Below are 57,671 nucleotides of genomic sequence, written 5' to 3' on the forward strand. Positions count from 1 at the left end.
GAATCCGGCCGCGAAGAACGACCCGGCGTCGCCGATCGCGGGGATGCCGATCATCGAGGCGTACAAGGCGCGCACGGTGATCGTGAACAAGCGCTCGATGGCGGCCGGCTACGCGGGGCTCGACAACGATCTCTTCTACATGGACAAGACGATGATGGTGTTCGGCGATGCGAAGAAGGTCATCGAGGACATGGTGAAATCGGTCGAGTGACGCACGCGCCGGCCATGCGGCTGCCTGCTTCGATTCATGGCCGGCGTGACCGGGTTTTTTTCATGGCGCGACGAGATGTGCGACGCACGCGGCAATCGTGTCGCGTACGCGCACGATCGCCGGATCGCGCTGCGTGCTCGTGCGCCAGCCGATTTCGACCGGGTAGCGCGGCAAGTCGAGCGGGCATGCGAGCGCGCGCAGCGGCGTGGATTGCGCGATCACGCGCGCCGCGTGCGCGGGAATCGTCGCCACGGCATCGGAGCCGGCGAGCAGGTACGGCAGCGCGGCGAAATGCGTGGTCGATGCCGCGACGCGCCGTTTGTGGCCGAGCGTGGCCAGCGCCTCGTCGACGATCCCGATCACGCCACCCGACGATACGAGCAGGTGGTCGCGCCGCAGGAAATCGGCGAGCGTCAGCGCGCGCGGCGCCCGCTCGCGGGCGGCCGGATCGATCAGGCACGCGTAGCCGCCCGTCGCGACCGCGCGCCGGCTGAGCCCGTTCGCCGAGAAGCCGCCCGACGCGATCGCGAGGTCCACACCGTGACGCAGCAGCGCGTCGCCGGCGATGCCGCTGTGCGTCTGCCGGAAGATCAGCCGGATGCCGGCGGCTTCCCGCGCGACGGCGTCGATCAGCGCGCGGCCGAGCGCGATCTCGAAGTCGTCCGACAGCCCGATCGAGATCGTGCGGCCGATACGGTCGCCGCCGTCGGCCGCGATCGCGAGACTTTCGCGGCAACGGTCGAGGGCGTCGGACAGGATCGGCTTCAGTTCGTCCGCGCGTGGCGTCGGCGCGAGCCCGCGGCCGGTGCGCACGAACAGCGGATCGGCATAGATCACGCGCAGCCGCGCCAGCGCCGCGCTCACCGCCGACTGCGTGAGGCCGAGCCGCAGCGCCGCGCGGCTCGCGCCGCCTTCCTCGTACAGCGCCTCGAACACTTTCAGCAGGTTCAGGTCGAGGCTGGCGATATCATCCGTATTCATGACACTTGTCGTTCTATCGATTTGATCGATGACATCATATCGATAAAGATGGCGTTACCCCATTCACCGGAGACGCCTCCATGTCCACCTCAGTCATCGCCGCGCTGCAGATCGGCGCATCGCCCGCCGGCACGCGCGCCACGCTCGACACGATCCTCGACTACGAAACCGCGATCCGCGACAGCGGCGCGTCGCTCGTCGTGCTGCCCGAGGCCGTGCTCGGCGGCTATCCGAAAGGCGAGATCTTCGGCACGCGGCTCGGCTACCGGCTGCCCGAAGGCCGCGACGCGTATGCGCGCTACGTCGCGCAGGCGATCGACGTGCCGGGGCCGGAAACCGACGAACTGGCCGCGCTGTCGCAGCGCACGGGGGCGAGCCTCGTGGTCGGCGTGATCGAGCGCGGCGGCAGCACGCTGTACTGCACGGCGCTGTTCTTCGATCCGCGCGACGGGCTCGTCGCGAAGCACCGCAAGCTGATGCCGACCGGCACCGAGCGCTTGATCTGGGGGCAGGGCGACGGCTCGACGCTGCCCGTCGTCGACACGGCTGCGGGCCGTGCAGGCGCCGCGATCTGCTGGGAGAACCACATGCCGTTGCTGCGCTGCGCGATGTACGCGAAGGGCGTGCAGATCTGGTGCGCGCCGACCGTCGACGAGCGCGACGTCTGGCAGAGCTCGATGCGGCATATCGCGCACGAAGGGCGCTGCTTCGTCGTCAGCGCGTGCCAGGTGCAGCCGTCGCCGCGCGCGCTCGGCATCGACGTGCCGGGCTGGGATCCGGAGCGGCCGCTGATCCGCGGCGGCAGCGTGATCGTCGGGCCGCTCGGCGACCTGCTGACGCAGCCGCTGATCGGCGAAGCCGGGCTCGTGGCCGCGCGCATCGATACCGATGAACTCGTGCGGGCGCGCTACGACTTCGACGTGGTCGGGCATTACGCGCGCCCCGATGTGTTCTCGCTGCACGTCGACGAGCGGACGAAGCGGACCGTGGTGTTCGGCGGGTAGGGAGGGGTGGGCCGGGCGCCGCACGGCGGCCCGGAACATGAACGGCGGCGGTGCGCGGCGCGCACGCCGTCGTACCGCGTCAGCGCATCGGCGCTTCGGCGATCCGCAGGTAGTCGGCGATCCGCCGCCCTTCCATGTCCGGAAACTGCTCGTGCACGATGACGTCGCCCATCCGCGCGATGTCGAAGGTACGGAAATCGCCGCGCAGCTCGCACCACGCGCCGATCGTCCAGCGCCCGCCCCAGTAGACGAGCCCGAGCGGCCACACGCGACGTTGCGAATGCGCGCCGAGCCGGTCGCGGTAGTCGAAGCTGACGACGTGGCGCGTGTCGATGGCCTGGTGGATTGCGTCGACCTTCGCGCAAAACGTCTCGTCGACGTGGAACGACGGCGCGAACACCGGCAGGCGGTCGAGCGCCGTGCGCTTGTCGGCCGGCATCGCCGACGCGATCTTCGCGAGCGCCGAACGCGCGCCGCTCGCGAAGCGCGCACCGCCCCAGGTTTCGAGCATGCGTGCGCCGGTGGCGAGCGCGGCGAGTTCCTCGGCCGTGAACGTGAGCGGCGGCAGGCTCGCGTTGCGGTTCAGCCGGTAGCCGATGCCGGCTTCGCCTTCGATCGGGACCCCTGACAGCTGCAGGTCGCGCACGTCGCGATAGACCGTGCGCGGCGACACCGACAACCAGTCGGCCAGCTGCTGCGCGGTCGTGAGACGACGCCCGCGCAAGAGCTCGGCGATCTGGAACAGGCGGTCGGCACGGCGCGTCATGACGGCACCTCGATTCCAACGGCGGTGGGGACTTCGCGATGATAGCGCCGCGCGGGCGCGACGGCCGCCGTGCTCAGTGGCATTTCGGCGCGTGCAGGCCGACGCGGTTGCCTTCGGTGTCGATCAGGTAGCCGACGTAGCCGTAGTTGTTCGGCAGCTCGACGACCGAGCCCTGCACGACGCCGCCCGCGCGCTTCGCGCGTTCGAGCGCCGCGACGACCGATTCGCCGGCGTTCAGGTAGACGAGCACGCCGTTCGCGCTCGGCTTGAGCTGCTGCGGATCGAACACGATGCTGCCGCCCGTGCTCGATGCGTCGCGGTCGAACGTGGCCATCGGCACGCCGCCGATGACTTCTCGCTGGAGCGTCGTCTGCAGCACGGTTTCGTAAAAGCGGATCGCCCGGTCGAAATCGAGGGACGGAATGTCGAACCACGCGATCGCGCGCTCCAGGGTGGGGGTGGCAGTGGCCGTTGCGGATGTCATGACGCGCTCCTAGTTGCGTTGTTATTCGGGTTCCGTGCGGAAACCAGCGTTGCATTGCGCCGGGATTGCAGTGTGATCGCGGGCTGCTGACACCGTATTGTCAGTAGAGTTGTCACCCTTGACATGCAACCATTTGGTTGCATAATAAGCTCATTGACCCGGGAGCGGCATGGATCTCGTTTTCAGGGCGCTGGCCGATGCCACGCGCCGCCAGTTGCTTGATTTGCTGTACGCGAAGAGCGGACAGACCCTGTCCGAGTTGTGCGACGGGCTCGCGATGAGCCGGCAGGCCGTGAGCAAGCATCTCGCGCTGCTCGAGGCCGCGAATCTCGTCGCGACGACGTGGCGCGGCAGGGAGAAGCTGCATTACCTGAATCCGGTGCCGATCCACGACATCGCGGAACGCTGGATCGGCAAGTTCGAGCGTCAGCGCCTTCAGGCGCTGGCGGACCTCAAGCGCGGGCTCGAAGCGGCCGGCGATTCTGGAGACAACGATGAGTAATCCCGCCTTTGTGTACGTGACGTTCATTGCATCGACGCCCGAGCGTGTGTTCGATGCGCTCACCAACGCCGAGCTGACGAAGGACTACTGGGTGCGGCACCGCAACGCGTCGCCAGACTGGCGGCCGGGCTCGCGTTGGGAACATCAGGACTACGACGATCCGGCGCGGGTCGACATCGTCGGCGAAGTGGTCGAGAACGATCCGCCGCACCGGCTGGTCGTCACGTGGCGCACGCCGTCGGGGGAGAGCGGGGAATCGCGCGTGAGCTACGTCGTCGAGCCGCACGAGGGTGTCGTGAAGCTGACCGTCACGCACGACGGGCTGGTGCCGGGCTCGGAGATGGATCGCGGGATTCGCGGCGGGTGGCCGGTCGTGTTGTCGAGTCTCAAGACGCTGCTCGAGACGGGGCAGGCGCTGCCGTTCACGATGGGGCGCTGGGAGTGTTCGAAGCACTGAAACGAAACGCCGCCGTTGCCGCGGGTGCGGTAACGGCGGCGCTCCGGTTGCCGCAGAGGGGCCGCGCAAGCGGCCCCATCGCGATCATGAGGCGGACTACGCGTCGCCTTCCGGCGCGGCCGGGCGCGCCTTCACGCTGCCGGCGATCAGGTCGAAGCGGAACAGCCGGCATTCGAGCGCGCCGTTGAACAGCGGCGTCTTCGCCGATTCGCGCAACCGCAACTGGCCCGGCAGCGAACGGTCGGACGTCAGCAGGAATGCCTGCCAGCCCGTGAAGCGCTGCTTCAGCGCGTCGCCGAGCGCGTTGAAGAACTCGCTGTCCGGTGCGTCGGTGTGGGTGCGGCGGAATGCGTCGTCGTTGCCGCGGTTGCGGCCCGTCTCGCGCACCTCGCCGCGCGCGCTGCGGCCGCGCACTTCGATCCGCTCGCCGTACGGCGGGTTCGCGAGGAGGATGCCCGGGCCGTCGCACGGCGGCGTCATCCCGCGCGCGTCGACCTGCTTGAGCCATACCGACGGCACGCCTGCACGCTCGAGGTTCGCGCGCGCCTTCTCGAGCATGTCGCCCGAAATGTCGCTGCCGTATACGCCGAGCGCTTCGCCGCGCTTGCCGCGCGCCGCGCGCTTCGCGTCCAGCGCCGGGACCTTCAGCCCCTGCCACGCGGTGATGTCGTATTGCTTGAGTTTCTCGAAGCCGAACCGGCGCTCGACGCCCGGCGCCACGCCGAGCGCGATCTGCGCGGCTTCCGCGAGGAACGTGCCGCTGCCGCACATCGGGTCGTACAGCGCCGTGCCGGGCGTCCAGCCCGTCAGGCGCAGGATGCCGGCCGCGAGGTTTTCGCGCAGCGGCGCCGCGCCCTTGTCGAGACGCCAGCCGCGCTTGAACAGCGGCTCGCCCGACGTGTCGAGGTACAGCGTGCATTCGCCCGCCGTCAGGAACGCGAACACGCGCACGTCCGGCGCACCGGTGTCGATGCTCGGGCGCGCGCCGGTCTTGTCGCGCATCCGGTCGCAGATTGCGTCCTTCACGCGCAACGTCGCGAATTCGAGGCTCTTCAGCGGCGACTTGATCGCGGTGATGTCGACGCGCAGCGTCTGCGTCGCCGCGAACCAGCGCTCCCACGGCTGCTCGAGCGCGAGCGCGTAGACGTCCTGCTCGTTGCGGTACGCGCGGTGGGCGATCTTCAGCAGGACCCGGCTCGCGATCCGCGAATGGAGGTTCGCGGCCATGCCGGCGGCCCAGCCGCCGCTGAAGTGGACGCCGCCCGGCACCTGCGCGCCCGCGGTGAACGGCGCGCCGTTCAGGTGGCGGCCGGCGATTTCGGCCAGCTCGGCGGCAAGCGCCGCTTCGAGGCCGCGCGGGCAGGGGGCGAAGAATTCGTACAGGGTGGGCGAGGACATAAGGCGGGTGGGGACGTGCAAAAGTCCACTATTGTACGCGGCGCGGGCGGCCGGGGCCGGCGTTGCGTCGCGTTTCGATGCCGCGGCGCGGGCCCGGGTGCCGCGCAGGCGTGTCGGAAGGCCGCGCGGCGGTGCCCGGGCGGGCGCCGCCATGCCGCCGCAAGGTCAGTGCGAGCCCGGCTGGCCGGCGCGCGCGGCCTGGCCGCTGCCCGGCCAGAACAGCGCGAGCGGATTCGACAGCACCGTGCGGACGATCGCGGCGACGAGCGCGCGCACCTTGGTCGGGCGCAGGCTGCGCGAGCGCACGGCCATCGTGAACGCGAGCGCGAAGCTCACGAGCACGTTGAGAATCGCCATGCTGAGCACGCCGGCGCCGGCCCACCACAGCTCGGGCGTGCCGAGCGCATCCTTGCCGAGCACGCCGAGCGCGACGCCGATCGAACCGGCCGACAGCGTCACGTGCCGCACCTCGAACGGGAACATGAACACGGTGACGATCGCCGGAACGAGGCCGAGCATCAGGCCGAGGCCGACGTTCGCGACCACGCCGGCCACGTTCGACCGGCAGAAGTGCGCGAGCTTCGCCGCGCCGGCCGCGCCGAGCGTCAGGCGCAGCCGGCGGTTGTACGTGAGCGCGTCGCCGACCCGGTGCAGCACGAACCAGTTGTCGGCCCAGCCCGCGAGCAGGCTCGACGCCCACAGCAGCACGCCCGTCAGCGCCGCGTAGAGCGGCGTCGGGCCGAGCAGCGAGAACGAGTGCAGCGTCGCGTGCGCCTTCTCCGGCGAGATCAGGTTCGCGTGCAGCACGTTGCCCGCGAACAGTTGCACGAGCAGGCACACGGGCAGCACGACGAGCACGTTGCCGGAAATCGCGGCCGCCTGCGTGCGGATCAGCGCGATCACCGACGACACGAACGCCTTCACGCCTTCGTCGTGGCCGGTGTCGTCGAGCTCGCGCGCGAGCGTCGGCGCGGTCATCGCGGGCTGCTTGGTGGCGAGCGTGAAGTGCAGGAAGTGCATCAGCATGAAGCTGGCCGCGTAGTTGACGCCCGCGAGCAGCCCTTCGAGCATCGACTGCAGGTGCGCGCCCGTGATCGCGAACTTCACGCATACGGTCACGACCGTGACGAGGCCGCCGCCGGCGGCCATCCGCAGCATCTTCAGGTACTCGGCGCGGCCGCGCGAGATGTAGTGCTCGCCGGTGTCCGCGTTGGTTTCGACGAGCTTGCGCGCGAACAGCGAGAAGTTGCTGCGCACGAGGTGCGACACGCTTTGGCTGTTGTGGTTCGCGTCGATGAGCTCGGCCGTCAGGTGCGCCATTCCGTGCAGGTCGTCGCGCGCCATCCACGCGTTCAGCAGCATCTCGGCGCGCAGGATGCGCATGCGCATCCGCTCGACCTGGAACACGATGTCGACCGATACGCCGTTGCGGTACAGGTGCGAGAACACGTCGTCGACGGCGATCCGGCATTCGTCGAGCAGCACGCGCAGGTAGTTCACCTCGTGCAGCAGCTTGCTCGGGTCGCCGCCGTCCTCGACGGCCGCGTGCGCGGTTTCGACCGCGAGCATCGCGCGCGTGAGGCGGTAGAACGGCTGCGTTTCGAGCGGCTTGCGTGCATCGTCGTCGGAGAGCCGGCTGCGCACCGTCTGCGACAGGCCGGTCGAGCTGATCTGGCAGGTCAGGTTGTGCAGCGCGGCCAGCAGGTCGCGCGAGAACGAGCCCGGCTTGTGGCGCTCCTCATCGGTGACGTCGAACGAAAGCAGCTCGGCGAGGCGCGTGAGGAGATCGTCGGGCAACGCGTCGATCCATTGCGCGTCGTCCGGCGTCGGGAACATCAGCGTGAACAGCGCCGAGAGCTCGCGGCGGTTCGGCGCGGGCGGGATCAGCGACGAGTCGATCCGCTCGAACAGCGCGCCGAAGAAGCCCGAGTGCACGGGCATGCCGGCGTCGCACAGGAGCGAGATGCCGTCGCACTCGCGCAGGATGCCGCGCAGGATGCGCGCGGCGTGGGTTTTCCACGCGGGATTGCGATCGAGCACGTGGAACAGGTAGCGCAACCGCGCATGGGCCGGATACGCGCGCGCATCGTCGTCGCGATCGGCGGGCGCGTCTTGCGCGGCCTGCATCGTGCCGGTGCGGCGCAGCCAGTGCGCGAGCTCGATCAGCCATTCGCTGCGCTCGGCGTACGACGCATCGGCATCGGCGTGCGCGAGCAGCGCATCGAGCTGGTGACCGGCATTGCGCGACGCGCGCCACTTCTTGATCAGGGTCGTCAGGGAACGAAACATAAACGGAATAGCGAAAGCCCTCGGCGGGCGGGTTCGGGATGCCGGCCGGGGAAACGGCGCGGCGCCGGGGAGAACGGGTGAGACGGGGCCGCTTGCCGGACGATGCGCGGCGACCCGCGATGCGGCTGCCCCGCTGCGGTGCACGCCGATTGCGTGCGGGCGCCGGGAGGCACGGCGGTCGGGCCGAACCCGGCCCGGCGCCGCTGGCTGGCGCGCACGACGAGCGGCGCGGGCCTGAAAGTGCGTAGGATCGTCAATCGGGCCCGAAAATGCAAGCCGACCGCGTTGCATGGCGCCGGTTCCGGCCGACTTTGACAAACAATGTGAATGGCCGTCCGGCCGATGCATTTCGATGCGTGTCCGGTTGCGGCAGGGTGACGCCGACGGCAGTCGGCGATCGCTCGCGGACGCGCCGGGCCGGACGAAGCCGCGCAGGCGAGCATGCCGTCGAGCGCTCGCCCGCCCGCCGCACGTTCATGCGCCGGACTTGCCCGTCGCGCCGGCGTCGCCGCCCGGCATCGCGTTGGCCGGGCACGGCACGAACGGCGCGAACGGCGCGGCGGCCGTCTTGCTGCCGGCGGCGGGCGCCTTGGCGGCCGGTGTGCCGCGGTGCGCGGCCATCGCACGCACGCCGGCCGCGGCTTGCGCGGCAATCACGTCGAGCGCGCGCCGGTGGCCGGCGACGAGCGCGTCGTAGCCATCGGCGACCGGTTCCGCGACGCTCGTGCGGCACGTCATGACGGCCTGCGTGGCGAGCGAGCGCACGCTCCACACGGCGTCGACCGCCGCGCGCTTGCCGGGCCACGACTCGAAGCGCTGCACGTTCACGCTGATGCGATACACGGGCACGCCGGGCGGGTACGCGGAATTCGCGACGTCGATCGTGCCGAGCTGCGTGGCGAGATCGTCCGACAGCGCGCGGCGGATCTCGTCGGCGGGCGGCGACGCCCAGCGTTCCTGCTCGAGCACGTCGACCTGCGCGGCGTTCTTCTGCACGACCAGTTGGTTCTTCGCGACCTGCTCGGGCACGCCGACGGACGGCACCTCGATCAGGAACGCCGGGTTGGCCGGCGCGGTGCGCAGCGGCGCTGCGGCATCGGCCGGGCTGAGCGTGTAGAACCGCGCGGGCGGCGAGCTGCACGCGGCGAGCGCGAGGGCGGCGACAGCCGCCGCCGCGCCGCTCGCGAAACCGTTCACGCGTGTGGTCATGGTTGATCTCCTGGCTTGCCCTTGAGCAGCGATTCGGGGTGACGCTCGAGGTAGTCGGCGAGCGCGTTCAGAGACTGCAGCGTGCGCGTGAGCTCCTTCAGCGCGCCGCGCACGTCGGACTGCAGCGGCGAATCCTGCTGCAGCGTCGCTTCGGCGGTCGAGAAGGTCTGCTTCGCGGCCGACAGCGTGTCGCGCGCTTCCGGCGCGACCTGCGTGTCGAGCTGCTTGAACAGCTTGTCGGCGTTCGAGAGCGCGCTGTTCAGGTTTGCGCCGATCTGGTCGAACGGCACCTTGTCGAGCTTCTTCGCGATGTCGGCGACCTGCAGTTGCAACTCGTCGAGCGTGTTCGGCACGGTCGGCAGCTCGAGCGGCTGGCGGGCGGTGTCGATCTTCACGGCCGGCGCCTTCGGGAAGAAGTCGAGCGCGACGTACAGCTGGCTCGTCAGCAGGTTGCCGGTGCGCAGCTGGCCGCGCAGCCCGTGCTGGACGAGCCGCTCGATGATCTCGCGGCGGGCCGGTTCGCCCTTGCTCTCGATCGTTTCGCGGAAGCGGCGCCCGAGGCGTTCCGGATACACGTTCATCGTCACCGGCATCAGGAAGTTCTTCGTCTTCGGATCGAAGTCGATGCCGATGTTCGTCACTTCGCCGAGCACGATGCCGCGGAAGTCGACCGTCGCGCCGACGGCGAGCCCGCGCAGCGACTGGTTGAAGTTCATCACGACCTGCAGCGGCTGGCCGTCCGGGTCGCGCATCGCGTCGCCCTCGTCGGACGCGAGGCGGAACGTCGTGTTGTTCGGCGCCGTCGCGCCGGAGCCCTGGTTCGGCGGCGTCTGGAACGCAATGCCGCCGAGGATCACCGTGGCGAGCGACTGCGTGTTCAGCTTCAGGCCGCTCGAGTCGAGCCGCAGGTCGACGCCGCTTGCCTGCCACCAGCGCGAGTTCACGCCGACATACTGGTCGTACGGCGCATTGACGAACACGTTGAACGTGACGCCGGTGCCGTCCTTGTCGAGCGAGAAGCCGACCACCTGGCCGACCTGCACGCGGCGGTAGTAGACGGGCGAGCCGATGTCGACCGAGCCGAGCGAATCGCCGCGCAGCACGTATTGGGTGCCTTTCTGGTCGCCCGTGACGGCGGGCGGCGTCTCGAGGCCGGTGAAGTCGGTCAGCGTATCGTCCGAGCGCCCGGCGTCGACGCCGATATACGCACCGGACAGCAGCGTGCCGAGCCCCGACACGCCGGTCGCGCCGACGCGCGGCCGCACGATCCAGAAGCGCGAGCCCTTCACCGCGAAGTCCTCGGCTTCCTTCTTGAGCTGCACCTGGACGAGCACGCGCGACAGGTCCTTCGACAGCTTGATCGTCTTGACCATGCCGATCTCGACGTCCTTGTACTTGACCTGGGTCTTGCCGGGCTCGAGCCCTTCGGCGCTGTGGAAGCTGATCGTGATTTCCGGGCCGCGTTCGCGCACGGACTTGATCACGAGGCCGATGCCGATCAGCGCGGCGATCAACGGCACGAGCCAGACGAGCGACGGCAGCCAGCCGGATTTCGTCGAGATCGTCGGATCGGGCGGCCGGGGCGCGTCGTGCTGCGGGCCTTGTGGACTATTCATGGTGATTCCCTGAGGTTTCGACTGGATCCCAGATCAGGCGGGGATCGAACTGCATCGACGCGAGCATCGTCAGGATCACGACCGAGCCGAACGCGAGCGCGCCGGGGCCGGCCGTGATGACGGCGAGCGAACGGAAATGGACGAGCGCGACGGTCAGCGTCACGACGAAGATGTCGAGCATCGACCAGCGGCCGATGCGCTCGACGATCCGGAACAGGCGCGTGCGCTGCAGCGGCCGCCAGGCGGTGCGGCGCTGCGCGCTGATCACGAGGATCAGCAGCACGCCGAGCTTGAGCATCGGCACGAGGATGCTCGCGACGAACACGACGACGGCGAGCGGCCAGTCGCCCGATACCCAGAAATAGATGACGCCGCTCATGATCGTGTCTTCCTGCGAGCCGACGATCGACGCGGTGCGCATGATCGGCAGCAGGTTCGCGGGAATGTAGAGGATCGCGGCCGCGAGCAGCAGCGCCCACGTGCGCATCAGGCTGTTCGGCGTGCGGAAATGGAGGGCGCTGCCGCAGCGCGCGCAATGTGCGTGCGGATGGTCGAGCGTCTGCACGAGGCCGCACGTGTGGCAGCTGACATAGCCTTCGCGGGCGGCGGTCGGGATCGTCATCGGCGGGCGGCTTCCGGCAGCGGGGCGGCATCGTCGGGCTGCCCGGGAGCGCGCCCGGCGCGCAGGTCGTCGGCGATGTCCCACAGCGTGCGCGGATCGAACATCAGCACGACCGCGATCATCAGCGTGAGCGCGGCGAACGCGAACAGCGCGGCATCGGGTACGACGCGCGCGAGGCTGACCATCTTCACGATGGTCACGAGGATGCCGAGCATGAACACCTCGATCATCCCCCAGGGCCGCACGAGTTCGATCGCACGCAGCACCAGGTTGAAACCGGGCGGCACGACACCGCGCCGGATCGGCAGCAGCAGGTACAGCAGCGCGGCCATCTCGACGAGCGGGAACAGGACGGTCGAGCAGAACACCATCACGCCGACGATCGCCATGTCCTGGTGCCACAATGAGTCGATCGCACCGATCAGCGTGGTCTGCACGCGGTTGCCGTTCACGTCCATTTCGAGGATCGGGAACGCCTGCGCGATCGTGAACGTGATCAGCGCCGCGAGCGCGAGCGCGCAGATCCGCTCGATCTGCGCGGCGCTGTTGCGATAGAGCAGCGCGTCGCAGCGCGGGCAGCGCGCGGATTCACGTCCGCTCAGGCGCGGTTTGTGCAACAGTGCGTCGCATTCGTGACAGGCAATCAGGTCGTTTCGTTGCATGGAAAAGGCAGTTGTGCGACGGCTGGGGAGACGCGTCGACGGGGCCGGAACCCGCGCCAATCTTACCAAAAGGCCTTTTTCGGCGTGTCAACGATCGCGGGTTTGGTGACCGAGCGGTAACATGACAGGAAACCGTCAGCCGGCTGGCGTGCCTGTCTTCAGAGTCCGCGCGTGTCAAAAGGTTGCGGTAGCATGGCGCCCTTGACAAGCGTCGGACCAATTGCCGGCGCGGCCGTTCGCTGAACTGAGGAATCCAAGATGGCATCGAAATCGCTGCCGGCCAGGCCGGTACGCTACACGCAGACGGCGATCGCGCTGCACTGGCTGATCGCGCTGCTGATCGTCTGCGCGTTCGCGCTGGGCTGGGTGATGACCGACATCCCGGGCTTCACGCCGACCAAGCTGAAGTACTTTTCGTGGCACAAGTGGATGGGCGTGACCGTATTCGCGCTGGCCGTCATCCGCGTGCTGTGGCGTGCGACCCACGTGCCGCCAGCGCTGCCGGGCGGTACGCCGGCGTGGCAGCGTGCGGCGTCGCATGGCGTGCACATCCTGCTCTACGTGCTGATGATCGTGATTCCGGTGACGGGCTACCTGTACAGCTCGGCGTCGAACATCCCGGTCGTCTATCTCGGCATCGTGCCGCTGCCGCGGCTGATCGACCCCGATCCGGTGCTGAAGGAAACCTTCAAGACGCTTCACGTGTCATTGAATTACATTCTGCTTGCGCTCGTCTCGGTGCACGTGCTCGCGGCGCTCAAGCACCAGCTGTTGGACCGCGACGGCCTGCTGTCGCGGATGCTCCCCTTTGCCAAATGAAGGATCCCATGAAGATGTCTTTCTCCCGCCCCATGCTGGCCGCGCTCGCCGCGGTGTCGTTTGTCGCGTCGGGCACGGCGCACGCCGATGTCGATCTCGCGAAGAGCAAGGTGTCCGCCGTGTCGAAGCAGATGAACGTGCCGACCGAAGGCGCGTTCAAGAAGTTTTCCGCGCAGGTGAAGTTCGACCCTGCCAAAGCCACGCAGGGCAGCGCCCAGATGACGATCGACGTCGCGAGCTATGACCTCGGCGACAAGATGTACAACGACCAGGTCGCCGGCAAGGACTGGTTCGACGCGAAGACGTATCCGCAGGCCACCTTCGTGTCGTCGGCGATCGCGCCGGCGGGCGGCAACAAGTACAACGTGACCGGCAAGCTGACGATCAAGGGCAAGTCCGAGAACGTCACGGTGCCCGTTACGGTCACGCAGAGCGGCGCGACGCAGACCTTCGACGGCGTGCTGCCGATCAAGCGCTCGACGTTCAACGTCGGCACCGGCGAGTGGAAGGACACGTCGGTCGTCGCGGACGAAGTGCAGATCAAGTTCCATCTCGTCGCCACCAAGTAAGCGGCGGGCTGTCGTCTCACCTGAATGCCGCGCGAGGGCGCGGCGCCGTTCCAAGGAGAAAGAGTTTGAAAAAGCAACTGATCATCGCCGCAGGCGCGCTGGCAGCGTCGCTGTCGTTCTCGGCCTTCGCCGAAAGCGTGACGTACCAGTTCGACCCGAGCCACACGTACCCGAGTTTCGAGGCTGACCACATGGGTGGCCTGTCGGTCTGGCGCGGCAAGTTCGACAAGTCGAGCGGCACCGTGACGCTCGATCGCGCGGCGAAGACGGGCACGGTCGACGTGACGACCGACATCGCATCGATCCACACCGGCAGCGCGAAGCTCGACGAGCATCTGCAGACGGCCGATTTCTTCGACGCAGCCAAGTTCCCGCAGGCGAACTACAAGGGCGCGATCAAGTTCGACGGCGACAAGCCGGTGTCGGTGGTCGGCAACCTGACGCTGCATGGCGTCACGAAGCCGGTGACGCTGAAGATCGATTCGTTCAAGTGCATGCCGCACCCGATGCTCAAGCGTGAAGTGTGCGGTGTCGACGCCGTCGGCGAATTCGACCGCAGCGATTTCGGCCTCGACTACGGCAAGCAGTACGGCTTCAAGATGAAGACGAAGCTGCTGATCACGGCCGAAGCGCTCAAGCAGCAGTAAGCCCGCCGGCCGGGCCGGCCTTCGCGCCGGCCCGTCGCGAGCCCGCCGCCGCGTTCCCGTCAGGGGCGCGGCGGTTTTTTTTGCGCGCCTATAATCGCCCGAGCGTCGTGCGCGGCGCCGGGCAGGCCGACGCCGCGCGCGGCCGCCTCGAACAGAACGTACAACGACAAGGAGATCGCCGATGCATGCCGTCACGCAGTCCCGTTCCATTGCCTCGTCGCCGCGGGTGTGGCGCGCGGTGGTCGCCGCGTCGATCGGCAATGCGCTCGAATGGTTCGATCTCGTCGTCTACGGCTTCTTCGCGGTGACGATTTCCAAGCTTTTCTTTCCGGCGGGCAACGATACCGTGTCGCTGCTGCTCACGCTCGGCACGTTCGGCGTGTCGTTCTTCATGCGCCCGCTCGGCGCGATCGTGCTCGGTGCGTATGCCGACCGCGCGGGCCGCAAGGCCGCGCTCACGCTGTCGATCCTGCTGATGATGGCCGGCACGCTGATCATCGCGGTGCTGCCGACCTACGAGACGATCGGCGTCGCCGCGCCGGTGATCCTCGTCGCCGCGCGGCTGATGCAGGGCTTCTCGGCCGGCGGCGAGTTCGGCAGCGCGACCGCGTTCCTCGCCGAGCACGTGCCGGGCCGGCGCGGCTTCTTCGCGAGCTGGCAGGTCGCGAGCCAGGGGCTCACGACGCTGCTTGCGGCTGGCTTCGGCACCGTGCTGAACGCGCAGCTCACGGCCGCGCAGATGGCTGCCTGGGGCTGGCGCGTGCCGTTCTTCTTCGGCCTGCTGCTCGGGCCGGTCGCGTACTACATCCGCACGAAGGTCGACGAGACCCCCGAATTCCTTGCGGCGGAAGGCACCGCGAACCCGCTGCGCGATACGTTCGCGACGCACAAGGCGCGTCTCGTCGCCGCGATGGGTGTGGTTGTGCTCGGCACCGTCGCGACCTATCTCGTGCTGTTCATGCCGACCTACGGTGTGAAGCAGCTCGGCCTCGCGCCGTCGGCCGCGTTCGCGGCGATCCTCGTCGTCGGCGTGATCCAGATGGCGTTCGCGCCGCTCGTCGGCCACTGGTCGGACACCTACGGCCGCGTGCGCGTGATGATCGCGCCGGCCGTCGGCATTCTCGTGCTGATCTACCCGGCATTCGCGTACCTGGTCGCCCATCCGGGCTTCGGCACGCTGATCGCGCTGCAGGTGCTGCTCGCGTTCCTGATGACCGGCTACTTCGCGGCGCTGCCGGGTTTGTTGTCCGAAGTGTTTCCGGTGCAGACGCGCACGACCGGGATGTCGCTCGCGTATAACGTCGCGGTGACGATCTTCGGCGGCTTCGGGCCGTTCATCATCGCGTGGCTGATCAAGGCGACCGGCTTGAAGACCGCGCCGAGCTTCTACCTGATGTTCGCGGCCGTGCTGAGCCTCGCGGCGCTGGTCGTGCTGCGCAAGCGGTTCGGCTTCCGGTAACAGGGCGGGCGCCGCGCGTCAGTTGCCGGCGCGCTCGCATACGGGCTGCGCGGGCATCAGTTGCGGTCTGGCTTCGACCGTCTGCACGGGGCGCCCGGCGAGCGCGGCGAGCGCCTGCCTGAGCTGCCAGTCGGTCGCCGTGCCAAACACGCGCTGCGGCAGCGCCGCGCTCTTTGCCGTATCGATCTTCGCGAGCGCACGCTGCTCGCGCAGTTTCTGCCGTTCCTTGCGCACCTTCGCGAACGGATCGGGCGCCAGCCGGTCCGCATACGGCGCGCGGGCGAGATCGGCTTCCCGGTACCACAGCAGTACGCCGTCGACGTCCGAGTCGCGGCGCGGCGGCACGAGCCAGTCCGGCACGACGCCGTAGCCGTCCATCGGGCAGCCGTTCGGCCGCAGGTTGCGCGCGAACGTGAAATTCAGGCGCGTGCCGTCGATCAGGTCGACACCCGTCTGCGCGAGCCCCTTCCCGTAGGTCGGCATGCCGAGCAGTTTCGCGCGGCCGAGATCCTTCAGTGCCGCCGCGGTCGCTTCGGCGGCCGACGCGCTCTGTCCGTCGACGAGCACGACGAGCGGCACGGTGCGCCACCAGTCGTCGGCCTGCAGTGGCGCGAGCGGATCCTGTCCATGCATGACCGGCAATTCGTAATCGGGCCAGTTGGTCGTGTAGCGGCGGCGGTTGGCGTCGCCGCGCTCGACCGTCACCATCGCGGTGCGGTCGCGGCCGGCGAACAGCGCGGTGATGCCGATCGCCGCATTGAGCGCGCCGCCGCCGTTGATGCGCAGGTCGAGAATCACGCCTTTCACCGGCGGCCCCGCGCGGCGCGCGGCCTGCACCGCGTCGATGTAGTCGCCGACCGCGGGTTCGGGAAAGCTCGACAGCCGCGTGTACAGGATGTCGCCGTCGAGCCGTTTCGCGGTCGCGGGATGCGGTTTGAGGATCGCCCTCACGGGCGCGAAATTCAGCACCGCGTGCGACGGGCCGCGCTGGACCGTGAGCTTCAGCGGCACGCCCGCGTCGCCCTTGGCGAGTCTGGTCAGGTCGGCGGCGTCGATGCCGATGACGCTCGTATCGTTCATCGCGACGACGAGATCGTCGGGGCGCACGCCGGCCTTTTCCGCGGGCGCGTCGGGAATCACGTCGACGATGTGCAGCCCGTCGGGTCGCGTCTCGAACACGATGCCGATGCCGGGCGTGCCGTCGCGCACGCGCCGTTCGTCTTCGCGCCGCTCCTGCTCCTCCTTCGCGTCGAAGAAGCGCGCGTACGGTAGCGTCTTGATGCCCGCGTGGGTCGTTGCGTCGAGCAGCGCGCCGATGTCGACGTCGGTCAGGTGCTGCCGCTTCAGGACTTCAACCGCGGCCTTGAGCTCGCAGATCTGCGGCTCCCAGTCGGGCGGGCAGGGCGACGGCGGCCGGGCGGTGGCGGGTGAGGAAGCGGGCGCAGAAGCGGCCGGGGCGGACGCCGGCTGTTGGGCACCGGCGGACGACGCACACGGCAGGAGCGCGGCCGTGACGGTTGCGCAAACGGCAAGGCGAAGAACGACACGCATGGGAGGCATCATCGGGACCGCACGTTTGAACGGAGGGCGAAGGTGCTTGAGCCGGCAGGCGGCGCGGCGGGACGATCACGATTGTAGCCGACGCGCGTGACGGGGCAGGGCGAGCGGGTTGCGCGATGTCGGTCGAGTGGCGCAGGCATGAAAAAGCCGGCCCAACCGGGCCGGCTTTTCGTCTGTGCCGAAGCAGCGTGGCGCTTAAACCTGCGCGCCCGCGTTCGGATCGTCCGGATCGTGCGCGGTCTTCTTTTCCTTGATCAGGTCTTCGCGCTTGATGCCGAGCCACATCGCGAGCGAGCCCGCGACGAACACCGACGAGTAGATGCCGAACATGATGCCGACCGTCAGCGCGAGTGCGAAGTAGTGCAGCGTCGGGCCGCCGAAGAAGAACATCGACAGCACCATCATTTCGGTCGACGTGTGCGTGATGATCGTACGCGACATCGTGGTCGTGATCGCGTGGTTGATCACTTCCTGCACGCTCATCTTGCGTTCGCGGCGGAACGTTTCGCGGATCCGGTCGAAGATGACGACCGACTCGTTGACCGAGTAGCCGAGCACCGCGAGGATCGCCGCGAGCACCGCCAGCGAGAACTCCCACTGGAAGAACGCGAAGAAGCCGAGAATGATCACGACGTCGTGCAGGTTGGCGATGATGCCGGCCACTGCGTACTTCCACTCGAAGCGGAACGACAGGTAGATCACGATGCCGATCACGACGCACGCGAGCGCGAGCAGGCCGTCGGTCGCGAGCTCCCGGCCGACCTGCGGGCCGACGAACTCGACGCGCTGCAGCGTGACGTCCGGGTTCTGCGCCTTCAGCGCGCTCATCACCTGGTCGCTCTGCTGCGCGGACGTGAGGCCTTCCTTCAGCTGCAGGCGGATCAGCACGTTGCGCGACGTGCCGAAGTTCTGCACCTGCGCGTCGGCGTAGCCGAGCTTGCCGAGCGTCGCGCGCACAGGTTCGAGTTCAGCGGCCTGCTGGTACTGCACCTCGATCACCGTCCCGCCGGTGAATTCGACGGACAGGTGTAGCCCGCGGTGGAACAGGAAGAACACGGCGGCGAGGAACGTGACCAGCGAGATCACGTTGAACACCAGCGCGTGCCGCATGAACGGAATGTCTTTACGGATGCGGAAAAATTCCATGGTTTCGTCTCCGGGGCCTTATTGGGTCGAGCCCGGTTTCTTCGGCGACACGCCTTGCTGCGCGCGGTTGCGCAGCTGCGGCTTGCCGGTGCGCGGCGCGTTGCCCTTCGCGGGGGCGGCGAGCTTCGCGGCACGCGCGGTGTCGGTCGATTCGTCGGCGTCGGAGAACGATGCGCCGGCAGCGGCGCCTTCCGGCTTCCACACCTGGCCGATCGCGAGCGACTTCAGCTTCTTGCGGCCGCCGTACCAGAGGTTGACGATCCCGCGCGAGAAGAACACCGCGGAGAACATCGACGTCAGGATACCGAGGCAGTGCACGATCGCGAACGCGCGAACCGGGCCCGAACCGAACGCGAGCAGCGCGAGGCCGGCGATCAGCGTCGTGACGTTCGAGTCGAGAATCGTCGCCCATGCGTGCGCGTAGCCGGACTGGATCGCGAGCTGCGGCGGCTGGCCGGCGCGCAGTTCTTCACGCACGCGCTCGTTGATCAGCACGTTCGAGTCGATCGCCATACCGAGCGCGAGCGCGATTGCGGCGATACCGGGCAGCGTCAGCGTCGCCTGCATCAGCGACAGCACGGCGACGAGCAGCAGCAGGTTGACCGACAGGCCGATCACCGAGACCACGCCGAACAGCATGTAGTACGCGATCATGAACACGGCGATCGCGCAGAAGCCCCAGATCACCGAGTGGACGCCCATCTTGATGTTGTCGGCGCCGAGGCTCGGGCCGATCGTGCGTTCCTCGATGATGTCCATCGGCGCGGCGAGCGAACCGGCGCGCAGCAGCAGCGCGAGGTCGGCCGCGGCTTGCGGCGTCGGCTGGCCCGTGATCTGGAAGCGGTCGCCGAGTTCCGACTGGATCGTCGCGACCGTCAGCACCTCGCCCTTGCCCTTCTCGAACAGCACCATCGCCATCGGCTTGCCGATGTTCTCGCGCGACACCGCGCGCACCGAGCGGCCACCGGCCGAATCGAGGCGGATGTTGACCGACGGACGCTGGTGTTCGTCGAAGCCGGCCGACGCATCGATGATGCGGTCGCCGGTGAAGATCACGTCCTTCTTCAGCAGCACCGGCGCCTGGTTGCCCTGCGTGAACAGCTCCTCGCCCGGCGGCACCGGGTCGTTCGGGTTCGGGTGCGTGTTGATCGGGTCGGCGAGGCGCGCCTCGAGCGTCGCGGTGCGGCCGATGATGTCCTTCGCCTTCGCGGTGTCCTGCACGCCCGGCAGCTCGACGACGATGCGGTCGCTGCCCTGCTGCTGCAGGATCGGCTCCGACACGCCGAGTTCGTTCACGCGGTTGTGGAGCGTCGTCAGGTTCTGCTTGAGCGCGGCGTCCTCGACGGACTTCTGCACGGCCGGCGTGAACGTGCCGACGACCTGCGTGCCGCCGCCGCCGGGCTGGGTCGCCCATTGCAGTTCGGTGATCGACAGCGCGAGCACCTTGCGGGCGTCTTCGGCCGTCTGCGCATCGCTGAAGTTGACGACCACGGACTGGTCGACGCGGCTCACGCCGCCGTCGCGGATGTTCTTGTCGCGCAGCAGCGTGCGCGCGTCGGACGCGTCGGAATCGAGCTTCTTCGTCAGCGCGCCCGTCATGTCGACCTGGAGCAGGAAGTGGACGCCGCCGCGCAGGTCGAGGCCGAGATACATCGGCAGCGCGTGCAGGGCGGTGAGCCAGCGCGGCGACGCGCTCTGCAGGTTCAGGGCGACGACGTACTGCGGATCGTTCGGGTCGGCGTTCAGCGACTTCTGCAGCAGGTCCTTGACGCGCAGCTGCGTATCGGTGTCCTTCAGGCGCACGCGGATGTTCGCGTTGGTCGCCGTGTTCTCGAAGGTGACGTCGTCCGGCGTGATCTGCGCGGAGGCGAGCGCCGATTCGACCTGGGTCAGCGTGGTCGAGTCGAGCTTGACCGTGGCCTTGCCGCTCGACACCTGCACCGCCGGCGCTTCGCCGAAGAAGTTGGGCAATGTGTACAGAAGGCCGATGGCGAGCGCCACGACCATCACGACATATTTCCAGAGTGGATAACGATTCATGAGGGAGCCGAACGGGTGGTTGGCGTGAAAGCGTCGCGTCCGGCGCCGCGGCGGCCCGCTCTCTCAGGCGGGCACGGCGCGGGGAGCCGGACGCTCGGTGAAGGGCTTACAGCGACTTGATCGTGCCCTTCGGCAGAATGGTCGTGACCGCAGCCTTCTGCACGGTGATTTCGGTGCCTTCGGCGATCTCGACGCCGATGTAGCCTTCGGTGACCTTCGTCACCTTGCCCACGAGGCCGCCGCTCGTGACGACTTCGTCGCCCTTGGCCATGGCCGCGAGCATGTTGCGGTGCTCCTTCTGACGCTTCATCTGCGGGCGGATCATGATGAAGTAGAGCACGGCAAACATCAGGATGAGCGGCAGGAAGCTCATCAGGCTCGATTCGGCGCCACCGGCACCTTGGGCGAACGCGTTGGAAATGAACGGCACGTTGGTCTCTCCGTAGAGGAAGATCGAAAAATAAGCCGGTTATTCTACCACCGGCCCCATGCGCTAACGGCGCTGCAAATGCGCTTTCGGATCAAGCCGTTAAAGCGCGAACCGGCACCGTTGCGACTTGTTTGGAAAGGCAATTGTAATGTTTGGCGGTCGAGTTCGGCAGTTGGCGCGCGTTATTTAGTACATGTCCTATGTGACGAACCGCCGCGCGGCCTGCCGGCCGTCAGTCGACGCCTCTTGCACGATCCTCCGCGAAGCGCTGGCGGAACGCGTCGAACGTGTGGGTCTCGATCGCTTCGCGGATCTCGCTCATCAGCTGCAGGTAGTAGTGCAGGTTGTGGATCGTGTTGAGCTGCGCGCCGAGGATCTCGCCGACGCGGTGCAGGTGATGCAGGTAGCCGCGCGAGAAGTTCTGGCACGTGTAGCACGAGCAGCTCGCGTCGAGCGGCTTCAGCGAGTTCTTGTGCGTCGCGTTGCGGATCTTCACGTCGCCGAAGCGCGTGAACAGCCAGCCGTTGCGCGCGTTGCGGGTCGGCATCACGCAGTCGAACATGTCGACGCCGTTCGCGACGCCTTCGACCAGGTCCTCCGGCGTGCCGACGCCCATCAGGTAGTGCGGCTTGTTGGCCGGCAGCTTCGGGCCCACGTGGCGCAGCACGCGCATCATGTCTTCCTTCGGCTCGCCGACCGACAGCCCGCCGATCGCAAGGCCGTGGAAGCCGAGTTCCGCGAGGCCCGCGAGCGATTCGTCGCGCAGGTCCTCGAACATCCCGCCCTGGACGATCCCGAACAGCGCGTTCGGGTTGCCGAGCCGGTTGAACTCGTCGAGCGAGCGCTTCGCCCAGCGCAGCGACATGCGCATCGAGTCGGCCGCTTCCTTGTGCGTGGTCGGCACGCCGTTGGTCGCATACGGCGTGCACTCGTCGAACTGCATGACGACGTCGGAGTTCAGCACCTTCTGGATCTGCATCGACACTTCCGGTGACAGGAACAGCTTGTCGCCGTTGATCGGCGACGCGAACGTGACGCCGTCCTCGGTGATCTTGCGCAGGTCGCCGAGCGAGAACACCTGGAAGCCGCCCGAGTCGGTCAGGATCGGCTTGTTCCAGCCCATGAAGCCGTGCAGGCCGCCGTGCGCGTCGATCGTGTCGAGGCCCGGGCGCAGCCACAGGTGGAACGTGTTGCCGAGGATGATCTGGGCCTTGATCTCGTGCAGCTCGCGCGGCTGGATCGCCTTCACGGTGCCGTACGTGCCGACCGGCATGAAGATCGGCGTCTCGACCACGCCGTGGTTGAGCTTCACGCGGCCGCGGCGCGCATGGCCGTCGGTCGTCAGCAGTTCGAATTCGAGCCCGTTCGCCGGGCGCTCCTGCACGGGGGCGTGCGTATCTTGGGATGAACCTTCGGTCATCGCGTCATTCTCCTTGCCACCGGAGAACAGTCCGGCGCGTGTTGGAAACGCCGCCGGCAAGCCGGCAGCGGGGAAAAACGGGGTGTGCGCCATCGTAGCGCGCGGCGGGCGAACGGCGGCTGAGCGGCGTGCGGGCCGTCGCGCCTGCTTCGCTCAAACGCGCGGCGCCTCCGGCGTGTCGCGCCGCGTGAGCAGCATCGCATCGCCGTAGCTGAAGAAGCGGTAGCGTTGCTCGATCGCATGCCGGTACGCGGCGCGGATCGTCTCGACGCCCGCGAACGCGGACACGAGCATCAGCAGCGTCGACTTCGGCAGGTGGAAGTTCGTGACGAGCCGGTCGACCACGCGAAAACGATAGCCGGGCGTGATGAAGATGTCGGTCTCGGCCTGCGTGGCCGCAAGCGGGCGGCCTGCTTCGTCGGCAGCGCGCGCGGCGGCTTCGAGCGCGCGCATCGACGTCGTGCCGACCGCGATCACGTTGCCGCCGCGCGCGCGGGTCGCGGCGATCTTGTCGACGAGCGACTGCGGCAGGTCGTACCACTCGCTGTGCATCTTGTGCTCGGCGATGTTGTCGACGCGCACCGGCTGGAACGTGCCGGCGCCGACGTGCAGCGTCAGCGTCGCGCGCTCGACACCCATCGCGTCGAGCCGGTCGAGCATCGGCTGGTCGAAGTGCAGCCCGGCCGTCGGTGCGGCGACCGCCCCCGGATTGCTTGCGTAGACGGTCTGGTAGCGCGTCTCGTCGGTCGCGTCCGGATCGTGCTCGATATACGGCGGCAGCGGCAGGCGGCCGTACTGTTCGATCAGGTCGAGGCACGGCTCGGGGAAGTTCAGCGTGAAGAACGGCTCGACGCGCTCGCCGACCGTCACGTCGAACGCATCGGCGAGGCGCAGCGTCGTGCCGGCGCCCGGCGACTTGCTCGCGCGGATCTGCGCGAGCGCCGTGTGCGTACCGGTCACGCGCTCGATCAGCACCTCGATCTTGCCGCCACTGGCCTTCTGGCCGAAGAAGCGCGCCTTCAGCACCTTGGTATCGTTGAAGACGAGCAGGTCGCCGGCCGAGATGCACGACGGCAGCCCGGTGAAATGGCGGTCGACCAGGCGCGCGGGCGCGACGGTGCCGTCGACCTCGAGCAGGCGGCTCGCGGTGCGATCGGGCAGCGCGGTTTGTGCAATCAGCTCGGGCGGCAGATTGAAATCGAAATCGGAAAGCGTGAACATGCGGGCTGGTTCGAAGCGGCCGGCGGGCGTCGCCGGCAGGGCGGAAACGCGTAAATGGGGCGCGCGAGCCGCTATGATGGCGGGATGCGCGGCCTGGCCGGCGTCGTTCGTTCGGACGACGTGAAAGCCGCTATTGTACTTGCCTTGCGAAGCACCCAGACGATCCGATGCCAGTGTCACCACGCCGTTCCCCCGCTGCCGTTGCCGATTCCGCCGATCCGTTCGACGCGGAGGATGTCGCGCCGCCCGCGCCAGACGCGGCGGAGCGCTCTGCGCCGCGCCGTGCCGGCCCGAAGCGCGGCGCCGACGGCAGGCTCGCGCAGCCGGCCGCCGCCGCGCCCGATGCCGATAGCGCTGCTGCAAGCGACGCAGCGGGCGCGAAGCGCAAGAAGAAGCCGGCCGCCGACAAACCCGTGAAGACGGTCGACAAGCTCGCGAAGCTCGGCCTCACGCGCTCGATCGATCTGGTGCTGCATCTGCCGATGCGCTATGAGGACGAAACCACGCTCACGCCGATCGGCGAGCTGCTGCCGGGCGGGATCGCGCAAACGGAGGGCGTCGTGTTCGACAACGAGGTCGCATACCGGCCGCGCCGCCAGCTGGTCGTGAAGATCCAGGACGACGACGGCGAGCACCTCGTGCTGCGCTTCCTGAATTTCTACGGCTCGCAGGTCAAGCAGATGGCTGTCGGCCAGCGCCTGCGCGTGCGCGGCGACGTGCGCGGCGGTTTCTTCGGGATGGAGATGGTGCATCCGGCGGTGCGCGTCGTCGAAGCGGATGCGCCGCTGCCGCAGGTGCTCACGCCCGTCTATCCGAGCACGGCCGGCGTGTCGCAGGCCTATCTGCGCAAGGCGATCGAGAACGCGGTCGAGCGTACGCCGCTGCCCGAGCTGCTGCCGCCCGAGATCCAGCGCGACTACCTGAAGCCGCTCGACGTGCCGACGCTCGAGCAGGCGGTGCGGATCCTGCACCACCCGCGTGTCGATTCCGACGAAGCCGCGCTGATGGATGGCTCGCATCCGGCGTGGACGCGCATCAAGTTCGAGGAACTGCTCGCGCAGCAGCTGTCGCTCAAGCGCGCTCACGAGGAGCGCCGCACGCGCGCGGCGCCCGCGATGCCGCGCCGCGCCGCGAGCGATGCCGATGCGCTCACCACCCGGCTCTACGCGGCGCTGCCGTTCACGCTGACGGGCGCGCAGGCGCGCGTCGTCGACGAGATCGCGCACGATCTCACGCTTGCGCACCCGATGCAGCGCCTGCTGCAGGGCGACGTCGGCAGCGGCAAGACCGTCGTCGCGGCACTGGCCGCCACGCAGGCGATCGACGCCGGCTACCAGGCCGCGCTGATGGCGCCCACCGAAATCCTCGCGGAACAGCACGCGCGCAAGCTGCGTGCGTGGCTCGAGCCGCTCGGCGTCACGGTGGCGTGGCTCGCGGGCAGCCTGAAGGCGAAGGAAAAGCGCGCGGCGATCGAGGCGGCCGCGCTCGGCACCGCGCAGCTCGTGATCGGCACGCACGCGATCATCCAGGACACGGTCGAATTCGCCCGGCTCGGCCTCGTGATCGTCGACGAACAGCACCGTTTCGGCGTCGAGCAGCGGCTCGCGCTGCGTGCCAAGGCCGCGAACGCGGCCAACGGCGCGCGCGACTTCCAGCCGCACCAGCTGATGATGTCGGCCACGCCGATTCCGCGCACGCTCGCGATGACGTACTACGCGGATCTCGAGGTCTCGACGATCGACGAGCTGCCGCCGGGCCGCACGCCCGTGCTGACGCGCCTCGTCGGCGATGCACGGCGCGAGGAAGTGATTGCCCGCGTGCGCGAGGCCGCGCTGACGGGGCGCCAGGTGTACTGGGTGTGCCCGTTGATCGAGGAGAGCGAGACGCTGCAGCTGCAGACGGCCGTCGAGACCTACGAGACGCTGGCCGCCGCGCTCCCGGAGCTGAAGGTCGGGCTCGTGCACGGCCGGCTGTCGCCGGCCGACAAGGCGGCCGTGATGGAAGCGTTCACGCGCAACGACGTGCAGCTGCTGGTCGCGACGACCGTGATCGAGGTCGGCGTCGACGTGCCGAACGCGTCGCTGATGGTGATCGAGCACGCGGAGCGCTTCGGCCTCGCGCAGCTGCACCAGTTGCGCGGCCGGGTGGGGCGCGGCACCGCGGCGTCGGTGTGCGTGCTGCTATACACGGGGCCGCTGTCGCCGACCGGCCGCGAGCGGCTGAAGACGATGCGCGAGACGACCGACGGCTTCGAGATCGCCCGGCGCGACCTCGAGATCCGCGGCCCCGGCGAATTCCTCGGCGCACGCCAGTCGGGCGCGGCGATGCTGCGCTTTGCGAACCTCGAGACCGACGGCTGGCTGATCGAACCGGCCCGCGAAGCCGCGACGCGGCTGATTGCCGCGTATCCCGAGATCGTCACGCAGCATCTCGCGCGCTGGCTCGGCGCACGGGAGCAGTATCTGAAGGCCTGATCCCCGGGGCGAGGTCGGATTTAAAACCGCCGTTTGAAGCATTTCGATGCCGAGAAACTTGGCGAACCGGCGTCACAGGGTGTATAAATTAAACCTATCGCCTGTATATCCCTGATTGACCCACAATGACGCTGACTGAATTGAAATACATCGTCGCGGTCGCGCGCGAACGGCATTTCGGCCGTGCGGCCGAAGCATGCTTCGTGAGCCAGCCGACGCTATCGGTGGCGATCAAGAAGCTCGAAGACGAGCTCAACGTGCAGATTTTCGAACGCGGCGCGAGCGAAGTGAGCGTGACGCCGATCGGTGACCAGATCGTCACGCAGGCGCAGCGGGTGCTCGAGCAGACCTTCGCGATCAAGGAGATTGCGAAGCAGGGCAAGGATCCGCTGGTCGGCCCGTTCCGCCTTGGCGTGATCTACACGATCGGGCCCTACCTGCTGCCGACGCTCGTCAAGCAGATGATCCAGCGTGTCCCGCAGATGCCGCTGATGCTGCAGGAAAACTACACGCTCAAGCTGCTCGAACTGCTGAAGCAGGGCGAGATCGACGCCGCGATCATGGCGCTGCCGTTTCCGGAAACCGGTCTGATGGTGCGTCCGCTGTACGACGAGCCGTTCGTCGTCGCGCTGCCCGCCGGCCATCCATGGGAAAAGCGCGAGGAAATCGACGCCGAGGACTTGAAGCAGGAAACCATGCTGCTGCTCGGCAACGGCCACTGCTTCCGCGATCACGTGCTCGGCGTGTGCCCGGAGCTGATGCGCTTCTCGCAAACGGCCGACGGCATCCAGAAAACCTTCGAGGGCTCGTCGCTCGAGACGATCCGCCACATGGTCGCAAGCGGCGTCGGCATCACCGTGCTGCCGCGCATGTCGGTCGCCGAGGTCGGCCCGCGCGCGAACGGCCCCGACGCCGAACTGCTGTCGTATGTGCCGTTCAACGAGCCGGTGCCCGACCGCCGCGTGGTGCTCGTGTGGCGCAAGAGCTTCACGCGGATGCCCGCGATCGACGCGATCAGCGACGCGATTTCCGCGTGCGAGCTGCCGGGCGTCGCGAAGCTCGACATGCCGGCGACGATGAACTGAGCACGCTGCGCATGCGCATGCGGCAGCACGATGAACGAGGTCTAGCGGCCTCGTTTATTTTTCCCTATCGCATAGATAAAATTTATTAAATTCACTTAATTGATAGGTATTAATAGAATGATTTACATGGATCGGCGTGATGTCGACGACTGATCCGCACGGTGAATGCAAGCGTCAAAGGAGGATGTCATGATGCGGTCGGTATTGCAGCACGCGCAGCGGAACATCCCGTCGCGCGACGCGGTCGTACATCGCGCCAGGGCGGCGGTTCGCAGCCTGCGTCCGATTGCGTTCGCGTACCTGGCGGACCGTGTGTATGGTGGCTGACCGCCGCCACGCGCCGGTTCAGTGTTCCCCCGATTCACCGCCGTCAAGCCATGAGGGAGCATCGCATGTCCGAAAGATGGAATACCGCCCGCAGCGCCGGCACGACGCCTGCCGGCAGCCGGTTCCCCGAGCGTCCCGCCTGCGACCCATCGCGGCAGGAGCGCGCGCCACGGGCCGCGCACGACATCCCGTAGTACGACAGGAGGACCAACCTGTTCCGTTTCCCATCCCCGCAATGACACTTCATCAACCGCGTCCGGCATGCCGCCGGAGCAAACCGGTGGAGTCATACGAGCAAGCCAAGGAGAAATCGCATGTCGAACGAAACGAAGTGCCCGTTCAACCACACCGCTGGTGGCGGCACGACGAACAAGGACTGGTGGCCGAATCAGCTGAACCTGAACATCCTGCATCGGCACTCCGCGCTGTCCGATCCGATGGACAAGGATTTCGACTACGCCGAGGCGTTCAAGCAGCTGGACCTTGCGGCGGTGAAGCAGGACCTGCACGCGCTGATGACGACGTCGCAGGACTGGTGGCCGGCCGACTTCGGCCACTACGGCGGCCTGTTCATCCGCATGGCCTGGCATAGCGCCGGCACGTATCGCACGGCCGACGGCCGCGGCGGCGCGGGCGGCGGGCAGCAGCGCTTCGCGCCGCTCAACAGCTGGCCGGACAACGTGAGCCTCGACAAGGCGCGCCGGCTGCTGTGGCCGATCAAGCAGAAGTACGGCCGCAACATCTCGTGGGCCGACCTGCTGATCCTGACCGGCAACGTCGCACTCGAATCGATGGGCTTCAAGACCTTCGGCTTCGCCGGCGGCCGCGTCGACACGTGGGAGCCGGACGACGTGTACTGGGGCTCGGAAAAGATCTGGCTGGAACTGAGCGGCGGCCCGAACAGCCGCTACTCGGGCAAGCGCGAGCTCGAAAGCCCGCTTGCGGCCGTGCAGATGGGCCTCATCTACGTGAACCCGGAAGGCCCGGACGGCAACCCCGACCCGGTCGCCGCCGCGCACGACATCCGCGAGACGTTCGCGCGGATGGCGATGAATGACGAAGAGACGGTCGCGCTGATCGCGGGCGGCCACACGTTCGGCAAGACGCACGGCGCGGGCCCCGCCTCGCACGTCGGCGCCGAGCCGGAAGCCGCGGGCCTCGAGCAGCAGGGTCTCGGCTGGAAGAGCACGTTCGGCACGGGCAAGGGCAAGGACGCGATCACCAGCGGCCTCGAAGTCACGTGGACGACGACGCCGACGCAGTGGAACCACGACTTCTTCAAGCACCTGTTCGACTACGAGTGGGAGCTCACGAAGAGCCCGGCCGGCGCGCACCAGTGGGTCGCGAAGAATGCCGGCGAAGTGATTCCGGACGCGTTCGACCCATCGAAGAAGCACCGTCCGACGATGCTGACGACCGACCTGTCGCTGCGTTTCGACCCGGCCTACGAAAAGATCTCGCGCCGCTTCTACGAGAACCCGGACCAGCTCGCCGACGCGTTCGCACGCGCCTGGTTCAAGCTCACGCACCGCGACATGGGCCCGCGCGCCCGCTATCTCGGCCCGGAAGTGCCGGCCGAGGAACTGCTGTGGCAGGACCCGATCCCGGCCGTCGACCACAAGCTGATCGACGACGCGGATGTCGCCGCGCTGAAGGCGAAGGTGATCGCGTCGGGCCTCACGGTGTCGCAACTGGTGTCGACCGCATGGGCGTCGGCGGCGACGTTCCGCGGCTCGGACAAGCGCGGCGGCGCGAACGGTGCGCGCATCCGCCTCGCGCCGCAGAAGGACTGGGAAGTGAACCAGCCCGCGCAGCTTGCGAAGGTGCTCGACACGCTCGAAGGCATCCGCAAGGCGTTCAACGACGCGCAGACGGGCGGCAAGCAGGTGTCGCTGGCTGATCTGATCGTGCTGGCCGGTGCGGCCGGCGTCGAGCAGGCCGCGAAGCAGGCGGGCGTGGCGGTGACGGTGCCGTTTGCACCGGGCCGGATGGATGCATCGCAGGAGCAGACCGACGTCGACGCGATGGCCGTGCTCGAACCGGTGGCGGACGGTTTCCGCAACTACCTGAAGAGCGCGTACAAGACGCCGGCCGAAGCGCTGCTGGTCGACAAGGCCCAACTGCTGACGCTGAGCGCGCCGGAGATGACGGTGCTCGTGGGCGGCCTGCGGGTGCTCGGCGCGAACGTCGGCGGTGCGAAGCACGGCGTGTTCACCGACCGTCCGGAAACGCTGACGAACGACTTCTTCGTGAACCTGCTCGACATGGGCACCGAGTGGAAGCCGGTGTCCGACGCGAACGACGTGTTCGAAGGGCGCGATCGTGCGACGGGCCAGGTCAAGTGGACGGGCACGCGCGTCGACCTGATCTTCGGCTCGCACGCGCAACTGCGCGCGCTGGCCGAGGTGTACGGCAGCGCGGATGCGAAGGAGAAGTTCGCGCGCGATTTCGTCGCGGCCTGGAACAAGGTGATGAACCTCGATCGCTTCGATCTCGCGTAAGCGTCGCCGCGCAGTCGTGCGGTGATGCAGTAACGGGAAACGGCCGGTCGCTTGACCGGCCGTTTCTTCCAGACCCTGGGTTTCGTTGAAGGAGTGACGATCATGTCGCAAATGAAGCTGAACATGCGCGCCGTACTGGCGTCGCCGGCCGAGATCGCGCGGTACGTAGTCGGATCCGCGATCGTCATCGGCGGTGCGGCCGAACTGGTGTCGCAGGCGCTGCACGCGATCGCGGCCGCCTGAGCGCGGCGTTTCACGCGCCACGCGCAGCGGTGAGCCGTGCGCGCGGGTGGTGCGGTGTCGACAGGCAGGTAGCCCGATTCGCTTTCATTGCTCTGGTTCATTGAATAAGGAGTCCGGAGCATGGTCAGGAAGACTCACGCTGTCCGGATCAACATCGGCATCAGCGACAAGGACCGCAAGAAGATCGCGGAAGGGCTGTCGCGCCTGCTCGCCGATACGTTCGCGCTGTACCTGAAGACCCGCAACTTCCACTGGAACGTCACGGGTCCGATGTTCAACACGCTGCACCTGATGTTCGAGGCGCGGTACAACGCGCCGTGGCTCGCGGTCGATTCGGTCGCCGAACGCATTCGTACGCTCGGCGTCGCCGCGCCAGGCACCTTCGGCGACTTCGCGAAACTGTCGTCGGTGCCGGAAGCGAACGGTGTGCCGGCCGAAGAGATGATCCGCCAGCTCGTCGAAGGGCACGAGGCCGTCGTGCGCACCGCGCGCGCGATCTTCCCGCTTGCCGATGCGGCCAGCGACGAGCCGACCGCCGACCTGCTGACGCAGCGCCTGCAAGTTCATGAGAAAACCGCGTGGATGCTGCGGTCGCTGCTCGCATAGGCGTACGACGCGCGGCGGGCCGGCTGAAGCCCGCGCATACCGGCTCCGGCCCTGATTGATCCATCCGCATCGGGCCGAGCCCGGGCCCGTGCTACGAACGGATCCGCGCGTGCGCTGGCTCTGTCCCTTGATTGATGCACGGTGTAGCTCGGCCAGGTGCGGCGGGCGCCGGCAGAGCGCTGACGTCCGGCCGCTTCCGCCCGCGGGCCGCGCCGACATGACGCGAAGCACCGCTCGGCTCTAAAATGCCGGGGTTATCTTCCCGGTGCTTCGCCATGCTTGCCCGCTTTCCCCTGTATCTGCGGCTCGTCCGGATGGACAAGCCGATCGGCAGCCTGCTGCTGCTGTGGCCGACGCTCAACGCACTGTGGATCGCGTCCGACGGCCATCCGCGCTGGCCGCTGCTCGTGATCTTCTCGCTCGGCACGCTGCTGATGCGCTCGGCCGGCTGCGCGATGAACGACTATGCCGACCGCGATTTCGACCGTCATGTGAAGCGCACGGCCGACCGGCCGCTGACTTCCGGCAAGATCCGCGCGTGGGAAGCGATTGCGATCGCCGTCGGGCTGGCTTTCGTCTCGTTCCTGCTGATCCTGCCGCTCAACACGCTGACGAAGCAGCTGTCCGTCGTCGCGCTGTTCGTTGCGGGCTCGTATCCGTTCATGAAGCGCTTCTTCGCGATTCCGCAGGCGTATCTCGGCATCGCGTTCGGCTTCGGCATCCCGATGGCGTTCGCGGCCGTGCAGGACACGGTGCCGGCGATCGCGTGGGTGATGCTGGTCGCGAACATATTCTGGTCGGTCGCGTACGACACCGAATATGCGATGGTCGATCGCGACGACGACATCAAGATCGGGATCCGCACGTCCGCGCTGACGTTCGGCCGCTTCGACGTCGCGGCCGTCATGCTGTGCTACGCGGTGACGCTCGGCATCTACGTGTGGATCGGCGTGACGCTCGGCTTCGGCCTCGCGTACTGGGCCGGCTGGGCGGCGGCGGTCGGCTGCGCGCTGTATCACTACACGCTGATCAAGGGCCGCGAGCGGATGCCGTGCTTCGCGGCGTTCCGCCACAACAACTGGCTCGGCGGCGTGCTGTTCGCCGGGATCGCCGTGCATTACCTGCTGGCGGGCAACTGAACGAAGGCGTGTGTCGGCGTGCCTAGCCAACAAAAAAGCGGCCAGTTGGCCGCTTTTTTTCGTCCGGTACCCGAGCAGCAGGCACCGCCGGCGCGCTTACGCGCGACCGAGCTCGTCGCCCATTTCCTTCGCACGCGCTTCGGCTGCAAGCGCGCCGCGCACGATCGCATCCTTCACGCCTTGCGCGTCGAACGACGCGAGCGCGGCGGCCGTCGTGCCGCCCTTCGACGTCACGCGCTCGCGCAGGACGCTTGCCGGCTCGCCCGATTGCGCGGCGAGTTGCGCGGCGCCCGTGAACGTCGCGACCGCGAGTGCGCGGCCCTGTTCGTCGTTCATGCCGAGTTGACGCGCGGCTTCCTGCAGCGCTTCGATGAAATAGAACACGTACGCGGGACCGCTGCCCGAAATGGCCGTGACGGCGTCGAGCTTCGACTCGTCGTCGAACCACACGATCTCGCCGACCGCGCCGAGCACGTTCGATGCGAGTTCGCGGCCTGCCGCGTCGACGCCCGGCAGCGCGGCGAGGCCCGTCACGCCCATGCCGACGAGCGCGGGCGTGTTCGGCATCGTGCGCACCACGCGTGCGTAGTCGCCGAGCCAGCGTGCGAGATCGCTGCCGCGGATGCCGGCCGCGATACTGATCACGAGCTGCGACGTCAGATGCGGCGCGAGCGCCTGCGCGACTTCCTTCAGCACCTGCGGCTTCACCGCGAGCACGACCGCGTCGTAGTCGGCGAGCGTCGCGTCGACGGCCGCGCCGGTGCGCACGCCGAACTGCCGGGCGGCGCGCGCGCGCACCTCTTCGTTGACGTCGATGGCATACAGGCCGTCAGCGGCAACGCCGCGCTTGATCAGGCCGCCGATCAGGGCCGCGGCCATGTTGCCGCCGCCGATGAATGCGATTTTCATGATGTCCGATTGAACGAGTGAGTGAACGGTAGGGCGGAAAGGGCGCGGCATTCAGTGCGCGTAATCGCGCGCGCCGAAGATCGCGGTACCGACGCGCACGATCGTCGCGCCTTCGAGCACGGCCGCGTCGAGATCGGCGGACATGCCCATCGACAGCGTGTCGAGCGGCAAGCCGTCGGCACGCAACATGTCGAACAGCGCACGCAGCGCACGATGCGGCACGCGTTGCGCGTCAATATCGCCGGCCGGCTCGGGAATCGCCATCAGGCCGCGCAGCCGCAGCGACGGCAGTGCGGCGACCGCGCGCGCGACTTCGGCCACGTCGGCCGGCGCGACGCCGCTCTTCGACGCCTCGCCGCTGATGTTCACCTGCACGCACACGTTGAGCGGCGGCAGGTGCGCGGGGCGCTGTTCCGACAGGCGCTGCGCGATCTTCAGCCGGTCGACCGAATGGACCCAGTCGAAGCGCTCGGCAACCGGGCGCGTCTTGTTCGATTGCAGCGGCCCGATGAAATGCCATTCGAGGTTCGCGCGTAGATCGGCGAGCGCGTCGATCTTGTCGATCGATTCCTGCACGTAGTTCTCGCCGAATGCGCGCTGTCCGGCCGCGTACGCGGCGCGCACGTCATCGGCGGGAAACGTCTTGGACACGGCGAGCAGCGACACGGTGGCGGGATCGCGGCCGGCCGCGCGGGCGGCGTCGGCGATGCGGCGATGGACGGATTCGAGACGGGCGGCGAGATCGGACATGACGGGCACGGAAGCAGGCACGGAAGCTGGCATGTAGCGGATGCGCCGCGGCACGCGACGCATCGATCCGCCCATTATACGGACGCCGCGCGCGAGGCCCAGCGTCCTCCCGCCATTCGCACGAGCAGTCCCTATCCGTACAGCAGATGCTCGACGAGCTGGATCCAGTGGGCGACCGGAATCTGCGTGCCGCTCTGCAGGTGCGCGATGCAGCCGATGTTGCCGGAGACGATCATCTGCGGTTCGAGCGCCTGCAGCTTCAGCAGCTTCTGCTTGCGCAACCGGTACGACAGCGACGGCTGCGTCAGCGAATAGGTGCCGGCCGACCCGCAGCACAGATGGCTGTCGGCCGGCAGCCGCACGTCGATGCCGAGCGTCTCGAGCAGGCGTTCGACCTTGCCGCGCGACTGCTGGCCGTGCTGCAGCGTGCACGGTGGGTGATACGCGACCGTATGGATCGCGCGGCGCCGCGCGAGCGTCGCGAGCTCGGCCTCGAACGCGAGCAGCACGTCGGAGATGTCGCGCGTGAGCGACACGATGCGCTGCGCCTTCTCCGCGTAGGCCGGGTCGTCGCGCAGCAGGTGCGCATATTCGAGCACCGTCGCGCCGCAGCCCGACGCGTTCATCACGATGGCCTCGACGCCCTGTTCGACATGGGGCCACCACGCGTCGATGTTGCGGCGCGCGTCGTCGAGCGCTTCGTCGTGATAGTTCAGGTGCAGGCGGATCGCGCCGCAGCAGCCGGCATCGGGAGCGACGACCGTCTCGATGCCGAGCGCGTCGAGCACGCGTGCGGTCGCGATGTTGATGTTCGGCAGCATCGACGGCTGCACGCAGCCGCCGAGCATCAGCATCTTGCGCGGATGCGTGCGGTGCGGCCATTCGAGCAGCCGCGTGCGCGGCGGCACCTTGTCGCGCAGCCGCTTCGGCAGCAGCGGACGCACGTGCTGGCCGAGCCGCATCACCGGCGAGAACAGCGCGGCGTTCGGGACGACGCTCGCGAGCATGCGACGCACGAGACGCTGCTGCACCGGGCGTTTCACCTGCGCCTCGACGTGCTTGCGGCCGATCTCGACGAGCCGGCCGTACTGGACGCCTGACGGGCAGGTCGTCTCGCAGCTGCGGCACGTGAGGCAGCGGTCGAGGTGCTGCTGCGTGCTGCGCGTGACGGGCGCGCCTTCGACCATCTGCTTGATCAGGTAGATACGGCCGCGCGGGCCGTCGAGTTCGTCGCCGAGCAACTGGTAGGTCGGGCAGGTCGCGGTACAGAACCCGCAATGCACGCACTTGCGCAGGATCGCGTCGGCCTCGTCGCCGTCGGGCGTGTTGCGGATGAAATCGGCGAGGTTCGTTTGCATCGTCAGAGGTCGGGGTAGAGCCGGCCGCGGTTGAAGATGCGCGCGGGATCGAACGCGGCCTTCAGCCCGCGGTGGATTTTCATCATCGGGGCGGGGAGCGGCGTGAACACGCCCGCGCTGCGATCGTACGCGTCGCCCGCGCGGAACAGCGTCGCGTGGCCGCCGGCCTGCTTCGCGCTCATCCGTACGGTCTGTGCGTCGGCGTCGGTGATCCACCAGCGCTGCGCGCCGCCCCATTCCATCAGCTGGGTGCCGGGCAGGTGCATCGGTTCGGTGATCGACGGCAGCGCGAGGCGCCACAGCGCATAGCCGGGCGGGATGCCGTTGAAGAACGGGTCGGTATGCTCGCGCAGGCCGGCCCAGAAGCGCTCGGCCTCCACCGCGTCGACGACTTCGCCGCCGAGCAGCGTCTTCGCGGATTTCACGGCTGCTTCGGCGCCCGACAGGCGCAGCACGAGCGTGCCGTTGCGCCACCCGCTCGCGCTGACGGGCAGCGGATGGCCGCCCCATTCGTTGAGCTTGCGCACCGCGTCGGTCGCGGTCATCTCGAACTTCAGCGTGACTTCGGCGACGGGCATCGGCAGCACCTTGATCGACAGGTCGAGCATCAGCCCGAGCGTGCCGAGCGCGCCGGCCATCAGCCGCGACACGTCGTATCCCGCGACGTTCTTCACGACCTGCCCGCCGAAACGCAGCATTTCGCCGCGGCCGTTCATCAGCGTGACGCCGAGCACGAAATCGCGCGGCGCGCCGCAGGTGGCGCGGCGCGGGCCGGCCAGGCCCGCCGCGATGCAGCCGCCGATGGTGGCCGCACGGCCGAAGTGCGGCGGCTCGAACGGCAGCATCTGGCCGCACTCGGCGAGGACGGTTTCAAGCTGCGCGAGCGGCGTGCCCGCGCGGACCGTGACGACGAGTTCGGCCGGGTCGTACGACACGACGCCCTGAAACGCGCGCGTGTCGAGTATTTCGCCCTCGAGCGCCTGGCCGTACCAGTCCTTGGTGCCGCCGCCGCGAATCCGCAGCGGCCGGCCGTCGGCACTGGCGGCGCGGATGCGCTCGGCCCATCCGGCGACGATGTCGTCCTCTTCCATGTTCTGTCGCTGCCTCGACTTGTTGTTCGGTCGATTGTACCGGGGTGGCGCGATTCCACATCGCGACTATCCCTAAGCCCCGTATTGCCGGCCGCATGCTTGCGCGGTCGCGCGAACGACCGACGCGGGCGTCGCCGTCCGCCGGCACGGGCCGCGTAGCGCGCGCGATGCTCAGAAGCGCGGCAGGTCCGGGTGCGGCAGCAGGCCGCCGCGCACGTGCTGGCGACCGTACTCGGCGCAGCGTGCGCGGGTCGGGATGCCCTTGTCCGGGTTCAGCAGCCCCGCCGGATCGAACGCGCGCTTGACCGCGAAGAACGCGTCGCGCTCCTGCGGCGAGAACTGGACGCACATCGAATTGAGCTTTTCGATGCCGACGCCGTGCTCGCCCGTCACGCTGCCGCCGAATTCCACGCAGCATTCGAGGATTTCCGCGCCGAACTGCTCCGCGCGGTGCAGTTCGTCCGGATCGTTCGCGTTGTACAGGATCAGCGGATGCATGTTGCCGTCGCCCGCATGGAACACGTTGATGCAGCGCAGCCCGTAGCGCGTTTCGAGCTGCTCGATGCGCGCCAGCAACGGGCCGATCGCGCGGCGCGGCACGGTGCCGTCCATGCAGTAATAGTCGGGAGAAATGCGTCCGGCGGCCGGGAACGCGTTCTTGCGGCCCGACCAGTAGCGCAGCCGCTCCTGTTCGTTGCGCGATACCTGGATGCGCGTCGCGCCGTGTTCGCGCAGCACGGCCGTCATCCGCACGATCTCTTCCGCGACTTCTTCCGGCGTGCCGTCCGATTCGCACAGCAGGATCGCCTTCGCGTCGAGGTCGTAGCCCGCGTGCGTGAACGCCTCGACGGCCTGCGTGGCCGGCTTGTCCATCATCTCGAGCCCGGCCGGGATGATGCCGGACGCGATGATCGCCGCGACGGCCTCGCCGCCCTTGACGACGTCGTCGAAGCTCGCCATCACGAGCTGGGCCGTTTGCGGCTTCGGGATCAGCTTCACCGTGACCTCGGTGACGATCGCGAACATCCCTTCGCTGCCGATCATCACGGCGAGCAGGTCGAGGCCCGGCATGTCGAGCGCGAGCGAGCCGAACTCGACGATCTCGCCGTCGATCGTCACCGCGCGCACGCGCATCACGTTGTGCACGGTCAGCCCGTATTTCAGGCAGTGGACGCCGCCGGAATTCTCCGCGACGTTGCCGCCGATCGTGCACGCGATCTGCGACGACGGATCGGGCGCGTAGTACAGGCCGTACGGCGCGGCGGCTTCCGAGATCGCGAGGTTGCGCACGCCGGGCTGCACGGTCGCCGTGCGCGCATAAGGATCGACTTCGACGATGCGCGTGAAGCGCGCAAGCGACAGCACGACGCCGAGCGCGATCGGCAACGCGCCGCCCGACAGGCTCGTGCCCGCGCCGCGCGGCACGATCGGCACTTCCATGCGGCGGCAGATCTGCACGATCCGCTGCACCTGCGATTCCGTTTCGGGCAACGCGACCGCGAGCGGCAGGCGGCGGTACGCGGACAGGCCGTCGCATTCGTACGGCGCCGTGTCTTCGTCGCGATACAGCAGGCAGTGCGTCGGCAGCACGGCCATCAGCGCCTGCACGACTTCACGCTGGCGCTGCGCGCGTGCCGCGCTCGACAGTTCGACGGGAGCGTTCATGGGGTCTCCTGCGGCAGGCGGCATGGTGTCGCGCCGCCGTGTCAGCACGTGAAAATCTTGCCCGGATTCATCAGGTTGCGCGGATCGAGCGCGAGCTTGATCGCACGCATCGTGTCGATCGCGTTGTCGCCGTGCTCCTTGGGCAGGAAGCGCATCTTGTGCAGCCCGACGCCGTGCTCGCCCGTGCAGGTGCCGCCCAGGCGCAGCGCGCGCTCGACGATCCGGTCGTTGATGTGCTCGGCTTCGGCGAGTTCCTCGGGCTTGTCGGGGTCGATCAGGATCGCGACGTGGAAATTGCCATCCCCGACGTGGCCGACGATCGGGCAGGGCAGCGACGACGCGCGCAGGTCGACTTCGGTTTCCTCGACGCACGCGGCGAGCTGCGAGATCGGCACGCACACGTCGGTCGTCACCGCACGGCAGCCGGGTTTCAACTGCAGCATCGCGAAATACGCGTTGTGGCGGGCGGCCCAGAGCCGGCTGCGGTCTTCGGGGCGGGTTGCCCATTCGAAGCCCTGGCCGTCGTTCTGGCCGGCGAGCGCCTGCACGAGCTCGGCCTGTTCCTTGACGCCGGCCTGGGTGCCGTGGAATTCGAAGAACAGCGTCGGCGCTTCGGTGAGCGTCAGGTTCGAATGGCGGTTGATCGAGCGCACGGCGAGCGCATCGACGAATTCGACGCGCGCGATCGGCACACCGATCTGGATCGTCTCGATCACGGTGCGCACCGCGTCGCCCATCGACGGGAACGTGCAGACCGCGGCGGATACGGCTTCGGGCAGCGGATGCAGGCGCAGCGTGATCTCGGTGATCACGCCGAGCGTGCCTTCGGAGCCGACGAACAGGCGCGTGAGGTCGTAGCCGGCCGACGACTTGCGGGCGCGCGAGCCGGTTTTCACCACGCGGCCGTCGGCGAGCACGGCGGTCAGGCCGAGCACGTTCTCGCGCATCGTGCCGTAGCGCACGGCGTTGGTGCCCGATGCGCGCGTGGCGGTCATCCCGCCGATGCTGGCGTCGGCGCCCGGGTCGATCGGGAAGAACAGGCCGGTGTCGCGCAGGGCTTCGTTGAGCGCCTTGCGCGTGATGCCCGGCTCGACCGTCACGGTCAGGTCTTCGGCGTTGATCGACAGCACGCGGTTCATTTCCGACAGGTCGAGCGATATGCCGCCGCGTACCGCGAGCAGATGGCCTTCGAGCGACGAGCCGGCGCCGTACGGGATCAGCGGGACGCTGTACAGCGAGCACAGCGACACGACTTCGCGCACGTCGTCCGCGCTGTGTGCGAACACGACGGCGTCGGGCAGTTGCGGGTCGAACGGCGATTCGTCGCGGCCGTGGTGCGCGCGGACGGCTTCGGCAGTCGACACGCGCTCGCCGAAGGCGGCGCGCAGCGCATCGAGCATGGCGGGGGGAAGCGGCCGGCGCGTGGCGGCCGGCTGGGCAGGGTGATTCACGTACGTCTCCTTGTCGATCCGGGTGAGCGTGTTGGCGCCGGCCCGGCTCCCGTGCTGCAGGGTTTCGGCCCATTCTACGCTGTAACGCCCGCTGCGCCCGCCGCTGCGGGCTGCGATAATCGCGTTCGAACGCAACCGGGCCGCGTCGCGGCCGCGCACGAGAGGACATTCGCATGGGCAACCGCTTGAGCAAGATCGCCACGCGCACGGGCGACGATGGCACCACCGGGCTCGGCGACGGCCGGCGCATCGGCAAGGACGACACGCGGATCGCCGCGATCGGCGACGTCGACGAACTGAACTCGAACCTCGGCGTGCTGCTCGCAGAGGCGCTGCCGGACGATATCCGCACGGCGCTCGTGACGATCCAGCACGACCTGTTCGATCTCGGCGGCGAATTGTGCATTCCCGGCCATGCCGTGCTCGACGACACGCATCTCGCGCGTCTCGACCGCTGGCTCGCCGACTACAACGCGACGCTGCCGCCGCTGAAGGAGTTCATCCTGCCGGCCGGTTCGCGCGCGGCATCGCTCGCGCACGTGTGCCGGACCGTGTGCCGCCGCGCGGAGCGCTCGATCGTCGCGCTCGGGCGCACCGAGACGCTCAATGATGCGCCGCGGCGCTACGTGAACCGGCTGTCGGACCTGCTGTTCGTGCTGGCGCGCGTGCTGAACCGCACCGGCGGCGGATCGGACGTGCTGTGGGAGCGCGGCCGCGTCCGCTGACGTTTTGCCCCTTTGCCGCACTGCGACAATTTGTCCGGGGAGCATCGATTTTTTAAAATGTATTGTGTGTGCATGTTTAACGGAGAACGAACATGACCCACATCACCGCCGACCAGATGGCTCGCGTGAAGGCCACGGCCCCCGTCCTCGCCGTGCACGGCGCGACGATCACGAAGCACTTCTACCAGCGCATGTTCGCGCGCCACCCGGAACTGAAGAACCTGTTCAACCAGACGCACCAGAAGACGGGCAGCCAGCCGGAAACGCTCGCGAAGGCGGTTTATGCGTATGCGGCGAACATCGACAATCTCGGCGCGCTCGGCGGTGCGGTGTCGCACATCGCGCACAAGCACGCGAGCCTGAACATCCGCCCCGAGCACTACCCGATCGTCGGAGAGAACCTGCTGGCGTCGATCGTGGAAGTGCTGGGCGACGCGGTCGATGCCGACACGCTCGACGCGTGGCGCGTCGCGTACGGCCAGCTCGCGCGGATCCTGATCGGCGTCGAGGCCGACCTGTACGCGGGCGCCGCGTGGAGCGGCTTCCGTCCGTTCAAGGTCGAGCGCAAGGTGCGCGAGAGCGACGAGATCACGTCGTTCTACCTGGCGCCGACCGACGGCGGCGCGGCGCCGACGTTCGAGCCTGGGCAGTACGTCACGGTGAAGCGCTTCGTCGGCGACCTCGGCGTCGACCAGCCGCGCCAGTACAGCCTGTCCGACGCGCCGCACGGCAAGTGGCTGCGCATCTCGGTGAAGCGTGAAGCCGGCCAGCCGGAAGTCATTCCGGCCGGCAAGGTGTCGACGCTGATGCATGACGGTGTGGAGGAGGGCGCGATCGTCGAGGCGACCGCGCCGATGGGCGAATTCTCGCTGAAGCGCGGCGTCGAGACGCCGGTGGTGCTGATCTCCGGCGGCGTCGGCATTACGCCGATGATGTCGATGGCATCGACGCTGGTCGCCGAGGGCAGCAAGCGCGAAGTGCGCTTCGTCCACGCTTGCCGCTCGGGCGCGGTGCACGCGTTCCGCGACTGGCTGAACGATACGGCGCGCGACCATGCGAACGTCAAGCGCACGGTGGTGTACGAGCGGGTCGGTCCGAACGATCGCGCCGGCATCGACCACGACCTGGAAGGGCGCCTCACGCCGGAACGCGTGAAGGAGTTCGCGCGGGTGCCGGATGCCGACTATTACATCTGCGGCCCGGTCGCGTTCATGAAGGCGCAACGCGATGCGCTCGTCGCGCTCGGCGTCGCGCCGGAACGCGTGAATACCGAAATCTTCGGCTCGGGCGCACTCGAGTGATGCGTTGACGCCGATTCCCCAGGAACGGAACAGCCCGGCATGAGCCGGGCTGTTCCGTTTGTGCCTGCGCCGACAGGCGCCGCGGGGTCAGTTGCCGCTGCCGCGCGCCACGCGCCGCGCCTTGACCGATTCCGCGAGCCCTTCGAGCACTTTCACGCTGTCGTCCCACGCAATGCACGCATCGGTGATGCTCTGGCCGTAGGTCAGCTCGCAGCCTTCCTTCAGGTCCTGGCGCCCCTCGACGAGATGCGATTCGATCATCACGCCGACGATCCGCTCGTCGCCCGCCGCGATCTGGCGGCCGATGTCCGCGCACACCGGGATCTGGTTCTCGTGCTTTTTCGAGCTGTTCGCGTGGCTCGCGTCGATCATCAGGCGCGCGGCGAGGCCGGCCTTGCCGATGTCTGCGCACGCGGCGTTCACGCTGTCGGCGTCGTAGTTCGGCGCCTTGCCGCCGCGCAGGATCACGTGGCAATCCTCGTTGCCGGCCGTCGACACGATCGCCGAATGCCCGCCCTTCGTCACCGACAGGAAATGGTGCGGCTGCGATGCGGCCTTGATCGCGTCGACCGCGATCTTCACGTTGCCGTCGGTGCCGTTCTTGAAACCGACCGGGCACGACAGCCCCGACGCGAGTTCGCGGTGAACCTGCGATTCCGTCGTGCGCGCGCCGATCGCCCCCCACGAGATCAGGTCGGCGATGTACTGCGGGCTGATCATGTCGAGGTATTCGGTCGCGGCCGGCAGCCCCATCTCGTTGATCTGGAGCAGCAGCTCGCGCGCGGTGCGCAGCCCTTCGTTGATCTTGAAGCTGTTGTCGAGGTGCGGATCGTTGATGAGACCCTTCCAGCCGACCGTCGTGCGCGGCTTCTCGAAGTACACGCGCATCACGATTTCCAGTTCGCCCTTGAAGCGTTCGCGCTCCTTCACCAGCCGGCCCGCGTACTCGATCGCCGCCTTCGTGTCATGGATCGAGCACGGCCCGATCACGACGATCAACCGGTCGTCCATCCCGTGCAGGATGCGGTGCATCGACTGGCGCGAGTTGTAGATCAGCTCGGACGCGGCTTCGGAGCACGCGAATTCGCGGATCAGGTGGGCGGGCGGCGTCAGTTCCTTGAGTTCGCGAATGCGGACGTCGTCGGTGTTGTGCGGGGGCATGCTGTTTCTCCTTGGTTCCGGGCGCCGTTCGGTCAGTGCGAGTGCGCGTGCGGCAGATTCATCAATTCAAGCGATTCAGTGGTGTCGGTCGGGGCTGCGGGACCGCTGCGGCGGCGACCGGGTGGCGAAGGGCGAAAAAAAACCGCCGGGTTCGCCGGCGGTTTTTTCGGGAATTTCGGTTGCGCTCTACGCGCCATCAACCCTCTCGATCCGCCAGCGGTCTGAGATACCAAAAAAAGTAAAAATAAAACTTGGCGGACATGACGGAGATTCGGTTCGTCAAAAAAGTTGATTCGGAATTTATACCCCGTCGCCGGGCGGCTGGCAACCGGGAAACGTCAAAAATGCGGACATTCCGCGCGCTTTCTTCAAAATGCGCGGAATGTCTGCGCCGCGATGCGGTTATGCCGTGCCGCCGACCGTCATCCGGTCGATCCGCAGGGTCGGCTGGCCGACGCCGACCGGCACGCTCTGGCCTTCCTTGCCGCACACGCCGACACCCGAGTCGAGCGACATGTCGTTGCCGATCATGCTCACGTCCTTCAGCGATTCGGGGCCGCTGCCGATCAGCGTCGCGCCCTTCACCGGGTAGGTGATCTTGCCGTTCTCGATCATGTACGCCTCCGACGCCGAGAACACGAACTTGCCGTTCGTGATGTCGACCTGGCCGCCGCCGAAGTTCACCGCGTACAGGCCGTTCTTCACTGACGCGATGATTTCCTGCGGATCCTTGTCGCCGTTCAGCATGTACGTGTTTGTCATGCGCGGCATCGGCAGCGCCGCGTACGACTCGCGGCGCGCGTTGCCCGTGACCGGCATCTTCATCAGGCGAGCGTTCAGCGTGTCCTGGATGTAGCCCTTCAGGATGCCGTCCTCGATCAGCGTCGTGCACTGCGTCGGGTTGCCTTCGTCGTCGATGTTCAGCGAGCCGCGGCGGTTCGGCAGCGTGCCGTCGTCGACGACGGTCACGCCCTTCGCGGCGACCCGCTCGCCGATCCGGCCGGCAAATGCCGACGAGCCCTTGCGGTTGAAGTCGCCTTCGAGGCCGTGGCCGATCGCCTCGTGCAGCAGCACGCCCGGCCAGCCCGGCCCGAGCACGACCGTCATCGCGCCGGCCGGCGCGGGGCGGGCGTCGAGGTTCACGAGCGCCGCATGCACGGCGTCGTCGACGTAGCGCGACAGCACTTCGTCGGTGAAGTAGCCGTAGTCGAAGCGGCCGCCGCCGCCGCCGGAGCCGATCTCGCGGCGGCCGTTCTGCTCGGCGATCACCGTGACCGATACGCGCACGAGCGGGCGGATGTCGGCCGCGAGTGCGCCGTCGCTGCGCGCGACCAGCACGACGTCGTATTCGCCGGCGAGGCCTGCCATCACCTGCGTGATGCGCGGGTCGCGGCCGCGCGCCATCTGCTCGATGCGCTCGAGCAGCTTGACCTTGGCCGTCGCGTCGAGCGACGCGAGCGGATCGGACGGCAGGTACAGGTCGCGGCCCGAGATGCCCTTCAGCGACGTTGCCGCCTTGATCTTCTGGCGGCCGCCGCCGGCCGCCGCGATTGCCTTGGTCGCTGCGGCGGCTTGCGCGATGGCTTCCGGCGACAGGTCGTCGGAATACGCGAACGCGGTGCGGTCGCCCGCGACCGCGCGCACACCGACGCCCTGGTCGATGCTGAAGCTGCCCGATTTGACGATGCCTTCCTCGAGGCTCCACGCTTCGCTGCGGGTCGCCTGGAAGTACAGGTCCGCGTAGTCGACGCGATGCGTGAAGATGTCGGCGATCGTGCGCGTGAGCAGGCTTTCGTCGAGGCCGTACGGCGTGAGCAGGATGTCCTTCGCCAGCGCGAGGTTGCGGATGCCGGGTTCGATGATGTTCATGCGGATATCGGGGTTTCTCAAAAAGTTGTCGGGTGCTTCTGGGCAGATGGGTTGGCCGCGCGGCGTTTCAAGCGGCGCGGCGGATTCAGGTCAGCACGCGGTGCCGCCACGCGGGCAGGCTCTGGCGCACGTCGGCGATGCGTTGCGGATCGATCGCGCCGAGCACGACGCTGGCGCCCACGTCGCGGACCGCGACGATCTCGCCCCACGGGTCGATCAGCATGCTGTGGCCCCAGGTGCGCCGGCCGTTCTCGTGCTTGCCGCCTTGCGCGGCCGCGAGCACGTAGCACTGGTTCTCGACGGCCCGCGCGCGCAGCAGCGTTTCCCAGTGCGCGCGGCCCGTCGTATACGTAAACGCCGACGGTACGACGATCAACGCGCAGTCGCCCATCCTGCGATACAGCTCCGGAAAGCGGAGATCGTAACAGACCGACAGGCCGACCCGCCCGAACGGCGCGTCGAACGAGACGACCGTATCGCCCGCGCGGATCGTGCGCGCCTCGTCGAACGACTCGTCGCCTTTCTCGAAGTTGAACAGGTGGATCTTGTCGTAGCGGGCGGCTTCGTTGCCGGACGGATCGAACACGAGCGTCGTGTTGAGCACGCGATCGGGCTCGGGCGCCTTCAGCGGCAGCGTGCCGCCGATCACCCAGATGCCGTGGCGGCGCGCGGCGTCCGCGAGGAAGCGCTGGATCGGGCCGTCGCGGTAGGGTTCGGCGAGCGCGAGCTTGTCGGTGTCGCGGTGGCCCATGAAGCAGAAATACTCGGGCAGCAGCACGAGCTGCGCGCCTTCGCCGGCGGCCTCCGCGATCAGGCGGCGGGCTTCGGCGAGATTGCGCGCGACGTCCGGCGTGCTCACCATCTGCAGCGCGGCGACCTGGAAGGGCGTGGCGGAACGGGTGTGGTCGGTCATCGCGGGATCGGTTGCGTCATAAATGGGGTGCGGCCCGGCACCGTGCGCGGCTCGGCGTGCGGCTCAATGGCTTGCCGCATCGGCCGGACCGTGATTCATCTTACCCTGATCGCCCCGCACCCGCTCGATGTGCGGGTGCGCCCACGAGCCGGTGATTGCGTAGTCGAGCGCGAACGCGCGCGACAGCGTCTCCGACAGCGCGTAGTTCGCGGCCAGCACGCCGACGCCGAGCAGCGGGTTGATGATGGCCGCCCCGATTGCCGCCGCGCCCGCGCTGATTTTCGGCGCGACGTGCGCGTGCAGGTCCTGCGTCTCGGTACCGAGATCGACCGCACCGCGCACGGTGACGTTCGCGGGCCCCGTCATCATCGAGAAGTCGTCGGTGCGGGCGATCCCGTTCGAGATCTGGCCGGTGCCGGTGATCTTGTCGAACGGCAGCCCCTTGCCGATCACGTCGCGGAAATTCAGCGTCAGGAAACGGGCGAGGCTCTGCAGGCTCAGCACGCCGAGCAGCTTCGCCGCGCCCGGATCGACCTTCAGGATCTGGCCGTGTTCGAGATCGAGCGCGATCTGGCCGCCGAGCGACGGGAAGTCGAGCGCGGTCGGGCCGCCGCGCCAGCCGACCTTGCCGGTCACCGAGCCATGGCCGTCCGCAAGCGTGCGCGGCAGGCCGACGCGGTCGAGCAGCGCGCCCGCGTTGCCGATGTCGAGCTTGAAGTCGAACACGGTGCGGCGCGGCGCGTCGTTCTCGTCGGCGCCGCGGGCGAGCGCGCGGCGCGACGTGCGCCAGTTGCCGGTTGCCGTCAGCTTCGCGTCCGGGTTGGACAGCTCCAGCTTGTCGAGCTGCCAGACCGGTGTGCCGGCTTCGTCGATATTGCGCGCGTTGACGACCAGGCGGCCGATGTCGTGGTCGCGCGCGACGACCTGGTCGACGATCAGGTCGATCGACGGCATCGGGCGGTCGGTCGGCGTCGGCAGGTTCATCGCGCGGCCGACGAGATCGTGCTGCGCGCTGTCGGGCACCACGAGCTTCGCGAGCCGCGCGTTCAGCACGCCCGCGCCGTTGTGGCCGCCGCCCGGCGCCCACGACAGGTAGCCCGACACCTGGTTCGACGCGATGTTTGCCTGCCACAGCTCGTCGACGTGCGACGCGCCGACGATCACGTTTTCCCAGTTGCGCTTGAGCAGCTTCAGCGTGCCGAAATGGAACGCGAAGCGCTTCGGAGCGAAGCTCGCGAAATCGACGCGCGGCGCGGCCTGCGGCGCCTGCGCGCGCGGCGTGTCGGACTTCAGCGTACGGGCCAGCGCGAGCCACGCATCGGCGTCCAGTTCGTTGACGTCGACGGCCGCGCTCACGCCGTCCTGAGGCATGTCGGGCATCCGGTGGATGCCCATCGCGCCGCGCACCGCGCGCAGCGGCTGGCCGCGCGTCGCGTCGAGCAGATAGGTCGCGGACACGGGGCCGAGCGTCAGGTCGGCATGTTCGAGGCGCTTGCCGTCCGCCTGCGGCGCCGGCTGCAGCGTGAAGCTGAACGGCATCGGCGTACCGGCCGCCTTGGCGAACGGCGCGGGGAAATTCAGCGCGACGCCGGTCAGGTCGGAATGCGCGCTGACGTCGGGCAGGCGGCCCGGCGCGCCGCGCACGGCGACCTTGTACGGTGCGTCGCCCACCACGTGCTCGAGCAGCGCGGCGGCCGGGCCGTGCAGGTTCAGGCCGCGCGCCGCGTCGAGCGCGAGCCGGCCGTCGACGTCCACCGTGTAGGGCCCGTGCGACTGGAAGTTGCCGTTCGCGCGCACCGGGCCGCCGAGGAAGCGTCCCGACAGGTCGTGCAGCGATGCGCCGGCCTCGGTGAACCGGACACTGCCGCGCAGCGCGGACAGCGGCGGCACGCCGCTGGTCGTCAGCGTGTTGCCGCCGAACGCGAGCGCGCCTTCGACGTGCGTGTGCGGATGCGCGACGTGCTGCGGAATCGTGATCTTGAGCGCGAGCGACGCGGGTCCCTGCGCATCGATCCGCTGGCCGATATGCCCGCTCATCGTGCCGAGCGAGCTGTTGTCCGCGTAGTCGATCAGGTCGGCCAGCGGGCCCTGCGCATGGCCGTCGATGACGAGCGGCGAGTGGGTCGGGTTGCCCAGGTCGTCGATGCGGCCGGCGACTTTCGTCAGCGCGACGCGCTTGTAGTGTGCGCGGTCGATGTCGAAGCGCAGCTTGTTCTGCGCGAGCTCGAACACGCCGTCGATCCCGTCGAGTGCCGGCCAGACGCTCGGCGTGCCGTTCGCGAGCTTGCGCGGCGGGTACGGCGTCGGTTCGAAGCGGCCGCCGGTGAACGGCGCGACGATGTGGAACACGCCGGCGTCCGGCTCGTGCTCGAACGGGAATTTCTCGAGCGGGCCACGGGCGACGATCGATGCGCCCTTGGTCACCTGGCCGTCCTGCAGCGCGTGGCCGAGATAGTCGCGCAGGTGTTCGGACATCCCGGTCGGCAGGTAGCGCGGAATGCGTGCCACCGACACGCGGGCGAAATCGGCGCGCAGGTCGAGCGAGCCGCGGCCGTGGCCGGGGTTCGTGTACGAGCCGGACACCGCGATTTCGGCATCGGGGTTCGAGACGAGCAGGTCGGGCAGCGTCACGTCGACGCGCGCGTGCTTGTCGCCGGCCGCGGGCGTGATCACCCACTTGGCGTTGCCGCGCAACCGGTCGAACGTCAGGCGCGGCTCGTCGAATTCACCGGGAACCGTGACGGCCGCGTTGACCGTGTCGAAGTGCGCGCTGCCGCCCGTCTCGTTCGCATCGACGCGGCCCCACAGGTTTTCGACGCCCGGCCAGCCGGCGCGCGGGTGGCCGCGTGGCGACAGGCCCGGCGGCGGCTCCTGCGCGGCGAAGCTGATGCCCTGGAGATCGCCGAGGAAACGGTAGCGGACGATCGGCGCGGCGCCCATGCGCCGCTCCTCGTCGGCAAGGTCGGCTCGCGCCGGCTTCGCGCGTTCGACCTCGATCTGATAATTCGACACCATCCCGCGCGGGTCGATCTTGATCAGTTCGTTGCGCAGGCGCGCCGGCAGCGGCAGCCCGCGAATGAACTCGCTGAGGATGCCGAGATCGACGCGGTCGCCGACGACGCTCAACAGCTGCCCCTGGCTCGCGGTCGGCACGCGGTAGCGGGCCGTCAGCGTCGACAGTGCCAGCGAGCGGGCGAGCGGCGTGCCGTCCGGCAGCGGCGGCTGGCCGAGCTCCGCGTTGAAGCGCGTCAGGTGCAGCGTGTAGTCGTGGCCGGCGTCGAGTTGCATGTCCCAGCCGAAGCCGACCGTCGGCACGTCGAGTCGCGGCTGCGTCGGGCGCACGCGCAGCGCGACGTCCGCGCCCTGCAGGTCGCCGCCCGCCGAATGCAGATGGCCGTCGCCGAAGGTGGCCCAGATCGCGTTGTCGATCCGGCCCGCGTGGATCGTGAGCGGCATGTCGAGGTAGCGCGCCAGCGTCTGCAGGTCGACCGGGCCGGTCGACAGGTACGCGTCGCCCGTCCAGTTCGACGGCTTGCCGACCGGGGCGAGCGGCTTGTGCTTGAAGCGCGCGCGGAAATCGAGCGGGCCGAGCAGCAGCGTGCCGTTCGCGGGCGCCTGCAGCGCGGCCTTGTGCACGCGGCCGTCGTTGAGCACCGCGAGCCGGATGCCCGACAGCACGAGCTCCGGCGCGTCATGCTGCGCGTCGCGCCAGCGCAGCGTGCCGCCGCGCAGCACGATCGCCTCCTGCTTCAGCAGCCACGTGCCGAACGTGTCGTTGCCGCCATGGGTGGTCGCCACGCCGACGCCCGCGATGCTGAGCGAGCCGTCGGCCGCACGCGCGACAACCAGGTCGGGCTGGTCGACGATCAGGCTCGACAGCGCGGGCGACAGCCGCAGCAGCGACATCCAGGATAGCGCGGCCGTCGCATGCGGCACCGACAGCGCGACCTTGCCGTCACGGCCGCGGATCGTCAGGTTCGTGAGTTCGACGCCCGGCTGCATGCCGGACCAGTTCGGGGAAAGCTTGCCGATCGAAAGCTGCGCGTGGAGCTTGTCGGACACCGCGCGCTCGATGCGCGGGCGGAATTCGTCGATGCGCGGCAGCAGGACGTAGCGCAGCCCGAGGAACGCACCGGACGCGACGAAGTAGGTGCCGATCCCGACTGCCAGCGTCACCCTGAACACGCGACGCAGGACCGGATGATCGTGCTTCGGAGGTCCCGCTTCGGGCGCAGCTACGGCGGATTCCTGACGGTCGGACATGCGGCGGACGGGCGGCGATATGGTAGTTTTGCAGACTGACGTTGAAATGTATCACACGGGTTCGTGCCGGCGGCCGTTGCGGCAGCGCGGCACGGGCTTTCCGGCGCGCGGTTTCGCGACGGGCGCACGCGCCCCGCGACGCCGCGCCGAGTCCATGGGGCCGATCGGGAGCGGGGCGCGCATGCGTGTCCCGTGCCGGCCGGCCTTTCCGCCAGGCCTGCTTCTCGATGACCGTCGCTTCCGCCCTGATCTGCACGTCCTATTCCCGTTACCTGGCCCGCGCGGCCGCCGCGCGACCCGTGCTCGCCGACCAGGTCGCCGCATGGGCTGCCGCGCCGCTCGGCCGCGCGCAGCTCGACGCGCGCCTCACCGAACTGCTGGCGACTCAGGCCGGCACGGCCGCGCCGACCGAGGAGCAACTGAAGCGCGCGCTGCGGCAACTGCGGGCCGAGGCGTTCGGCGCGGTCGCGGAACGCGACCTGCGCGGGCTGGCGGACGTCGCCGAAGTGACGGGCGCGATGACCGATCTCGCGGAAGTGGCCGTGCAGCGCTCGCTCGCGCTGCTGTCGGCCGAACTCGAGGCGCTGTACGGCGAGCCGCGCGGCGCCGACGGTCAGCGCGTCGTGCTCGGCGTGGTCGGGATGGGCAAGCTCGGCGGCCGGGAGCTGAACGTGTCGTCGGACATCGACCTGATCTTCGTCTACGAGGACGACGGCGAGACGACCGGCGGCGCGCGTTCGCCGCTGCCCACGCAGGAATACTTCACGCGGCTCGGCCGGAGGCTGATCGGCGTGTTGTCGGAAGTCACCGCCGACGGCTACGTATTTCGGGTCGACATGCGGCTGCGTCCGAACGGCGATTCGGGGCCGCTCGTCTGCAGCCTCGGCATGCTCGAGGAGTATTTCTACGTGCAGGGCCGCGAGTGGGAGCGCTATGCGTGGATCAAGGGGCGGCTCGTGTCGGAAGGCGACAGCGACGCGGCGCGGCGGCTGGAGTCGCAGCTCGAGTCGATCGTCAAGCCGTTCGTGTACCGCCGCTACCTCGACTTCGGCGTGATCGGCGCGATTCGCTCGCTGCACCAGCAGATCCGGCAGGAAGCCGCGCGTCGCGCGTCGATGCGGCCCGACAAGGCCGACGACATCAAGCTTGGGCGCGGCGGGATCCGCGAGATCGAGTTCAGTGCGCAGGTGTTCCAGTTGATCCGTGGCGGGCAGGATGCGGAATTCCGCGTGCGGCCGACGCTCGCGGTGCTGCGCCATGCGCAGGCGCGCGGGCTGATCGGCGAGGACGTGCGCGCGCGCCTGACGGATGCCTACAATTTCCTGCGCACGCTCGAGCACCGGCTGCAGTACCGCAACGACGCGCAGACGCACGCGATGCCGGTCGAGCCGGACGAACGCGCTGCGCTGGCCGCGTCGCTGGGCTTTGCCGACTACGCAGCGCTGATGACGGTGTTGGACGAGCACCGGAACTTCGTCGAGGCGCAGTTCGACCAGATCTTCGCCGACAAGGTGAACGGCGCGCCCTGCGGCGCGGGCGAAGAAACGGCCGCCGCGTGGATCTGGAGCAGTGCGCTCGCCGACGACGGCGAGGACGATGCGCTCGCGGCCCGTCTCGACGGCCTCGGCTTCGCCGATCCGGCGACGGTGCTCGCCCGGCTGCGCGCGGTCTGGCAGTCGTCGCGCTACACGGGCCTGCCGGAAAAGAGCCGGCATCGCTTCGACCGCGTCGCGCAGCGCGCGCTGGAGGCCGCGCCGCGGATCGACGCCGCGCGCCGCGACGAAACCATCATCCGCCTGTTCGACCTGCTCGAGACGGTCAGCCGGCGCGGTGTCTATCTCGCGTTGCTGACCGAATATCCGGCCGCGCTCGACCGCGTGCTGTCGGTGCTCGGTGCGACGCGCTGGGGCGGCGGCTACCTGATCCGCCATCCGCAGCTGCTCGACGAACTGCTCGACGACGAGGCGATCGCGAGCCCGTTCGACTGGCCTGCGTTCAAGGACGCGCTGCGCGCGCGCCTCGCCGCGGCCGACGGCCCCGAGCAGCAGATGGACCTGCTGCGGCACGCACAGCACGCGGAGGTATTCCGGATCCTGCTGATCGATCTCGCCGGGCAGCTGTCGGTCGAGCATGTGAGCGACCGGCTGTCCGAACTGGCCGACGCGGTGCTCGACGTGACGATCGAAGTCGTCTGGTCGCAGCTCGCGAAGCGCCATCGCGACGTGCCGAAGTTCGCGGTGATCGCGTACGGCAAGCTGGGCGGCAAGGAGCTCGGCTACGCGTCGGATCTCGACCTGATCTTCCTGTACGACGACCCCGACGAGCGCTCGGCGGACGTCTACACGACCTTCACGCGGCGCCTGATCACATGGCTTACCACGGCGACCGGGGCGGGCGCGCTGTTCGACATCGACCTGCGGCTGCGGCCGAACGGCGAGGCCGGGCTGCTGGTCACCGATCTCGACGCGTTCCGCCGCTACCAGCTGCGCGAGGGCGACGCCGCGAATACCGCGTGGGTCTGGGAGCATCAGGCGCTGACGCGTGCCCGCTATAGCGCGGGCGACGCGCAGATCGGCGCGGATTTCGAGGCGATCCGCCAGCAGGTGCTGACCACGCCGCGCGACGGCGGCGTGCTCGCGAAGGAAATCGTCGACATGCGCGGCAAGGTGTTTGCCGGCCACCCGAACCAGACCGAGCTGTTCGACCTGAAGCACGATCGCGGCGGAATGGTCGACATCGAGTTCATCGTCCAGTACTGGGTGCTGCTGCACGCGTCGAGCGACGCCGAGCTGATCCGCAACACGGGCAACATCGCGCTGCTGCGCGAGGTCGCGCGCTTCGGGCTGATGGGCGAGGACGAGGCCGAGCGGGTCGGGGCGGCGTACCGGAAGTACCGGAAGCTGCAGCACAAGCTGCGGCTCGACGGGATGGAGAAGGCGCGGGTCGATCCGGCCGTGGTGGCCGACGAGCGGGCGGCCGTGACGGCGCTGTGGACGCGCGTGTTCGGGGCGGTTGAAACGGATAGTTGAAACGACCGTTCGATGCGGTGCGGCAGGAGGAGCGATCGCGCCGCCGTGCCCAAAAAAGACCGGCGCGCGCGCCGGTCTTTGTGCATTCGATGAACGGCTAACGGGTGGCCGGCGTCAGGCGGCCAGCATTTCCTTCGCGTGCTTGCGCGTCGTGGCCGTGATCTCGAGCCCGCCGAGCATCCGCGCGACTTCCTCGATCCGGTTGGCGCGGTCGAGCGCGACCACGGTCGACACCGTGCCGCCGCGGTCGTCGGCGCCTTTTGTGACCTGGAAGTGATGGTCGCCGCGCGCGGCGACCTGCGGCAGGTGCGTCACGCACAGTACCTGGCGATCGCGCCCGAGCTGGTGCAGCAGGCGGCCGACCACTTCGGCGACGCCGCCGCCGATCCCCGTATCGACTTCGTCGAAGATCAGCGTCGGCGTCGGGCTTGCCGCGCTGGCGATCACGGCGAGCGCGAGGCTGATGCGTGCGAGCTCGCCGCCCGACGCAACCTTCGCGAGCGGCCGCAGCGGCACGCCAGAGTGCCCGGCGACCCGGAATTCGACCTGTTCGAGCCCGTGCGGGCCGCCGTCGGCGAGCGGCACGAGCGCGACTTCGAAGCTCCCGCCCGCCATCGACAACTCCTGCATGCCGGCCGTGACGGCCGTGCCGAGCGCCTTGGCGGCCTGTGCGCGGGCCTTGGACAGCTGTTTGGCGTCGGCGAGATAGGCTTCCCGCGCCTTGGCCTGCACCGCCTCGAGCGCGCCGAGATCGGCGGCCGCATCGAGTGCGGCGAGCTGCGCGCGGCGTGCCGCGTGTTCTTCGTGCAGCGTGTCGGGCGGCAAGCGGAACTTGCGGGCGGTCGAGTGCAGCGCATCGAGGCGCGTTTCGACCTGCGCGAGCCGTTCGGGATCGAGATCGATGCGCTGTGCATAGTGCGACAGCGAGTAGACCGCTTCCTGCAGCTGGATCTCGGCCGGTTCAAGCGACGCGAGCGCGTCGCCGAGCGTGGTGTCGTAGTCGGCGAGGCTGCGCAGCTTCGACACGATCGCGCCGAGCTGCGCGAGCATCGCGTCGTCGGACTCGGACAGCGCGTTGAGCGCACCGCGCACGCCTTCGATCAGGTTCGCCGAATGCGACAGGCGCTTGTGCTCGCTGCTGACTTCGTCCCATTCGCCGGGCTGAGGGGCGAGCTTGTCGAGCTCGGCGAGCTGCCAGGCGAGCTTTTCGCGTTCGAGCTGCAACTCGCGCTCGTGCGCTTTTGCCGCCTCGATCGCCTGCGTCGCGTCACGCCACACGCGCCATGCGCGTGCGACGTTCGCGGCGTCGGCAACGAGCCCCGCGTGCGTATCGAACAGCTCGCGCTGCGCGTCGGGCCGCATGAGTAACTGGTGCGCATGCTGGCCGTGGATGTCGACGAGCATTTCGCCGAGCTCGCGCAGCTGCGCGAGCGTCGCGCTGGTGCCGTTGATGAATGCGCGCGACCGGCCGTTCGCATCGATCACGCGGCGCAGCATCACGGTGTCCTCGGTGTCGAACGCGTGTTCGTCGAGCCAGCGCGCGACGCGGTCGTGCGGCGTGAATTCGGCGGTGATGTCGGCGCGGCCGCAACCGGTGCGCACGACGCTTGCGTCGGCGCGTTCGCCGAGCGCAAGGGCAAGGGCGTCGATCAGGATCGATTTCCCGGCGCCGGTTTCGCCGGAAAAGACGGAAAAGCCGCTGTCGAATTCGAGATCGAGCGCGGCGACGATGACGAAGTCGCGGATCGAGAGGTGGCGGAGCATGGTGTCGGGCGGAGCGGCGTCAGGACGCGTTGTCGTCTTCGTTCGAGGCGTGTTCGTTCCAGTGCAGCTTCTTGCGCAGTGTCGCGTAGTAGCTGTAGCCGATCGGGTGCAGGAACGGCACCGTGTGCTTCGAGCGGCGCACCTCGATCGTGTCGTTCAGTTCGAGCGCGGTGAACGACTGCATGTCGAAGTTCACGTTGACGTCGCGCCCGCCGACGATCTGGATCGCGATTTTCGAATCGTCGGGCAGCACGATCGGCCGGTTCGACAGCGCGTGCGGCGCGATCGGCACGAGCACGATACCCGCCAGCTGCGGATGGAGGATCGGGCCGGCCGACGACAGCGCGTAAGCGGTCGAGCCGGTCGGCGTGGCGACGATCAGGCCGTCCGAACGCTGGTTGTACATGTACCGGCCGTCGACCGACGCGCGCAGCTCGACCATCCCGGAGAAGCCGCTGCGGTTCACGACGACGTCGTTGAAGGCGATCGCATGGTAGATCGGTTCGCCGTCGCGCATGATCCGGGCCTCGAGCAGCGCGCGCTCCTCGCGTTCGAACTTGCCCGACAGGATCACCGGGACGAGCGCCTGCATGTCGGCTGCCGCGATATCGGTGATGAAGCCGAGCCGCCCGTGGTTGATCCCGATCAGCGGTGTTTTGTACGGCGCGAGCTGGCGGCCGATGCCGAGCATCGTCCCGTCGCCGCCCAGCACGACCGCCACGTCGGCACGCGCCCCGATTTCGGCCGGGGTCAGCGCCGGGTAGCCGGTGATGCCGATCTCGCGCGCGGTCTCGGCTTCGAAGACGACCTCGAAGCCCTGCTTGGCGACGCAGGCGGCCAGCGTGGCGAGCGGCTCGGCGATGTTGGGCGTGTTGCTCCGGCCGACGAGCGCGACAGTGTTGAACTGATTACCGGTTTTCATGCCGGCATTACACCATAGCTCGTTGACGAAAAGAACCGGCTGTGCACGGGCGGGGCCGGATCGGGCCGACCCGCGCAACGGTAGCCGACGCCACTCGCCGCGGTCACGCGGTTGCGCTAAAATTTTCCACCATGCTAGATCCTCGCGCACGAACCCTCCTGAAAACCCTGATCGAACGGTATATCGCCGACGGTCAGCCAGTCGGATCGCGCACGTTGTCCCGTTACTCCGGGCTCGAGCTGAGCCCGGCGACGATCCGCAACGTGATGTCCGACCTGGAGGAGCTCGGCCTCGTGTCGAGCCCGCACACGTCGGCCGGCCGCGTGCCGACGCCGCGCGGCTACCGGCTGTTCGTCGACACCATGCTGACGGTCGAGGTGCCGATCGACGCCGAAGCCGTCGCGCGGCAGGTGCAGAACACGTTGCAGGCCGGCGAGCCGCAGCAGCGGGTCGTGGCGGCCGCCGCGAGCGTGCTGTCGAACCTGTCGCAGTTCGCGGGCGTCGTGCTGACGCCGCGCCGCAGCCACGTGTTCAAGCAGATCGAGTTCATGCGCCTGTCGGACAAGCGCATCCTGCTGATCATCGTCACGCCCGAGGGCGACGTGCAGAACCGGATGCTCGCGACGCCGCGCGATTACTCGCCGTCGCAACTGACCGAGGCGTCCAACTACATCAATGCGCATTTCGCCGGACTGTCGTTCGACGAGGTGCGCCGCCGCCTGCGCGACGAGATCGACCAGCTGCGCGGCGACATGACCGCGCTGATGCATGCGGCCGTGACGGCCAGCACCGAGGTGCCCGACACCGAGGACACCGTGCTGATTTCCGGCGAGCGCAACCTGCTCGAAGTGGCGGATCTCTCGTCCGACATGGCGCGGCTGCGCAAGCTGTTTGACGTGTTCGACCAAAAGACGGGCCTCCTGCAACTGCTCGACGTGTCGAGCCACGCCCAGGGCGTGCAGATCTTCATTGGCGGCGAATCGACGCTCGTGCCGATCGAGGAAATGAGCGTCGTCACCGCGCCTTACGAGGTGAACGGGCAGATCGTCGGCACGCTCGGCGTGATCGGCCCGACCCGCATGGCGTACAACCGCGTGATACCGATCGTCGACATCACCGCGCGCCTGCTGTCGCTCACGCTGAGCCAGCAGTAGCCTGCCGTCGCCGGCCCGATCCCGCCCCGTCATCTTGCCGCGGCACCGCGCGTGCCGGCAGTCGGCCGAAAGACGGGGCCTGTTTCCGCTCGTGACGCACTTGCGAACGAGCGTTGCCGGTCGCAGTGCAAGAAGCAAGGGCACCTTCTGGCCGAGCCAAACAAGCGACGCGCGACGCCGCAATGCGGCCGGCAACTCTCGCTCCCCTGATTGAAATCAATCTTTCGTGGGGCTGGCCGCCAGAAGCGTCGATCGCGGTGTCATGCGCGTTGCGCTTGGCCCTTCCGGCGGCCGGCGCAAGCTCGTCATGAGCGGGAGCAGGCCCTGGCCGACCGGCGCGGGGCGGCCGGCTATAATTGAGAGCCGTCCGGTTCCGTGCCCCGAGCACGTTATTGCCCATGCGTTTCGATCTTGAGCCGTCCTCGAGCACCGCGGCTGCCCATCGCATCGGTGTGCTGCTGATCAATCTCGGCACACCCGACGCCCCGACACCGCACGCGGTGCGGCGCTACCTGGCCGAATTCCTGTCGGATCCACGGGTCGTCGAGATTCCGCAGGCCGTCTGGCAGGTGCTGCTGCGCACGTTGATCCTGCCGCTGCGCGGCCGCGCGTCCGCGAAGAAATACGCGGCCGTCTGGATGCCCGAGGGCTCGCCGCTGCGCGTGTACACCGAGCGCCAGACCGATGCCGTGCGGCACCTGCTCGCGTCGAACGGCTATCAGGTGCAGGTCGACTACGCGATGCGCTACGGCAGCCCGAACATTTCGCACGCGCTCGCGCAGTTCAAGCGTGCGGGCGTCGAGCGCGTGCTGCTGATGCCGATGTATCCGCAATACTCGGCGTCGACCACGGCCACGGCCTTCGACGCCGCATTCAACGCGCTCGCGCGCATGCGCAACCAGCCGGAGGTGCGCACGGTGCGGCACTACGCCGACCATCCGGCCTATATCCATGCGTTGGCCGAGCAGGTGCGCCAGTATTGGGCGCAGCACGGCCGGCCCGACTTCGCGGCCGGCGACAAGCTCGTGCTGAGCTTTCACGGCGTGCCGAAGCGCACGCTCGACCTCGGCGATCCCTACCACGACCAGTGCCAGCAGACAGGGGCGCTGCTGATGGCCGCGCTCGGGCTGTCGACGACCGAATGCCGCATCACCTTTCAGTCGCGGTTCGGCAAGGCCGAATGGCTCCAGCCTTACACCGCGCCGACGCTGCGCGAGTTCGGCGAGGCCGGCGTGCGGCGGGCCGACGTGTTCTGTCCCGGTTTCACGGCCGATTGCCTGGAGACGATCGAGGAGATCGGCATGGAGGTGCGCGACGAATTCCTCGCCGGCGGCGGCAAGGCGTTCCACCGGATTCCCTGCCTGAACGGCGCGCCCGCGTGGATCGGTGCGCTCGGCGAGATCGTCGCCGAGAATCTGCAGGGCTGGCCGGTCAAGGCCGCGCAGCCCGAAATGGTGGG

General features: G+C 68.4%; 47 protein-coding genes (2 of these 47 running past the window's edge). 20 read left to right on the forward strand and 27 right to left on the reverse strand.

The annotated features are described in order from the left end of the window. A protein-coding gene (locus LGN17_RS04900) for an NAD(P)(+) transhydrogenase (Re/Si-specific) subunit beta (protein ID WP_226195374.1) crosses the window boundary here: on the forward strand, positions 1 to 211 show its 3' end. 1,244 nt of this gene lie to the left of the window's left edge; only the last 211 of its 1,455 coding nucleotides appear in the window; its start codon lies off the left edge, out of view; it ends in the stop codon at positions 209 to 211. A 60-nt stretch (positions 212 to 271) separates the two neighbouring features. Here LGN17_RS04900 and LGN17_RS04905 read toward each other — a convergent pair whose 3' ends face one another. After that, positions 272 to 1,192: a LysR family transcriptional regulator gene (locus LGN17_RS04905; protein ID WP_226195375.1), complete on the reverse strand. Its 921-nt coding sequence runs from the start codon at positions 1,190 to 1,192 to the stop codon at positions 272 to 274. Positions 1,193 to 1,272: 80 nt separating this feature from the next. On the opposite strand from LGN17_RS04905, the gene LGN17_RS04910 reads away from it, so the two are divergent. Next, positions 1,273 to 2,196 carry a carbon-nitrogen hydrolase family protein gene (locus LGN17_RS04910; RefSeq protein WP_226195376.1) on the forward strand — a complete coding sequence of 308 codons (924 nt, stop codon included), beginning with the start codon at positions 1,273 to 1,275 and terminating at the stop codon, positions 2,194 to 2,196. 79 nt (positions 2,197 to 2,275) lie between these two features. Here the strand turns inward: LGN17_RS04910 and LGN17_RS04915 are convergent, their stop codons facing one another. Beyond that, on the reverse strand, positions 2,276 to 2,962 hold the full coding sequence (locus LGN17_RS04915; protein WP_226195377.1) for a helix-turn-helix transcriptional regulator: 687 nt from the start codon (positions 2,960 to 2,962) through the stop codon (positions 2,276 to 2,278). Positions 2,963 to 3,035: 73 nt separating this feature from the next. Further along, positions 3,036 to 3,446: a VOC family protein gene (locus LGN17_RS04920; RefSeq protein ID WP_226195378.1), complete on the reverse strand. Its 411-nt coding sequence runs from the start codon at positions 3,444 to 3,446 to the stop codon at positions 3,036 to 3,038. Positions 3,447 to 3,615: 169 nt separating this feature from the next. Between LGN17_RS04920 and LGN17_RS04925 the strand changes: the two genes are divergently transcribed. Together LGN17_RS04925 and LGN17_RS04930 are read left to right on the forward strand one after the other, a co-directional pair. Continuing rightward, on the forward strand, positions 3,616 to 3,948 hold the full coding sequence (locus LGN17_RS04925; RefSeq protein WP_175971320.1) for an ArsR/SmtB family transcription factor: 333 nt from the start codon (positions 3,616 to 3,618) through the stop codon (positions 3,946 to 3,948). Beyond that, positions 3,941 to 4,405, forward strand: coding sequence for an SRPBCC family protein (locus LGN17_RS04930; RefSeq protein ID WP_226195379.1), 465 nt, complete (start codon positions 3,941 to 3,943; stop codon positions 4,403 to 4,405). Before LGN17_RS04925 ends, LGN17_RS04930 begins: the two co-directional genes overlap by 8 nt. A 96-nt stretch (positions 4,406 to 4,501) precedes the next feature. Here the strand turns inward: LGN17_RS04930 and LGN17_RS04935 are convergent, their stop codons facing one another. From LGN17_RS04935 to LGN17_RS04960, 6 genes are all read right to left on the reverse strand, one after another. Next, positions 4,502 to 5,803 (reverse strand): THUMP domain-containing class I SAM-dependent RNA methyltransferase, encoded by a 1,302-nt coding sequence (locus LGN17_RS04935; RefSeq protein WP_226195380.1) that lies wholly within the window; start codon positions 5,801 to 5,803, stop codon positions 4,502 to 4,504. A 165-nt stretch (positions 5,804 to 5,968) separates the two neighbouring features. Continuing rightward, positions 5,969 to 8,092: a site-specific recombinase gene (locus LGN17_RS04940; protein WP_226195381.1), complete on the reverse strand. Its 2,124-nt coding sequence runs from the start codon at positions 8,090 to 8,092 to the stop codon at positions 5,969 to 5,971. Between the two features lie 474 nt (positions 8,093 to 8,566). After that, positions 8,567 to 9,301: a membrane integrity-associated transporter subunit PqiC gene (locus LGN17_RS04945; RefSeq protein WP_226195382.1), complete on the reverse strand. Its 735-nt coding sequence runs from the start codon at positions 9,299 to 9,301 to the stop codon at positions 8,567 to 8,569. Further along, on the reverse strand, positions 9,298 to 10,917 hold the full coding sequence (locus tag LGN17_RS04950) for an intermembrane transport protein PqiB (RefSeq protein ID WP_175955777.1): 1,620 nt from the start codon (positions 10,915 to 10,917) through the stop codon (positions 9,298 to 9,300). The genes LGN17_RS04945 and LGN17_RS04950 overlap by 4 nt, the downstream gene beginning before the upstream one ends. Then, complete coding sequence (locus tag LGN17_RS04955) at positions 10,910 to 11,539, reverse strand: paraquat-inducible protein A (RefSeq protein ID WP_175955779.1); 630 nt, start codon at positions 11,537 to 11,539, stop codon at positions 10,910 to 10,912. Before LGN17_RS04955 ends, LGN17_RS04950 begins: the two co-directional genes overlap by 8 nt. Further along, positions 11,536 to 12,201, reverse strand: coding sequence for a paraquat-inducible protein A (locus LGN17_RS04960; RefSeq protein ID WP_175955781.1), 666 nt, complete (start codon positions 12,199 to 12,201; stop codon positions 11,536 to 11,538). Before LGN17_RS04960 ends, LGN17_RS04955 begins: the two co-directional genes overlap by 4 nt. Positions 12,202 to 12,459: 258 nt before the next feature. On the opposite strand from LGN17_RS04960, the gene LGN17_RS04965 reads away from it, so the two are divergent. The 4 genes from LGN17_RS04965 to LGN17_RS04980 all read left to right on the forward strand — a co-directional run bounded on the left by LGN17_RS04965 (position 12,460) and on the right by LGN17_RS04980 (position 15,695). Then, a complete protein-coding gene (locus LGN17_RS04965) occupies positions 12,460 to 13,020 on the forward strand; it encodes a cytochrome b (protein WP_226195383.1) in 561 nt (186 codons plus the stop codon). Between the two features lie 8 nt (positions 13,021 to 13,028). Next, positions 13,029 to 13,589: a YceI family protein gene (locus tag LGN17_RS04970; protein WP_226195384.1), complete on the forward strand. Its 561-nt coding sequence runs from the start codon at positions 13,029 to 13,031 to the stop codon at positions 13,587 to 13,589. 65 nt (positions 13,590 to 13,654) lie between these two features. After that, the gene (locus tag LGN17_RS04975) at positions 13,655 to 14,236 is read left to right on the forward strand and encodes a YceI family protein (protein ID WP_226195385.1); all 582 of its coding nucleotides are present in this window, start codon (positions 13,655 to 13,657) and stop codon (positions 14,234 to 14,236) included. Between the two features lie 181 nt (positions 14,237 to 14,417). Beyond that, positions 14,418 to 15,695, forward strand: a complete 1,278-nt coding sequence (locus tag LGN17_RS04980; RefSeq protein WP_226195386.1) for an MFS transporter — start codon at positions 14,418 to 14,420, stop codon at positions 15,693 to 15,695. Positions 15,696 to 15,713: 18 nt separating this feature from the next. Here LGN17_RS04980 and LGN17_RS04985 read toward each other — a convergent pair whose 3' ends face one another. From LGN17_RS04985 to queA, 6 genes are all read right to left on the reverse strand, one after another. Next, a complete protein-coding gene (locus LGN17_RS04985) occupies positions 15,714 to 17,246 on the reverse strand; it encodes a S41 family peptidase (protein WP_226195387.1) in 1,533 nt (510 codons plus the stop codon). Positions 17,247 to 17,450: 204 nt separating this feature from the next. Further along, positions 17,451 to 18,401 (reverse strand): protein translocase subunit SecF, encoded by a 951-nt coding sequence (gene secF, locus LGN17_RS04990; protein WP_226195388.1) that lies wholly within the window; start codon positions 18,399 to 18,401, stop codon positions 17,451 to 17,453. An 18-nt stretch (positions 18,402 to 18,419) separates the two neighbouring features. Next, positions 18,420 to 20,441 (reverse strand): protein translocase subunit SecD, encoded by a 2,022-nt coding sequence (gene secD, locus LGN17_RS04995; RefSeq protein WP_226195389.1) that lies wholly within the window; start codon positions 20,439 to 20,441, stop codon positions 18,420 to 18,422. 106 nt (positions 20,442 to 20,547) lie between these two features. Further along, a complete protein-coding gene (gene yajC, locus LGN17_RS05000; protein WP_006476868.1) occupies positions 20,548 to 20,871 on the reverse strand; it encodes a preprotein translocase subunit YajC in 324 nt (107 codons plus the stop codon). Between the two features lie 232 nt (positions 20,872 to 21,103). Then, positions 21,104 to 22,291, reverse strand: coding sequence for a tRNA guanosine(34) transglycosylase Tgt (gene tgt, locus LGN17_RS05005; RefSeq protein ID WP_226195390.1), 1,188 nt, complete (start codon positions 22,289 to 22,291; stop codon positions 21,104 to 21,106). Between the two features lie 153 nt (positions 22,292 to 22,444). Continuing rightward, positions 22,445 to 23,512, reverse strand: a complete 1,068-nt coding sequence (gene queA / locus LGN17_RS05010) for a tRNA preQ1(34) S-adenosylmethionine ribosyltransferase-isomerase QueA (RefSeq protein ID WP_226195391.1) — start codon at positions 23,510 to 23,512, stop codon at positions 22,445 to 22,447. Between the two features lie 167 nt (positions 23,513 to 23,679). On the opposite strand from queA, the gene recG reads away from it, so the two are divergent. From recG to ubiA, 6 genes are all read left to right on the forward strand, one after another. After that, positions 23,680 to 25,986: an ATP-dependent DNA helicase RecG gene (gene recG / locus LGN17_RS05015; RefSeq protein WP_226195392.1), complete on the forward strand. Its 2,307-nt coding sequence runs from the start codon at positions 23,680 to 23,682 to the stop codon at positions 25,984 to 25,986. A 125-nt stretch (positions 25,987 to 26,111) separates the two neighbouring features. Beyond that, positions 26,112 to 27,071, forward strand: a complete 960-nt coding sequence (locus LGN17_RS05020) for a hydrogen peroxide-inducible genes activator (protein ID WP_043189592.1) — start codon at positions 26,112 to 26,114, stop codon at positions 27,069 to 27,071. 641 nt (positions 27,072 to 27,712) lie between these two features. After that, complete coding sequence (gene katG / locus LGN17_RS05025; RefSeq protein ID WP_226195393.1) at positions 27,713 to 29,899, forward strand: catalase/peroxidase HPI; 2,187 nt, start codon at positions 27,713 to 27,715, stop codon at positions 29,897 to 29,899. 51 nt (positions 29,900 to 29,950) lie between these two features. Then, complete coding sequence (locus LGN17_RS05030; protein ID WP_175958204.1) at positions 29,951 to 30,142, forward strand: hypothetical protein; 192 nt, start codon at positions 29,951 to 29,953, stop codon at positions 30,140 to 30,142. A gap of 120 nt (positions 30,143 to 30,262) precedes the next feature. After that, positions 30,263 to 30,748 carry a Dps family protein gene (locus tag LGN17_RS05035; protein WP_226195394.1) on the forward strand — a complete coding sequence of 162 codons (486 nt, stop codon included), beginning with the start codon at positions 30,263 to 30,265 and terminating at the stop codon, positions 30,746 to 30,748. 275 nt (positions 30,749 to 31,023) lie between these two features. Then, entirely contained in the window at positions 31,024 to 31,887 is an 864-nt protein-coding gene (gene ubiA / locus LGN17_RS05040; protein WP_226195395.1) for a 4-hydroxybenzoate octaprenyltransferase, read from the forward strand. A 96-nt stretch (positions 31,888 to 31,983) separates the two neighbouring features. On the opposite strand, the gene proC is transcribed toward ubiA, so the two are convergent. The 6 genes from proC to LGN17_RS05070 form a co-directional block, all read right to left on the reverse strand. Then, entirely contained in the window at positions 31,984 to 32,796 is an 813-nt protein-coding gene (proC, locus tag LGN17_RS05045; RefSeq protein ID WP_226195396.1) for a pyrroline-5-carboxylate reductase, read from the reverse strand. Positions 32,797 to 32,847: 51 nt separating this feature from the next. Continuing rightward, complete coding sequence (locus tag LGN17_RS05050) at positions 32,848 to 33,546, reverse strand: YggS family pyridoxal phosphate-dependent enzyme (protein ID WP_226195397.1); 699 nt, start codon at positions 33,544 to 33,546, stop codon at positions 32,848 to 32,850. Between the two features lie 131 nt (positions 33,547 to 33,677). Beyond that, positions 33,678 to 34,904, reverse strand: coding sequence for a glycolate oxidase subunit GlcF (gene glcF, locus LGN17_RS05055; RefSeq protein ID WP_175958209.1), 1,227 nt, complete (start codon positions 34,902 to 34,904; stop codon positions 33,678 to 33,680). Positions 34,905 to 34,906: 2 nt separating this feature from the next. Further along, entirely contained in the window at positions 34,907 to 35,995 is a 1,089-nt protein-coding gene (gene glcE / locus LGN17_RS05060) for a glycolate oxidase subunit GlcE (RefSeq protein ID WP_226195398.1), read from the reverse strand. A 171-nt stretch (positions 35,996 to 36,166) separates the two neighbouring features. After that, positions 36,167 to 37,660 (reverse strand): FAD-linked oxidase C-terminal domain-containing protein, encoded by a 1,494-nt coding sequence (locus LGN17_RS05065; RefSeq protein WP_175958210.1) that lies wholly within the window; start codon positions 37,658 to 37,660, stop codon positions 36,167 to 36,169. Positions 37,661 to 37,701: 41 nt separating this feature from the next. Next, entirely contained in the window at positions 37,702 to 39,111 is a 1,410-nt protein-coding gene (locus tag LGN17_RS05070) for an FAD-binding oxidoreductase (protein ID WP_226195399.1), read from the reverse strand. Positions 39,112 to 39,284: 173 nt separating this feature from the next. Between LGN17_RS05070 and LGN17_RS05075 the strand changes: the two genes are divergently transcribed. Together LGN17_RS05075 and hmpA are read left to right on the forward strand one after the other, a co-directional pair. Then, a complete protein-coding gene (locus tag LGN17_RS05075) occupies positions 39,285 to 39,836 on the forward strand; it encodes a cob(I)yrinic acid a,c-diamide adenosyltransferase (protein ID WP_175958212.1) in 552 nt (183 codons plus the stop codon). A 92-nt stretch (positions 39,837 to 39,928) separates the two neighbouring features. Further along, positions 39,929 to 41,137, forward strand: coding sequence for an NO-inducible flavohemoprotein (gene hmpA, locus LGN17_RS05080; protein ID WP_226195400.1), 1,209 nt, complete (start codon positions 39,929 to 39,931; stop codon positions 41,135 to 41,137). Between the two features lie 87 nt (positions 41,138 to 41,224). Here the strand turns inward: hmpA and aroG are convergent, their stop codons facing one another. Next, entirely contained in the window at positions 41,225 to 42,298 is a 1,074-nt protein-coding gene (gene aroG, locus LGN17_RS05085) for a 3-deoxy-7-phosphoheptulonate synthase AroG (RefSeq protein WP_226195401.1), read from the reverse strand. Between aroG and LGN17_RS05090 the strand changes: the two genes are divergently transcribed. Continuing rightward, positions 42,297 to 42,590: a hypothetical protein gene (locus LGN17_RS05090; protein ID WP_226195402.1), complete on the forward strand. Its 294-nt coding sequence runs from the start codon at positions 42,297 to 42,299 to the stop codon at positions 42,588 to 42,590. The two genes, aroG and LGN17_RS05090, sit on opposite strands and share 2 nt — an antisense overlap. A 110-nt stretch (positions 42,591 to 42,700) precedes the next feature. On the opposite strand, the gene tldD is transcribed toward LGN17_RS05090, so the two are convergent. From tldD to LGN17_RS05105, 3 genes are all read right to left on the reverse strand, one after another. Continuing rightward, on the reverse strand, positions 42,701 to 44,167 hold the full coding sequence (tldD, locus tag LGN17_RS05095) for a metalloprotease TldD (RefSeq protein WP_059236024.1): 1,467 nt from the start codon (positions 44,165 to 44,167) through the stop codon (positions 42,701 to 42,703). Positions 44,168 to 44,252: 85 nt separating this feature from the next. Continuing rightward, positions 44,253 to 45,080, reverse strand: coding sequence for a carbon-nitrogen hydrolase family protein (locus LGN17_RS05100; protein ID WP_226195403.1), 828 nt, complete (start codon positions 45,078 to 45,080; stop codon positions 44,253 to 44,255). 63 nt (positions 45,081 to 45,143) lie between these two features. After that, positions 45,144 to 49,343 (reverse strand): YhdP family protein, encoded by a 4,200-nt coding sequence (locus LGN17_RS05105; protein WP_226195404.1) that lies wholly within the window; start codon positions 49,341 to 49,343, stop codon positions 45,144 to 45,146. A 227-nt stretch (positions 49,344 to 49,570) separates the two neighbouring features. Between LGN17_RS05105 and glnE the strand changes: the two genes are divergently transcribed. Continuing rightward, positions 49,571 to 52,372, forward strand: coding sequence for a bifunctional [glutamate--ammonia ligase]-adenylyl-L-tyrosine phosphorylase/[glutamate--ammonia-ligase] adenylyltransferase (gene glnE / locus LGN17_RS05110; RefSeq protein WP_226195405.1), 2,802 nt, complete (start codon positions 49,571 to 49,573; stop codon positions 52,370 to 52,372). A 114-nt stretch (positions 52,373 to 52,486) separates the two neighbouring features. Here glnE and recN read toward each other — a convergent pair whose 3' ends face one another. Both recN and LGN17_RS05120 read right to left on the reverse strand, forming a co-directional pair. After that, positions 52,487 to 54,136, reverse strand: coding sequence for a DNA repair protein RecN (gene recN / locus LGN17_RS05115; protein WP_226195406.1), 1,650 nt, complete (start codon positions 54,134 to 54,136; stop codon positions 52,487 to 52,489). A gap of 19 nt (positions 54,137 to 54,155) precedes the next feature. Further along, a complete protein-coding gene (locus LGN17_RS05120; RefSeq protein WP_175958219.1) occupies positions 54,156 to 55,058 on the reverse strand; it encodes an NAD kinase in 903 nt (300 codons plus the stop codon). Positions 55,059 to 55,189: 131 nt separating this feature from the next. Between LGN17_RS05120 and hrcA the strand changes: the two genes are divergently transcribed. Together hrcA and hemH are read left to right on the forward strand one after the other, a co-directional pair. Further along, positions 55,190 to 56,212 (forward strand): heat-inducible transcriptional repressor HrcA, encoded by a 1,023-nt coding sequence (hrcA, locus tag LGN17_RS05125; RefSeq protein WP_175958220.1) that lies wholly within the window; start codon positions 55,190 to 55,192, stop codon positions 56,210 to 56,212. Between the two features lie 398 nt (positions 56,213 to 56,610). Continuing rightward, a protein-coding gene (gene hemH / locus LGN17_RS05130; RefSeq protein ID WP_226195407.1) for a ferrochelatase crosses the window boundary here: on the forward strand, positions 56,611 to 57,671 show its 5' portion. The gene runs 4 nt beyond the window's last position; the window shows 1,061 of its 1,065 coding nt (coding positions 1-1,061); the start codon lies at positions 56,611 to 56,613; its stop codon lies off the right edge, out of view.

The organism is Burkholderia sp. AU30280 (genome assembly GCF_020420125.1).
Lineage (GTDB): Bacteria > Pseudomonadota > Gammaproteobacteria > Burkholderiales > Burkholderiaceae > Burkholderia.

Bases quoted from the DNA above. Each gene is read 5' to 3' on its own strand.
- LGN17_RS04935 (WP_226195380.1), bottom strand. From the start codon at position 5,803: ATGTCCTCGCCCACCCTGTACGAATTCTTCGCCCCCTGCCCGCGCGGC.
- recN (WP_226195406.1), bottom strand. From the start codon at position 54,136: ATGCTCCGCCACCTCTCGATCCGCGACTTCGTCATCGTCGCCGCGCTC.
- glcF (WP_175958209.1), bottom strand. From the start codon at position 34,904: ATGCAAACGAACCTCGCCGATTTCATCCGCAACACGCCCGACGGCGAC.
- katG (WP_226195393.1), top strand. From the start codon at position 27,713: ATGTCGAACGAAACGAAGTGCCCGTTCAACCACACCGCTGGTGGCGGC.
- secF (WP_226195388.1), bottom strand. From the start codon at position 18,401: ATGGAATTTTTCCGCATCCGTAAAGACATTCCGTTCATGCGGCACGCG.
- secD (WP_226195389.1), bottom strand. From the start codon at position 20,441: ATGAATCGTTATCCACTCTGGAAATATGTCGTGATGGTCGTGGCGCTC.
- LGN17_RS04920 (WP_226195378.1), bottom strand. From the start codon at position 3,446: ATGACATCCGCAACGGCCACTGCCACCCCCACCCTGGAGCGCGCGATC.
- hmpA (WP_226195400.1), top strand. From the start codon at position 39,929: ATGACCCACATCACCGCCGACCAGATGGCTCGCGTGAAGGCCACGGCC.
- LGN17_RS04955 (WP_175955779.1), bottom strand. From the start codon at position 11,539: ATGACGATCCCGACCGCCGCCCGCGAAGGCTATGTCAGCTGCCACACG.
- LGN17_RS05120 (WP_175958219.1), bottom strand. From the start codon at position 55,058: ATGAAAACCGGTAATCAGTTCAACACTGTCGCGCTCGTCGGCCGGAGC.
- LGN17_RS04950 (WP_175955777.1), bottom strand. From the start codon at position 10,917: ATGAATAGTCCACAAGGCCCGCAGCACGACGCGCCCCGGCCGCCCGAT.
- LGN17_RS04930 (WP_226195379.1), top strand. From the start codon at position 3,941: ATGAGTAATCCCGCCTTTGTGTACGTGACGTTCATTGCATCGACGCCC.
- queA (WP_226195391.1), bottom strand. From the start codon at position 23,512: ATGTTCACGCTTTCCGATTTCGATTTCAATCTGCCGCCCGAGCTGATT.
- aroG (WP_226195401.1), bottom strand. From the start codon at position 42,298: ATGCCCCCGCACAACACCGACGACGTCCGCATTCGCGAACTCAAGGAA.
- LGN17_RS05105 (WP_226195404.1), bottom strand. From the start codon at position 49,343: ATGTCCGACCGTCAGGAATCCGCCGTAGCTGCGCCCGAAGCGGGACCT.
- proC (WP_226195396.1), bottom strand. From the start codon at position 32,796: ATGAAAATCGCATTCATCGGCGGCGGCAACATGGCCGCGGCCCTGATC.
- LGN17_RS05100 (WP_226195403.1), bottom strand. From the start codon at position 45,080: ATGACCGACCACACCCGTTCCGCCACGCCCTTCCAGGTCGCCGCGCTG.
- LGN17_RS04960 (WP_175955781.1), bottom strand. From the start codon at position 12,201: ATGCAACGAAACGACCTGATTGCCTGTCACGAATGCGACGCACTGTTG.
- glnE (WP_226195405.1), top strand. From the start codon at position 49,571: ATGACCGTCGCTTCCGCCCTGATCTGCACGTCCTATTCCCGTTACCTG.
- LGN17_RS04925 (WP_175971320.1), top strand. From the start codon at position 3,616: ATGGATCTCGTTTTCAGGGCGCTGGCCGATGCCACGCGCCGCCAGTTG.
- LGN17_RS04985 (WP_226195387.1), bottom strand. From the start codon at position 17,246: ATGCGTGTCGTTCTTCGCCTTGCCGTTTGCGCAACCGTCACGGCCGCG.
- LGN17_RS05035 (WP_226195394.1), top strand. From the start codon at position 30,263: ATGGTCAGGAAGACTCACGCTGTCCGGATCAACATCGGCATCAGCGAC.
- recG (WP_226195392.1), top strand. From the start codon at position 23,680: ATGCCAGTGTCACCACGCCGTTCCCCCGCTGCCGTTGCCGATTCCGCC.
- glcE (WP_226195398.1), bottom strand. From the start codon at position 35,995: ATGGAAGAGGACGACATCGTCGCCGGATGGGCCGAGCGCATCCGCGCC.
- LGN17_RS05075 (WP_175958212.1), top strand. From the start codon at position 39,285: ATGGGCAACCGCTTGAGCAAGATCGCCACGCGCACGGGCGACGATGGC.
- LGN17_RS05065 (WP_175958210.1), bottom strand. From the start codon at position 37,660: ATGAACGCTCCCGTCGAACTGTCGAGCGCGGCACGCGCGCAGCGCCAG.
- LGN17_RS04915 (WP_226195377.1), bottom strand. From the start codon at position 2,962: ATGACGCGCCGTGCCGACCGCCTGTTCCAGATCGCCGAGCTCTTGCGC.
- LGN17_RS04910 (WP_226195376.1), top strand. From the start codon at position 1,273: ATGTCCACCTCAGTCATCGCCGCGCTGCAGATCGGCGCATCGCCCGCC.
- LGN17_RS05090 (WP_226195402.1), top strand. From the start codon at position 42,297: ATGCTGTTTCTCCTTGGTTCCGGGCGCCGTTCGGTCAGTGCGAGTGCG.
- LGN17_RS04980 (WP_226195386.1), top strand. From the start codon at position 14,418: ATGCATGCCGTCACGCAGTCCCGTTCCATTGCCTCGTCGCCGCGGGTG.
- hrcA (WP_175958220.1), top strand. From the start codon at position 55,190: ATGCTAGATCCTCGCGCACGAACCCTCCTGAAAACCCTGATCGAACGG.
- LGN17_RS04905 (WP_226195375.1), bottom strand. From the start codon at position 1,192: ATGAATACGGATGATATCGCCAGCCTCGACCTGAACCTGCTGAAAGTG.
- tgt (WP_226195390.1), bottom strand. From the start codon at position 22,291: ATGACCGAAGGTTCATCCCAAGATACGCACGCCCCCGTGCAGGAGCGC.
- LGN17_RS04965 (WP_226195383.1), top strand. From the start codon at position 12,460: ATGGCATCGAAATCGCTGCCGGCCAGGCCGGTACGCTACACGCAGACG.
- LGN17_RS04970 (WP_226195384.1), top strand. From the start codon at position 13,029: ATGAAGATGTCTTTCTCCCGCCCCATGCTGGCCGCGCTCGCCGCGGTG.
- LGN17_RS05020 (WP_043189592.1), top strand. From the start codon at position 26,112: ATGACGCTGACTGAATTGAAATACATCGTCGCGGTCGCGCGCGAACGG.
- LGN17_RS05050 (WP_226195397.1), bottom strand. From the start codon at position 33,546: ATGTCCGATCTCGCCGCCCGTCTCGAATCCGTCCATCGCCGCATCGCC.
- tldD (WP_059236024.1), bottom strand. From the start codon at position 44,167: ATGAACATCATCGAACCCGGCATCCGCAACCTCGCGCTGGCGAAGGAC.
- ubiA (WP_226195395.1), top strand. From the start codon at position 31,024: ATGCTTGCCCGCTTTCCCCTGTATCTGCGGCTCGTCCGGATGGACAAG.
- LGN17_RS04940 (WP_226195381.1), bottom strand. From the start codon at position 8,092: ATGTTTCGTTCCCTGACGACCCTGATCAAGAAGTGGCGCGCGTCGCGC.
- LGN17_RS04945 (WP_226195382.1), bottom strand. From the start codon at position 9,301: ATGACCACACGCGTGAACGGTTTCGCGAGCGGCGCGGCGGCGGCTGTC.